60 protein-coding genes (1 of these 60 running past the window's edge) are annotated in these 57,671 nt (G+C 36.7%); 43 read left to right on the top strand and 17 right to left on the bottom strand.

The features are described 5' to 3' along the window. Window positions 1-559, top strand: partial view of a TIGR01457 family HAD-type hydrolase gene (locus tag ACAN53_RS12135; protein WP_379970380.1) — the 3' portion only. The gene continues 212 nt to the left of window position 1, outside the view; 559 of the gene's 771 nt are visible here — the last part of the coding sequence; its start codon lies off the left edge, out of view; it ends in the stop codon at window positions 557-559. A gap of 35 nt (window positions 560-594) precedes the next feature. On the opposite strand, the gene ACAN53_RS12130 is transcribed toward ACAN53_RS12135, so the two are convergent. Beyond that, window positions 595-2,238 carry a putative polysaccharide biosynthesis protein gene (locus tag ACAN53_RS12130; protein ID WP_379970379.1) on the bottom strand — a complete coding sequence of 548 codons (1,644 nt, stop codon included), beginning with the start codon at window positions 2,236-2,238 and terminating at the stop codon, window positions 595-597. Window positions 2,239-2,453: 215 nt separating this feature from the next. On the opposite strand from ACAN53_RS12130, the gene ACAN53_RS12125 reads away from it, so the two are divergent. Genes ACAN53_RS12125 through ACAN53_RS12105 form a run of 5 tightly spaced genes read left to right on the top strand, consistent with a single transcriptional unit; the run spans window position 2,454 to window position 5,787 of the window. Beyond that, window positions 2,454-3,167 carry an ABC transporter ATP-binding protein gene (locus ACAN53_RS12125; RefSeq protein WP_379970378.1) on the top strand — a complete coding sequence of 238 codons (714 nt, stop codon included), beginning with the start codon at window positions 2,454-2,456 and terminating at the stop codon, window positions 3,165-3,167. Further along, window positions 3,160-4,755: a hypothetical protein gene (locus tag ACAN53_RS12120; RefSeq protein WP_379970377.1), complete on the top strand. Its 1,596-nt coding sequence runs from the start codon at window positions 3,160-3,162 to the stop codon at window positions 4,753-4,755. Before ACAN53_RS12125 ends, ACAN53_RS12120 begins: the two co-directional genes overlap by 8 nt. 21 nt (window positions 4,756-4,776) lie before the next feature. Beyond that, a complete protein-coding gene (sigY, locus tag ACAN53_RS12115; RefSeq protein WP_379970376.1) occupies window positions 4,777-5,307 on the top strand; it encodes an RNA polymerase sigma factor SigY in 531 nt (176 codons plus the stop codon). Continuing rightward, entirely contained in the window at window positions 5,300-5,608 is a 309-nt protein-coding gene (locus tag ACAN53_RS12110; protein WP_379970375.1) for a DUF5345 family protein, read from the top strand. The genes sigY and ACAN53_RS12110 overlap by 8 nt, the downstream gene beginning before the upstream one ends. Beyond that, window positions 5,605-5,787: a transcriptional regulator gene (locus tag ACAN53_RS12105; protein ID WP_379970374.1), complete on the top strand. Its 183-nt coding sequence runs from the start codon at window positions 5,605-5,607 to the stop codon at window positions 5,785-5,787. Before ACAN53_RS12110 ends, ACAN53_RS12105 begins: the two co-directional genes overlap by 4 nt. 213 nt (window positions 5,788-6,000) lie before the next feature. Here ACAN53_RS12105 and ACAN53_RS12100 read toward each other — a convergent pair whose 3' ends face one another. Continuing rightward, window positions 6,001-6,495: a phosphatidylglycerophosphatase A family protein gene (locus tag ACAN53_RS12100; protein ID WP_379970373.1), complete on the bottom strand. Its 495-nt coding sequence runs from the start codon at window positions 6,493-6,495 to the stop codon at window positions 6,001-6,003. A gap of 145 nt (window positions 6,496-6,640) precedes the next feature. Here ACAN53_RS12100 and yutH point away from each other — a divergent pair, with 145 nt between their 5' ends. Continuing rightward, a complete protein-coding gene (gene yutH, locus ACAN53_RS12095; RefSeq protein ID WP_379970372.1) occupies window positions 6,641-7,645 on the top strand; it encodes a spore coat putative kinase YutH in 1,005 nt (334 codons plus the stop codon). Window positions 7,646-8,010: 365 nt separating this feature from the next. Here yutH and ACAN53_RS12090 read toward each other — a convergent pair whose 3' ends face one another. Next, entirely contained in the window at window positions 8,011-8,247 is a 237-nt protein-coding gene (locus ACAN53_RS12090; protein WP_379970371.1) for a NifU family protein, read from the bottom strand. A gap of 126 nt (window positions 8,248-8,373) precedes the next feature. On the opposite strand from ACAN53_RS12090, the gene ACAN53_RS12085 reads away from it, so the two are divergent. After that, window positions 8,374-8,673, top strand: coding sequence for a YuzD family protein (locus ACAN53_RS12085; RefSeq protein WP_379970370.1), 300 nt, complete (start codon window positions 8,374-8,376; stop codon window positions 8,671-8,673). Window positions 8,674-8,719: 46 nt separating this feature from the next. Here ACAN53_RS12085 and ACAN53_RS12080 read toward each other — a convergent pair whose 3' ends face one another. Both ACAN53_RS12080 and ACAN53_RS12075 read right to left on the bottom strand, forming a co-directional pair. Beyond that, a complete protein-coding gene (locus tag ACAN53_RS12080) occupies window positions 8,720-9,496 on the bottom strand; it encodes an ABC transporter permease (protein ID WP_379970369.1) in 777 nt (258 codons plus the stop codon). Next, window positions 9,493-10,137 carry an ABC transporter ATP-binding protein gene (locus ACAN53_RS12075; RefSeq protein ID WP_379970368.1) on the bottom strand — a complete coding sequence of 215 codons (645 nt, stop codon included), beginning with the start codon at window positions 10,135-10,137 and terminating at the stop codon, window positions 9,493-9,495. Before ACAN53_RS12075 ends, ACAN53_RS12080 begins: the two co-directional genes overlap by 4 nt. A gap of 113 nt (window positions 10,138-10,250) precedes the next feature. Between ACAN53_RS12075 and ACAN53_RS12070 the strand changes: the two genes are divergently transcribed. Further along, window positions 10,251-10,424, top strand: a complete 174-nt coding sequence (locus ACAN53_RS12070; RefSeq protein ID WP_379970366.1) for a hypothetical protein — start codon at window positions 10,251-10,253, stop codon at window positions 10,422-10,424. 40 nt (window positions 10,425-10,464) lie between these two features. On the opposite strand, the gene ACAN53_RS12065 is transcribed toward ACAN53_RS12070, so the two are convergent. Further along, a complete protein-coding gene (locus tag ACAN53_RS12065) occupies window positions 10,465-11,271 on the bottom strand; it encodes a DUF4352 domain-containing protein (protein ID WP_379970365.1) in 807 nt (268 codons plus the stop codon). Between the two features lie 319 nt (window positions 11,272-11,590). Then, a complete protein-coding gene (locus ACAN53_RS12060; RefSeq protein WP_379970364.1) occupies window positions 11,591-12,658 on the bottom strand; it encodes an NAD(P)/FAD-dependent oxidoreductase in 1,068 nt (355 codons plus the stop codon). Between the two features lie 260 nt (window positions 12,659-12,918). Here ACAN53_RS12060 and ACAN53_RS12055 point away from each other — a divergent pair, with 260 nt between their 5' ends. The 6 genes from ACAN53_RS12055 (at window position 12,919) to ACAN53_RS12030 (ending at window position 19,007) form a co-directional block, all read left to right on the top strand. After that, window positions 12,919-13,158, top strand: coding sequence for a YuzB family protein (locus tag ACAN53_RS12055; RefSeq protein WP_379970363.1), 240 nt, complete (start codon window positions 12,919-12,921; stop codon window positions 13,156-13,158). Window positions 13,159-13,332: 174 nt separating this feature from the next. Continuing rightward, window positions 13,333-14,187 carry a diaminopimelate epimerase gene (dapF, locus tag ACAN53_RS12050; RefSeq protein ID WP_379970362.1) on the top strand — a complete coding sequence of 285 codons (855 nt, stop codon included), beginning with the start codon at window positions 13,333-13,335 and terminating at the stop codon, window positions 14,185-14,187. A gap of 63 nt (window positions 14,188-14,250) precedes the next feature. Beyond that, window positions 14,251-14,604, top strand: a complete 354-nt coding sequence (locus ACAN53_RS12045) for a HesB/IscA family protein (protein ID WP_379970361.1) — start codon at window positions 14,251-14,253, stop codon at window positions 14,602-14,604. Between the two features lie 538 nt (window positions 14,605-15,142). Next, window positions 15,143-15,934: a substrate-binding periplasmic protein gene (locus ACAN53_RS12040; RefSeq protein ID WP_379970360.1), complete on the top strand. Its 792-nt coding sequence runs from the start codon at window positions 15,143-15,145 to the stop codon at window positions 15,932-15,934. A gap of 34 nt (window positions 15,935-15,968) precedes the next feature. Beyond that, window positions 15,969-17,657 (top strand): 6-pyruvoyl-tetrahydropterin synthase-related protein, encoded by a 1,689-nt coding sequence (locus ACAN53_RS12035; RefSeq protein ID WP_379970359.1) that lies wholly within the window; start codon window positions 15,969-15,971, stop codon window positions 17,655-17,657. Between the two features lie 222 nt (window positions 17,658-17,879). Continuing rightward, window positions 17,880-19,007: a hypothetical protein gene (locus ACAN53_RS12030; RefSeq protein WP_379970358.1), complete on the top strand. Its 1,128-nt coding sequence runs from the start codon at window positions 17,880-17,882 to the stop codon at window positions 19,005-19,007. 230 nt (window positions 19,008-19,237) lie between these two features. Here ACAN53_RS12030 and ACAN53_RS12025 read toward each other — a convergent pair whose 3' ends face one another. Together ACAN53_RS12025 and ACAN53_RS12020 are read right to left on the bottom strand one after the other, a co-directional pair. Then, window positions 19,238-20,491 (bottom strand): MFS transporter, encoded by a 1,254-nt coding sequence (locus ACAN53_RS12025; RefSeq protein ID WP_379970357.1) that lies wholly within the window; start codon window positions 20,489-20,491, stop codon window positions 19,238-19,240. Window positions 20,492-20,698: 207 nt separating this feature from the next. Further along, complete coding sequence (locus tag ACAN53_RS12020; RefSeq protein WP_379970356.1) at window positions 20,699-21,685, bottom strand: NAD(P)/FAD-dependent oxidoreductase; 987 nt, start codon at window positions 21,683-21,685, stop codon at window positions 20,699-20,701. 436 nt (window positions 21,686-22,121) lie between these two features. Between ACAN53_RS12020 and ACAN53_RS12015 the strand changes: the two genes are divergently transcribed. From ACAN53_RS12015 to ACAN53_RS11930, 18 genes are all read left to right on the top strand, one after another. Continuing rightward, on the top strand, window positions 22,122-23,330 hold the full coding sequence (locus ACAN53_RS12015; RefSeq protein ID WP_379970355.1) for an NAD(P)/FAD-dependent oxidoreductase: 1,209 nt from the start codon (window positions 22,122-22,124) through the stop codon (window positions 23,328-23,330). Between the two features lie 89 nt (window positions 23,331-23,419). After that, entirely contained in the window at window positions 23,420-23,914 is a 495-nt protein-coding gene (locus tag ACAN53_RS12010) for an NUDIX hydrolase (RefSeq protein WP_379970354.1), read from the top strand. Between the two features lie 57 nt (window positions 23,915-23,971). Continuing rightward, window positions 23,972-24,289 carry a YuiB family protein gene (locus ACAN53_RS12005; protein ID WP_379970353.1) on the top strand — a complete coding sequence of 106 codons (318 nt, stop codon included), beginning with the start codon at window positions 23,972-23,974 and terminating at the stop codon, window positions 24,287-24,289. A gap of 69 nt (window positions 24,290-24,358) precedes the next feature. Then, window positions 24,359-25,069 carry a 3D domain-containing protein gene (locus tag ACAN53_RS12000; RefSeq protein WP_379970352.1) on the top strand — a complete coding sequence of 237 codons (711 nt, stop codon included), beginning with the start codon at window positions 24,359-24,361 and terminating at the stop codon, window positions 25,067-25,069. 131 nt (window positions 25,070-25,200) lie between these two features. Further along, the gene (locus tag ACAN53_RS11995) at window positions 25,201-25,575 is read left to right on the top strand and encodes a DUF309 domain-containing protein (protein WP_379970351.1); all 375 of its coding nucleotides are present in this window, start codon (window positions 25,201-25,203) and stop codon (window positions 25,573-25,575) included. Between the two features lie 61 nt (window positions 25,576-25,636). Beyond that, window positions 25,637-27,109, top strand: a complete 1,473-nt coding sequence (locus ACAN53_RS11990) for a leucyl aminopeptidase (RefSeq protein ID WP_379970350.1) — start codon at window positions 25,637-25,639, stop codon at window positions 27,107-27,109. Between the two features lie 368 nt (window positions 27,110-27,477). Further along, the gene (gene galU / locus ACAN53_RS11985) at window positions 27,478-28,368 is read left to right on the top strand and encodes a UTP--glucose-1-phosphate uridylyltransferase GalU (RefSeq protein WP_379970349.1); all 891 of its coding nucleotides are present in this window, start codon (window positions 27,478-27,480) and stop codon (window positions 28,366-28,368) included. Between the two features lie 126 nt (window positions 28,369-28,494). Beyond that, window positions 28,495-29,496: a glycosyltransferase family 2 protein gene (locus ACAN53_RS11980; protein WP_379970348.1), complete on the top strand. Its 1,002-nt coding sequence runs from the start codon at window positions 28,495-28,497 to the stop codon at window positions 29,494-29,496. Between the two features lie 12 nt (window positions 29,497-29,508). After that, window positions 29,509-29,931 (top strand): GtrA family protein, encoded by a 423-nt coding sequence (locus ACAN53_RS11975; RefSeq protein ID WP_379970347.1) that lies wholly within the window; start codon window positions 29,509-29,511, stop codon window positions 29,929-29,931. 174 nt (window positions 29,932-30,105) lie between these two features. After that, complete coding sequence (locus ACAN53_RS11970; protein ID WP_379970346.1) at window positions 30,106-32,802, top strand: YfhO family protein; 2,697 nt, start codon at window positions 30,106-30,108, stop codon at window positions 32,800-32,802. A gap of 297 nt (window positions 32,803-33,099) precedes the next feature. Next, on the top strand, window positions 33,100-34,116 hold the full coding sequence (locus tag ACAN53_RS11965; protein ID WP_379970345.1) for a glycosyltransferase family 2 protein: 1,017 nt from the start codon (window positions 33,100-33,102) through the stop codon (window positions 34,114-34,116). A 530-nt stretch (window positions 34,117-34,646) separates the two neighbouring features. Further along, entirely contained in the window at window positions 34,647-34,988 is a 342-nt protein-coding gene (locus ACAN53_RS11960; RefSeq protein WP_379970344.1) for an EamA family transporter, read from the top strand. Further along, entirely contained in the window at window positions 34,981-35,319 is a 339-nt protein-coding gene (locus tag ACAN53_RS11955) for an EamA family transporter (protein ID WP_379970343.1), read from the top strand. The genes ACAN53_RS11960 and ACAN53_RS11955 overlap by 8 nt, the downstream gene beginning before the upstream one ends. A 192-nt stretch (window positions 35,320-35,511) precedes the next feature. Further along, window positions 35,512-36,291 (top strand): substrate-binding periplasmic protein, encoded by a 780-nt coding sequence (locus tag ACAN53_RS11950; RefSeq protein ID WP_379970342.1) that lies wholly within the window; start codon window positions 35,512-35,514, stop codon window positions 36,289-36,291. Between the two features lie 14 nt (window positions 36,292-36,305). Continuing rightward, a complete protein-coding gene (locus ACAN53_RS11945; RefSeq protein WP_379970341.1) occupies window positions 36,306-38,006 on the top strand; it encodes a hypothetical protein in 1,701 nt (566 codons plus the stop codon). Window positions 38,007-38,087: 81 nt separating this feature from the next. Then, window positions 38,088-40,004, top strand: coding sequence for a DUF2142 domain-containing protein (locus ACAN53_RS11940; protein WP_379970340.1), 1,917 nt, complete (start codon window positions 38,088-38,090; stop codon window positions 40,002-40,004). Between the two features lie 26 nt (window positions 40,005-40,030). After that, complete coding sequence (locus ACAN53_RS11935; RefSeq protein ID WP_379970339.1) at window positions 40,031-40,747, top strand: glycosyltransferase family 2 protein; 717 nt, start codon at window positions 40,031-40,033, stop codon at window positions 40,745-40,747. Then, window positions 40,744-41,136 (top strand): DUF2304 domain-containing protein, encoded by a 393-nt coding sequence (locus tag ACAN53_RS11930; RefSeq protein WP_379970338.1) that lies wholly within the window; start codon window positions 40,744-40,746, stop codon window positions 41,134-41,136. The genes ACAN53_RS11935 and ACAN53_RS11930 overlap by 4 nt, the downstream gene beginning before the upstream one ends. Window positions 41,137-41,218: 82 nt before the next feature. On the opposite strand, the gene ACAN53_RS11925 is transcribed toward ACAN53_RS11930, so the two are convergent. Then, the gene (locus ACAN53_RS11925; protein ID WP_379970337.1) at window positions 41,219-42,289 is read right to left on the bottom strand and encodes a glycosyltransferase family 4 protein; all 1,071 of its coding nucleotides are present in this window, start codon (window positions 42,287-42,289) and stop codon (window positions 41,219-41,221) included. A 469-nt stretch (window positions 42,290-42,758) separates the two neighbouring features. Beyond that, a complete protein-coding gene (locus ACAN53_RS11920) occupies window positions 42,759-43,343 on the bottom strand; it encodes a biotin transporter BioY (RefSeq protein ID WP_379970336.1) in 585 nt (194 codons plus the stop codon). A gap of 235 nt (window positions 43,344-43,578) precedes the next feature. On the opposite strand from ACAN53_RS11920, the gene ACAN53_RS11915 reads away from it, so the two are divergent. Next, window positions 43,579-43,959 carry a hotdog fold thioesterase gene (locus ACAN53_RS11915; RefSeq protein WP_379970335.1) on the top strand — a complete coding sequence of 127 codons (381 nt, stop codon included), beginning with the start codon at window positions 43,579-43,581 and terminating at the stop codon, window positions 43,957-43,959. Between the two features lie 114 nt (window positions 43,960-44,073). Here ACAN53_RS11915 and ACAN53_RS11910 read toward each other — a convergent pair whose 3' ends face one another. After that, a complete protein-coding gene (locus ACAN53_RS11910) occupies window positions 44,074-45,450 on the bottom strand; it encodes a glycine--tRNA ligase (protein WP_379970851.1) in 1,377 nt (458 codons plus the stop codon). Between the two features lie 728 nt (window positions 45,451-46,178). Between ACAN53_RS11910 and kapD the strand changes: the two genes are divergently transcribed. Further along, the gene (kapD, locus tag ACAN53_RS11905) at window positions 46,179-46,802 is read left to right on the top strand and encodes a 3'-5' exonuclease KapD (RefSeq protein WP_379970334.1); all 624 of its coding nucleotides are present in this window, start codon (window positions 46,179-46,181) and stop codon (window positions 46,800-46,802) included. Window positions 46,803-46,841: 39 nt separating this feature from the next. Here the strand turns inward: kapD and kapB are convergent, their stop codons facing one another. Further along, window positions 46,842-47,225 (bottom strand): kinase-associated lipoprotein KapB, encoded by a 384-nt coding sequence (kapB, locus tag ACAN53_RS11900; protein WP_379970333.1) that lies wholly within the window; start codon window positions 47,223-47,225, stop codon window positions 46,842-46,844. 117 nt (window positions 47,226-47,342) lie between these two features. Between kapB and ACAN53_RS11895 the strand changes: the two genes are divergently transcribed. From ACAN53_RS11895 to ACAN53_RS11885, 3 genes are all read left to right on the top strand, one after another. Then, window positions 47,343-47,528 (top strand): hypothetical protein, encoded by a 186-nt coding sequence (locus ACAN53_RS11895; protein WP_379970332.1) that lies wholly within the window; start codon window positions 47,343-47,345, stop codon window positions 47,526-47,528. A 90-nt stretch (window positions 47,529-47,618) separates the two neighbouring features. Then, complete coding sequence (locus ACAN53_RS11890; protein ID WP_379970331.1) at window positions 47,619-48,155, top strand: superoxide dismutase family protein; 537 nt, start codon at window positions 47,619-47,621, stop codon at window positions 48,153-48,155. Window positions 48,156-48,360: 205 nt separating this feature from the next. Continuing rightward, window positions 48,361-48,624: a DUF1871 family protein gene (locus ACAN53_RS11885; RefSeq protein WP_379970330.1), complete on the top strand. Its 264-nt coding sequence runs from the start codon at window positions 48,361-48,363 to the stop codon at window positions 48,622-48,624. A gap of 53 nt (window positions 48,625-48,677) precedes the next feature. Here the strand turns inward: ACAN53_RS11885 and ACAN53_RS11880 are convergent, their stop codons facing one another. After that, window positions 48,678-49,547 carry an alpha/beta fold hydrolase gene (locus ACAN53_RS11880; RefSeq protein WP_379970329.1) on the bottom strand — a complete coding sequence of 290 codons (870 nt, stop codon included), beginning with the start codon at window positions 49,545-49,547 and terminating at the stop codon, window positions 48,678-48,680. Window positions 49,548-49,641: 94 nt separating this feature from the next. Then, window positions 49,642-50,604: a 2-hydroxyacid dehydrogenase gene (locus ACAN53_RS11875; RefSeq protein WP_379970328.1), complete on the bottom strand. Its 963-nt coding sequence runs from the start codon at window positions 50,602-50,604 to the stop codon at window positions 49,642-49,644. 167 nt (window positions 50,605-50,771) lie between these two features. Here ACAN53_RS11875 and ACAN53_RS11870 point away from each other — a divergent pair, with 167 nt between their 5' ends. The 3 genes from ACAN53_RS11870 to yugI all read left to right on the top strand — a co-directional run bounded on the left by ACAN53_RS11870 (window position 50,772) and on the right by yugI (window position 52,958). Next, the gene (locus ACAN53_RS11870) at window positions 50,772-51,266 is read left to right on the top strand and encodes an Lrp/AsnC family transcriptional regulator (protein ID WP_379970327.1); all 495 of its coding nucleotides are present in this window, start codon (window positions 50,772-50,774) and stop codon (window positions 51,264-51,266) included. Beyond that, window positions 51,263-52,444 carry an aminotransferase gene (locus ACAN53_RS11865; protein WP_379970326.1) on the top strand — a complete coding sequence of 394 codons (1,182 nt, stop codon included), beginning with the start codon at window positions 51,263-51,265 and terminating at the stop codon, window positions 52,442-52,444. Before ACAN53_RS11870 ends, ACAN53_RS11865 begins: the two co-directional genes overlap by 4 nt. 166 nt (window positions 52,445-52,610) lie before the next feature. After that, on the top strand, window positions 52,611-52,958 hold the full coding sequence (yugI, locus tag ACAN53_RS11860; protein WP_379970325.1) for a S1 domain-containing post-transcriptional regulator GSP13: 348 nt from the start codon (window positions 52,611-52,613) through the stop codon (window positions 52,956-52,958). An 82-nt stretch (window positions 52,959-53,040) separates the two neighbouring features. Here the strand turns inward: yugI and ACAN53_RS11855 are convergent, their stop codons facing one another. Next, window positions 53,041-53,274: a DUF378 domain-containing protein gene (locus ACAN53_RS11855; protein ID WP_379970324.1), complete on the bottom strand. Its 234-nt coding sequence runs from the start codon at window positions 53,272-53,274 to the stop codon at window positions 53,041-53,043. 133 nt (window positions 53,275-53,407) lie between these two features. On the opposite strand from ACAN53_RS11855, the gene ACAN53_RS11850 reads away from it, so the two are divergent. Together ACAN53_RS11850 and ACAN53_RS11845 are read left to right on the top strand one after the other, a co-directional pair. Next, the gene (locus ACAN53_RS11850) at window positions 53,408-54,571 is read left to right on the top strand and encodes an iron-containing alcohol dehydrogenase (protein ID WP_379970323.1); all 1,164 of its coding nucleotides are present in this window, start codon (window positions 53,408-53,410) and stop codon (window positions 54,569-54,571) included. A gap of 187 nt (window positions 54,572-54,758) precedes the next feature. Beyond that, entirely contained in the window at window positions 54,759-56,108 is a 1,350-nt protein-coding gene (locus ACAN53_RS11845) for a glucose-6-phosphate isomerase (protein WP_379970322.1), read from the top strand. Window positions 56,109-56,219: 111 nt separating this feature from the next. Here ACAN53_RS11845 and ACAN53_RS11840 read toward each other — a convergent pair whose 3' ends face one another. Continuing rightward, window positions 56,220-57,215 carry an ion channel gene (locus ACAN53_RS11840; RefSeq protein WP_379970321.1) on the bottom strand — a complete coding sequence of 332 codons (996 nt, stop codon included), beginning with the start codon at window positions 57,213-57,215 and terminating at the stop codon, window positions 56,220-56,222. Window positions 57,216-57,671 lie beyond the last annotated feature (456 nt).

Genomic DNA, 57,671 nt, shown 5'->3' with positions numbered 1-57,671 from the left:
TACAAGTATGGCAACTGCAAACTATATGATAGAACGTAAACCGAAGGCTTCTGTATATATGATTGGTGAGGAAGGATTACGAGAGGCTTTAATAGAAAAGGGATTTACGTTTACGGATGAACATCCTGATTATGTGGTAATTGGCATTGACCGTGAGATTACGTATGAAAAACTAACGAAGGCATGTTTAGCTGTACGAAATGGAGCAACATTCCTTTCTACAAACGGAGATATCGCGCTCCCAACCGAGCATGGCATGTTGCCAGGGAACGGAGCGTTAACATCGGTTATCGCCGTTTCCACGCAGGTAAATCCGATATTTATTGGAAAGCCAGAAGCCATTATTATGGACCAAGCATTAAAGGTAATTGGAACGAAGCGTGAGGAGACCGTAATGGTTGGCGATAATTATGACACGGACATTTTAGCAGGAATTCGGGCGGGTATGGACACTCTTCTCGTTCATACGGGCGTAACGACAGTAGAGAAATTAACAAATTATGAAACGCAGCCAACTCATGTTGTGCATTCGTTGACGGATTGGTTAGAGAAACTATGATAAGAATAAGCCTGTTCTATTGAACAGGCTTATTCTTACTGTGATTTTTTGACGAAACGTTTGAAAATTGGAATACGCTGTAGCTGCGCTCCTAGTATGTTTGATGTGACAGTATCGCGTAAGGACAACCACAAGAATAAAATTCCACCTAGACCCCCACAGAATATGACAATAAGTAAGGATTTCATATAGGATTGACCCGGAATAAACGATGTAAGAAGAAGACGGACAATCGTTACGACGGCAGCCATAATCAAAGAATAAAGTAAAATTCGAATAATAACGTTCCGGGTTTTTATATAATCAAAATGAGTATATTTTATAATACAATACACCATAATGACATCCGAAACAGCATAACCAAGGATTGTGCCAATTACTGCACCGTGCCCACCAAATAGATATAAAAGTGGAATATTCGAAAGGAGTTTCACAAGAATTCCAATGGAAAAAGCCATCATTGTTTTCCTTTGATAATCAATTCCTTGTAATATTGCAGCGGCTACCGTAAATATGGCACTAAATACAGCAGACGGTGCATAAGAAAATAGATACGGAGAACCTTCTAATGCTACTTGTGGGTTCACATACACAATGCGAAATGCATCATAGGAAATACAAGCTAATCCAACGGCAGCTGGAATTGTAAATAATAATAGAATTTGAAAAATTTTCGCAATCTGTTGCTTGAGTTCTTCTGTTTCGCCCATCGTATGCGATTGAGTGATAGCTGGTATAACACTTAATGAAAAGCCAGTTGCTAACGAAGCAGGAATCATAATTAATTTTTGCGCATAGTTTGTTACATAAGCAAATACACCATTTGCTTGTTCCTGCGGCATACCCGTAGATTTTAAAGTATCTGCAACGGTGTATTGATCAATTAATGTATAAAGAGGAATGGCGATTCCTACAAATACAATCGGTATTGCGTAACGAAGCAATTCCATATACATATTTGGCAACGGAACATAGGAAGAACGTGTTTTTCTCTCACCCGGTTTTGGCTTTAGTCCATTATATTTTCTCCAGTAGTAGAGTAAAATGGCCACACTAGCAATCGCTCCCACCGTTGCCCCAAAGGTTGCAACAGAAACGGAAGAAGCAATAGAGCCTTTCCATATTTTTGATACGACATAGCTTCCGATTAATATAAATAGAACACGGGCAATTTGTTCGATTACCTGAGATACTGCACTTGGCTTCATATGTTGAAAGCCTTGAAAATATCCGCGTGTAACACTCATGGCAGGGACAATAATAAGTGCGAAGCTAAGCGCGCGCATCGTTAAGGTTACATTTTCCACAAATCCTGGCTCTGGTGTTGTAGAACGAATAATTAACTTTGATACGAAAGGAGCTCCGAAATATAAAATCGCAAAGCCAATAAATCCAAGTAGTAGCATTAATTTTAAACTCGAGCGATAGAGTTTTTTGCTCGTATTGTAATCATGAAGTGCATTGTACCGTGCAACAAATTTCGAAACGGCAATTGGTACACCGGCTGTGGAGAAGCTTAGTAGAATCCCATACCAAGAATAGGCATATGAATATAGCGCGACTCCTTCCTTTCCGACCAATAGTTGAAACGGAAAGAAGTAAATAAACCCTAAAATGCGAGAAATCATCGTTGCTCCGCTAAGAAGCATCGTTCCTTTTAATATTTTTGAATTAGACACCTTTTTCACCCTATTTGCTTCGAATAAGCGTATGTATACGCTCTTTGTGTATAAAAAGAAACAAGTATAAGTATATGTTAAATCCTTTAAGATGTAAAAGTTCAAAATGGTGAACACCACTTATTACTAGTAGTTTTGTAACATAGTGCATTTAAAATGAACGATTTGTCCACTTGAAACGTACTATTGGTAAAGGGACTAAAGGAGGGAATGCAGTGCTTGAAATCAAACATTTATCTAAAGCATATAAAGGCGGTAAGCAGGCGATTCATGATATCCATCTAACGATAGAAGCAGGTGATATTTATGGGTTTATAGGACCAAATGGTGCGGGGAAGACGACAACATTGAAGTGCATCGCAGGGATACTCGAATTTTCGGAAGGAGATATATATATTGATGGTAAATCCGTAAAATCCGACCCAATAGCGTGCAAAAGTGTAACTGCCTATATTCCAGATAATCCGGATTTATACGAGAATATGACGGGTATTCAATATTTAAACTTTATTTCTGATATTTTTAAAATTCCTAAACGCGAACGTGAAAAGCGAATTGAACAATATGCAAATCTATTTGAGATTACGGAACGCTTAGGGGATTTATTGTCCGCATATTCGCATGGAATGAAGCAAAAGTTGGCCATTATTTCAGCTTTGATTCACCAACCTAAATTATTATTACTAGACGAACCGTTTGTAGGATTGGATCCAAAGGCAGCGTTTCAGTTAAAGCAACTCATGAAAGAATACTGTAAAAATGGAACGGCAGTTTTTTTCTCCTCTCATGTGCTTGAGGTAGTGGAAAAACTATGCAATAAAATTGCTATTATTAAAGATGGACAACTTATCGCAAGTGGTGAAACACAACAAGTAAAGGGAAATGGCTCATTAGAAAGTCTATTTTTGGAGTTGACGAATCATGGATGAACTATTGATATTGCTTAAAGCAAACATGCTCCAATCCCTCGGTTTGAATAAACGTTTTAGAAGTAAAGTAAAAAGTGAAAAAGCACGTATTGCACTCTTAACCACTATTTTAATAATGGGGGGGCTATTTGCACTTCTGATAGCCTTTGGCTATATGTATGGCTTTGCACAGCTCCTGCATTCAATTGGTGCGTTCCAGTATTATCTTGCCTTTGCAGTTATTATTTCTTGGATTGTTATATTTTTTTCCTGCTTATATATGATGCCTGGCTATTTGTTAGCTTTTAAAGATTTTAATTTATTACTGGCATTGCCAGTAAAACCAACCGCTATCTTGCTAAGTAAAATGTTGTTTTTGTATTTGATGCATTACATCATGTCGTTACTGATTGCTATTCCAGTTGTTGTAATTGACGGCATAGAAACGAATGCAAACCTATTCTTTTATGTACTTGCGTTCATAATGACATTTTTTATTCCGTTTCTTCCTATGATGATAGGAGCATTCGTATCCTTTCTGTTAGGTAAGATTGCTACTAAATTTCGCTCCTACAATATGGTTTTATTAATTGGGTCTTTTGGCTTATTATTAGCTATTTTTACAAGTTCTTGGTTTATAAATGCAAATTCGGCTACCCAAACAACTTTATTGCCTATTATAGAAAAAACAGTATACATTTTGATTCCATCAGCTCTATTTATGCAAGGATTACAGAATTTACAAGTAGGTGATCTGTTACTATTTGTTGGGATAAACATCGTTCCCTTTGTGCTATTTACTGCCCTATTTTCGAAAGGATTTATGTCCATTAATGCGCAAATGACGGAAACCTATAAAGCAGATACGTATCAAATGACGGCACTAAAAACTAGAGGGGTTTTCCATGCCTTATTCAGAAAAGAACTACGAAGTTACTTTGGTTCTTATATATACGTATTAAACACGTGGTTTGGTATGGTTCTGCTTACCTTTTTCACTATATTGACTCCCATTGTAGGAATAGATCTTTTAAAACAAGTGGTGGGTGTATCATCTGTTGCTAACATGGAGCTTCCTATCCTTATAGCAATCTTTTCACTACCAGTATGTTTAAGTAGTACAACTAATTGTTCCATTTCGATTGAAGGACAGACGTATTGGATTGCAAAATCATTACCAATTGATACGCTCACTATATTTAAAAGTAAAATTGCAGTCAATTTAATTGTGATTATCCCATTGTTACTAATAGATACAGTCATTGTAGGTGTAACCTTTCATTTATCATTTGGCTCTTCCATTCTGCTATTAGTAGTTCCGTCTTTCTATGCACTATTAATCGCAAGTAGTGGACTTTTAATTAATTTGTATAATCCAAAACTTATATGGGATTCCCAGACAGTTGTCGTAAAACAAAGTGCAAGTGTTATGCTCTCACTTCTATTTGGCTTTGGTGTTGCCTTGTTGTCCATTGGCTGTTATATGATTTTTCAACCACAAAATGTTCTTTTCTTTTTTAGTGTTTTGCTCCTCGTTCTAGTGGCAGCCAATGGTATTGTATGGTATATGCTGAAAACAAAAGGAGTTAATCTTTATCGACAATTATAGGAGGGAGCTAATGAACTCGCAATGTCTGAACAGGAGTTAATTGAACGAGCAAAACAGAAAGACAAAGAAGCATTTGCAGAGCTTTTTCAGATGCACTACTTGTTTTTGTATCGGTATGTATTGAAATTGACGTTACATCATGAAACAACGGAGGATATTATTCAGGAATCGATGATGAAAGGGTTCTTCCATATTACCAAGTATGATGCATCTTCTTCCTTTTCTTCCTGGCTAATTACGATTGCAACCCGCACATATTTTGACCTATTGCGTAAAAAGAAACGCGAAAGGGAATGGATAAATCAGCAACAACAAGCTGGGAAACATCAGCTTACTTGGCAGCTTCAATCTATCAATGAGCGTTGGTCGGATACGATGGAAAGCTTTAGTAAGCTGAAACCAGACGTGCGATGTGCTTTACTATTAAAGCATTACTATGGGTATTCGTACGATGAAATTGCACAAATGATGATGGAGAAAAGTGGGACAATCAAGTCGCGCGTACACTATGGCATCGCATATGTAAGAAAGGAGCTAACACTTGATGAATGAACGAACTTCTTTTCAAATAGAAATGGAAAAACTTGACCGTATACCAATACAGAGTGTAACGATTGAAGACATATTGATAAAAATAAGCGAGCAAGAACATCTGCAAAATGTCAAAATGAAACATGATATATCCATATTCATAGTAGCAGCTATAATGTTGCTCACAGGATTTATCTTTGCGTTATTAAAAATAGTTGTGCTTGTTATAGTCTTGCAAGTAGTTGTGGTTGTTTTCCTTCCCATCTTAGCATATTTTGACAAGAAAAATAGCAAACAGATGAATGGGTGGGATGGAAGATGAGCGAATTACAAATTGTTTTATTAGCCATTATATTACTTTCGCAAGGAATCTTTTTGTTCGTAGATGCAAGAAAGAGAGGATTGCATGCATGGTTTTGGGGGATTGTTGGTTTAGTACAATTTCCGTTTCCCATTCTTATATATTATATTCTTATTATGAGAAAAAATAAGAAGAAATGAAGGTAGAGGAAAATGACGCAAGAAGGAAAGAATGTATCCCTTTTGCGCCATTGTTGTATTTATCCCGCTATTTGTGGGCAGTAAGACCCCCACTTCAAGGCTGTAGAAAATCAAAAAAGACTAAGTGGGGGTCAAACTGCCCGTAAAAGCCCGATTGGTCGGGCTAACCATCAGTGGGGGATGAAGAAAACCCCCACTGATGGAAGTTTCACTTTATCCTTCTTCATTTTCCGCGTGATGTGCTAATCGGCTAGATGCAGCAGCTGCAATGGCGCCAACGATGTCGTCTAAGAATGTATGGATATAACCGGTCGTTTTGTCATTTAAATATTTTAAGATTCCTGGTTTTACTTTATCCACGTAGCCAAAGTTCGTAAAGCCAATTGATCCATATACATTTACGATGGAAAGTGCAATGACTTCATCAATGCCGTACAATCCTTCATCACGTGCTACGATGCTTTGCAATGGTTCATCTAACATCTGCTTTTCAGCTAGCATATCGAGTTGAATACCGGTTACAATTGCATTTTGTACTTCACGCTTTGCTAATACACGGCTTACATTGAATCGACACTCTTCCATTGATAAATTCTCATGATATTTTTCCTGTAAAAAATATACGAGCTCTGCAATATCCTCTGTTTTTACCCCGCGTTGTTGCAGTAATTCCAATGCTTTTTTTTCAATTTCATTACCTGTTGTCATTCTATCACCTTTTCTTCTTATTATTAATTTATAGAGATATTGCCACTTGGTAAAGCTAGTTGCATTTTTACGATCAATTTGAATAAGAAAATGGCTAATGAAGCAAAAATGTAGCTCATATACATAATAGCAGGGTGGTGAAAATATGATACAAGAGTTATTTGACTACTATCAGTTGCAAGTAAATGAACTTGTTACATTAGGAAATTATAAAAGTTTTTGGATACGAAATAAAGTATACGTTCTCGTTCCAATCGGGACTTTTCAAGAAGAAGACCTGTTAGAGATGAAAAGACTAAGTGATTTCATTTCTGAACAGGGGGATCTCTCTGTTGTAACATTTATACCCAATATGCAAGGTTATTATGTGAGCGACATACAAAAGGAATCCTATTGCTTGCTAAGAGGGACAAGATTGTCCGAGCGGCAGCAAGCCGTGGAGGCCAAGGAATTAGCTATTCTTCATCAAAGAGGAAGGTTATACCCTGGTGAGGTAGAGCATTTGAGCCGAATCGGACAATGGAAATCCCTCTGGGAAAAAAGGTTAGATCAGCTTGAAAAATTTTGGCAAGGTAGGCTCTCTAATCATCCTGAAGCAGCGTTTGAAACATTGTTTATTGATTCATTTCCTTATTATTTGGGCTTAGCAGAAAATGCAATTCAATATGTTGTTGATACGGAACTTGACGACGAGCCTCAGCACTCTGATGCGGCTACGATTTGCCAAGAACGTTTCACTTCAGAAACATGGTCTGCCACGAAACGATTGAAGATTCCTACTGAATGGGTGTACGATCATGGAACTAGAGATATAGCAGAGTGGATTCGTCACACTTTTTTACAGGGCACAGAAACGTTTCCAGATACCATTCTTCAATTTATATATGATTATGAGACTGTGCAACCACTCTCATCGTTTGGCTGGAGACTACTGTACGCAAGGCTGTTATTCCCCCTTCCTTATTTTGAAGCAGTGGAAGGATACTATTTAGCACGTACCGAAGAAAAAAGAAGTTATTATGCGGATCAATTGGAGACAATTGTGGAGGATACAAAAAGAATGGAAGAATTTTTGAGTACGTTTTATAGTCACGTTCGTCTGCCTACTGAAAAACTAGGCATTCGCGAAATTGATTGGTTTCGTAAATAAATGAATGAAACCGGCTAGCTCCTCTGGTCAGAAAACCTCCGCCCATAAAGGCAAAAAGCGCCTTTTTGTGCGGAGAACTTCTGCCCTATGGAGCTGGACAAGTCGGTTCCGCTTTTCTTGGTGTCTAGCTACACCGGCTAGCTCCTTCCGGCCGGAGAACCTTCACCTATAAAGGCAAAAAGCACCTTTTTAGGTGAAGAACCACCGACCTCCGGAGCTGAACAAGCCGGTTCCGCTTTTCTTGGTGTCTAGCTGCACCGGCTAGCTCCTCCGGTCAGAAAACCTCCGCCCATAAAGGCAAAAAGCGCCTTTTTGTGCGGAGAACTTCTGCCCTCCGGAGCTGAACAAGCCGGTTCCGCTTTTCTTTAGAATACTTGTTCTACTTCTACGATTCCTGGTATTTCTTCTAATAGTGCACGTTCAATACCTGCTTTTAGGGTAATGGTAGAGCTTGGGCAGCTGCCGCATGCTCCCATAAGACGTAATTTCACGATGCCGTCTTCTACGTCGACTAATTCTACGTCCCCGCCATCTCTAAGCAAGTATGGGCGTAATTTATCTAGTACTTCTTGAACTTCATTTAAAATTGATTCGTTATCCATTTATATCGACTCCTTTCTGTAGTTTTATTATAATCAGGATATGGAGAAAAAGCGAACGAATGCATTTATGTTTTTAATTATTTGTAATATGAAAACATTGGATACTATATGAGGGGAATTGATGTAATGAAAATTAGTGTGTACGGAGCGGAAGTAACATGTGCAAGCTGTGTAGGAATGCCATCCTCAATTGAAACATTTGAATGGCTACAGGCAGCCATTGGTCGTAAATATCCGAATAACTCATTTCAATTTGAATATGTTGATATTTTCAATCCACAGAAGGATGAAGAAAAACGCACCTTTTCACAGCGAGTGATCGACGAAGACTTATTTTATCCTGTTGTATTGGTGAATGAAACGATCGTTGGAGAAGGAAATCCAAGATTAAAGGACGTATATGCAGAGATTGAGAAGTGCTTGTAGAGCCAAGAATAATATATAGAATAAGAAGCTTGCGTATACAAGCTTCTTATTTTAATTGCGCCCGTTTTGTAAAAAAAGTTTGATAGCCAAGCTGGACCAATGCAATGACTGTGAAAGATACACTGCCTGTAATACCAAGCATAATGGCAATTTGGTATTGTATGGCGATAAGCGGTGAAACGCCTGATAAAATTTGTCCAGTCATCATCCCAGGGAGCGTTACGATACCCATCCCAACCATGCTATTTATCGTTGGTAGAATAGCTGTATCAAAGGCTTGCTTTACGACTTGTCTAGCTGCTTGTTTTGGAGTCGCGCCGAGCATAAGCGCACCCTCGATGTTACTGCGATTATCTCGCATTCCGCTTACAAGAGCAGTAGCACCAAGTGAAACACCAGTCATAGCATTTCCGATAATCATGCCCGCTATTGGTACAACGTATTGTGGTTCATACCAAGGGGAATGTCCAATAACAACGAAAATGAAAAATAAGAGTGGTACAAGCGTCCCGCCAATCATAGAAAGGGCAATAATTTGCTTTAAAGACTTAGAAAGCGGCACTTTTACCCGTTTGCAAGCATTAATAATCGCAAATGTCAGCATGATTGAAATAATAAGTACGGTATAGAATGGATTGCTGTTATCAAATACATATGTCAAGATGTAAGCGACGAGAACAAGCTGGATTGTCATACGAAAGGTTGCAATCGTTATTTCTTTTTCTCTTGCAATCCCCATCCACCGAACGAGACCAAGCAAAATCAAAATAAAGATGTATGCAGCTGATAGCTGCCAAATTTGAAGCGTAATAATACCTTTCATCTTACAACTTCCTTTCGCGCAATTCGGTGCTCTTTGTCAATTTCAATTATGTCATTGGCTTCTTCTTGCATAAGCGTACGCGAATGCGTAATCATAATGACTGTTTTTTGAAGTAGTTTCGCATCTTCTATAAATTGATGCATAACTGAGCGCGCTGTTTGTTCATCGAGAGCGGAAGTAGGCTCATCTAGTAAATAGACATTTGGATTCATCAAGGAAAGTCTGGCTAACGCTAATCGTTGCTTTTCCCCACCTGATAATGCACCGGCCTCCTCGTCTAGTTTTTTATCTAATTGTACATGGGAAAGGGCAAGGCGAAGCGCTTCATCGTCTTTTTCCTCTTGTTCACAAAAACGGAGTCCGATGAGTAGATTGTCCCTTACGCTTCCTTCGAATATAGGCGGTGTTTGACCAAGCATGATGATTTCTCTACGAAGCAAAATAGGATCATAGGAGGAGAGGGGCTTGCCTTGATACAAAATGCTCCCGCTATCAGGGGAATGTATATCATTAAGTAGCTTAAGTAAAGTCGTTTTTCCACTCCCGCTTTCACCTATAATACAAGTTACTTTTTTTTCGCGAATTGATAAAGCTGGAATATGTAAAATATGCTTGTACTTCACGTTTTGTAGTTGAAACATAAAAAATGCCTCCTTCGTCATGTCTATTATGAAGGAGACTCGCTATTGATACAATATATTCTGTTAGACAACAAAAAACCCCGCATTAAATGCGAGGTAATGTATTATCCGTTATGGTATTTATAACGGATAATACGAAAAATTTGATTTCAGTTGTTCCTCTTGAACAAATAAAAGTGCATGAGCATCATACCGATATCAGCACAAACGAATCTTATGTAGCTGAGCATAATGAAGAAACAAGTGCTACCATTTCCACATGGATTCGAAGTGTTTTACCGCATTAAAAAAGTTCTGCAACTATAGAGTTTTTTTAAAAAATTTATACTAATATTTAATATCGAATGTAAAAGGTTGAAGTCTATTTGAGTAATCATCTGATGAAGCCTCTACATATAATTGTACTTGTCCACTATCCGCAGAGAGTTTTGGAAAAACTATTACTCCATCTGATGAAAGACTTGGTAAAATGTCTGCTTGTACTTCTTGATACTTGGCATCATAATTTTTAGTTTCTTCGTTTTGTTTTCCGTTATCTATTAGCTTTGTATTAAAGCTATAGAAATGAACTTTTACTTTGGATTCATTCTTCACTGATACGTAGACGCGTGTTTCATTATCTGCTACCTCTATTTTTTTAACAGCAAGCTTATACCCATTCTGATTTTGTTCCTGGTTCACATCAATTGTTTTCTTTGCAGGTGCAAAAGCTGTTGCGTAATCTGATTTTTCAACGCTTTTTGCTAATACAACTGGGGCCTTTACTGTAGCGCCAAAGGCGTTTTGACCAGATGTTTCGTCAGTAACAGACCCTTTTATATGTACAATATCCCCTTGTTTAAAATCGGTGTTCGTATCTTTAATGGCCACAATCGTATTTAATGAGTTATTCGCATCCGCCCAAACCTGTAGCATAGTGCCTTCTTTATCCTTTTCGGGTTGTACAAAAACCTTTCCATAAAAATCTACGCTGTATCCTTTATAGCTTTTAGGATCAGAGTGCATTTTGGCAAAATCTTCTTTAGCTAAAACCTTGCTATCATTATTGTTTTGAGATGTAGTTGAAGCGCTCTTCGAACATGCAGCTGATAATGCGATACAGATTGATACAATAATTAGTAGTAACTTTTTCACAAAATATCCCCCTAATTCATAATAATTACAATGATAATTATAACAGCATAAATCTTACATTTTCGTTAAAAAAGTGAGGGTTTTATTAAGAAAATTATATAAGATTTAAAATTTACTTTAAGATTGTGCGGACCGAATGAATAGGCTTACCTTATGGGAGAGTAAATGGTAGAAGATTGAAGAGATTGTTTGGAAGGATTGTAAAAAAACGCCTAAAATCTGTCCAATTTTTAATTTTCAGTAACTATATTTTGAACCGTAAAATTAAAAACCCTTGATTTATCAAGGGTTTTGATGGTTTTTGATTCAAGAAAATGTATTATCCGTTATGGTATTTATACATCCATAATATTCCGGATTTCAACAAACGTGGTACACGACCCATAAGAGGTTGATTTGCTAATAGTCCAAAGCCATGTTTCTTACCAAGTGCACCGAGTATTCCTTTTAGCTTAATAACAGGTAATTCTTCTGGAAGTGCTTCCCCGTTCCAGCGTTTTAATAATACGGATACAATTTGTTCAGCTTGTCCTTCCGCTAATTGTGCAGATGGTGCATGAGGAAGGCTAGCGCAGTCGCCAAGGGCGTATACGTTCTCATTGTCAGGAATATTGTGATATTTTGTTATAACTAAACGTCCACTATTATCTTTTTCAACTGGAAGCTGTTGTACAACTTCATTTGCCTGAATACCAGCTGTCCATACTATTGCATCACAAGAAAGAGGCTCATCATGATTGTATATGGTGTTAGGTTCTACTTTCGTAATATTAGAGTTGCGAACTATCTCCACATTATTCGAAATAAACCAATCTTCCACATAATGACTGAGCTTTTCTGGGAACGCAGGTAAAATGCGATCTCCTCTGTCAAATAAAATGATTCGTAAATCTGATCTGCTTTCGCGTAGCTCACTTGCTACTTCAACGCCGCTTAGTCCAGCTCCTACAATGGTAACAGTTGCACTCGCAGGAAGACTATTTAACAATTGGTACGTATGTCTTGCCTTTTCCATGGATTGAATGCTGCAAGTGTATTCTTTTGCTCCTGGAACGTTATGGTACTTATCTATGCAGCCGAGGCCGATAATTAAATCATCGTAACGTATTGTTTCATCATCTTTTAATTCTACTTCTTTACGATCAAGATTAACATTTACGACTGTACCGTATTTTACGGTAAGACGCGGATGCTCTGGAAATGGAATGCGAATATTCGTCTCACAAATTGTTCCTGCAACTAATGCGTAGAATTCTGTTTTAAAACTGTGATATGGCACTTTGTCTACAAGAGTAATTTGGACATCGCCTGGAAGATTATTTGGAAGAAGACGTTGTAAGATTCTCATTCCACCGTATCCGCCACCGAGAATAACGAGGTGCTTCATGATGGATTTCCCCTTTGCAATTTAGAATGATCCCTTAAACCGAAAATCTAGTCTTAGATTAATAGGTAGTGAGCCTCATTTAAGAAAGGTTCACTTTATATTGTTAATTTTTTTTGAACATTACTTATCAAAATTATAACGAATACTTGCGTAAATAACAATTAGTATCTAATCCTTTTTATAAGTTATAAATAGTAGTAATTGCTTGACGTGTTTTTTAAAAACCTTTACATTAGCAATAATAGTGAGGTGAAATAGCGGTGATTAAGCCCTTAATTGAATTTTGTGTGAGCAATTTAGCAAATGGTTCCCAAAAAGCCCGTGCTGTTTTGGAAAAGGATTCGAATTTAGACATTATTGAATATGGCTGTTTAGGTCATTGTGGAAATTGCTATGAAGGACCATACGCACTTGTAAATGGTGAGGTGGTAGTAGGAACAACTAATGATGATCTCATAAAAAATATATACGATTATTTAGAACAAAATGAGATATTCTAAATATGAAATAAGACCGTTATACAAAACTCTGTATCCTATGAGTTTTACATAACGGTCTTATTTGCTAGGTGAGTTAATCTTCGATAATATGAAAATTAGGGGATGTTCTTATTGTGTTCAACATCTTCACAATTTATACTTAGGGCAATCTAATTTTGTTTGGAGTGGAGAATAATGAAGCAATTTGCATTTACAAAAATGCATGGTCTTGGTAACAATTATATTTATGTAAATATGTTTGAAGAAAATCTCGATGAAACGCATTTCCCAGATATTGCTCGTAATGTATCCAATATTTACACAGGAATCGGGTCCGACGGGATGATTCTTGTCTGTCCATCTGATAAGGCACCTGTGAAGATGAGAATTTTTAATAAAGACGGCTCAGAAGCAAAAAGTTGTGGGAATGGTCTTCGCTGCGTTGCAAAGTATGCATATGAACATAAGCTAGTAGATGATCCAATATTTCTTATTGATACAGTATCTGGACCGGTACAAGCACATGTATATGTAGAGAATGGGAAGGTCACAAGCGTAACAGTGGATATGGGAAAGCCTCGTCTCAAACGCAAGGAATTGCCGATGTTAGGGGAAGAAGAAAATCCATTTATTACAGAGCCTTATGTATTTGAAGGAAAACAATATGATATTACAGGTGTTTCTATGGGGAATCCCCATGCAGTTATTATGGTAGATGAAATGAAGCAAGCGCCTCTTACTACATTAGGTCCTGTATTAGAAAAACATTCGATGTTTCCGGAAGGAGTAAACGTAGAGTTTATAGAACTCCTCAATAAATCAGAAATGAATTTTCAAGTATGGGAAAGAGGTTCAGGTGTTACACAAGCATGTGGAACAGGGGCTTGTGCCGCAGTAGTAGCAGCTATTTTACATGAGGAAATGGAAAGAAATACTGAAATTACGGTTCATCTAGCAGGCGGGGATCTACAAATTACCTGGACTGAAACGGGCAATGTACTCATGAAAGGCCCTGCTGTTACCATTTGTGAAGGCGTATATTATTACTAGGCTTTGGATTTGTGAACAAATGCCGATCGCGAGTATAATGAAATGGAAAGGAAGGTGTTACGTATGATTATAGTTACGGAACAAGCAGCATTTCATATACAAGATATGATTAAACAAAGCGGAGAGGATAATCAATATGTTCGTCTCGCTGTTCAGGGCGGGGGATGTAGTGGTCTTTCTTATGGACTTGGTTTTGATAATGAGATTAAAGAAACTGATCAGCAGTTCGAATTTTTCGGCGTGAAATTTATCATTGATAAAAAGGATATGCCGATTTTAAAGGGAGTATCGATTGATTATAAGGAATCGATGCTAGGCGGCGGATTTACGATTGATAATCCAAATGCGATTGCCACATGTGGATGTGGGTCATCCTTCCGAACTGCAGCAAACGCTGGTACTCCAGAGCAGTGCTAGGTAAAAAGAAAAGTACGTTATCGTTATAATAGATGAAGCCTAAGCTTATAGCCTAGGCTTTCTTTTTGTTTTATAAATGATCCTTGGACTGGTGAAAATAATGCTTTCCTGGAGTATGAGTAATTTTTATAGCAATTGGTCAGCACAGGGATACGCATGCTATTTCCTACTAAAAGAACCGTTTTGACTTTTAGTAAAGAAAGCTTGGTTCCTATGAAAAGTTGTACTTTTGAGATAAAATGGAACGATTTTTACTTGTATTCAATTAAAATACATATATGTTGCAGATGAGGAAGAAAAAAAGGATAAATGAAATAGGATTCTCTTCTCATTTCCTCTTGAAATTGGGTTAAAATAGAAGAGCAACTCATGTTACAGTTTTTCTTTGAATGTACAATAATATGGGTGGCATCAAACTTGCACTACTATAACATTATAAAACATTAGATTGGAATATGTTTGCAGTTAGGATAGGTTTTGAAAAAAATGGAATGACAATTTAAACAGCACTACGATTATACGATTGGAGTTAAATAGCATGAAAAAAATGAGTTATTTCCTATTAATGCTAGCAATCATGCTAGTAACGACTGGTTGTGGCCAAGATAAGTTGAGTAACGGCAAAACACCGCTAGTACAAATGAATGAGTCGAAGCAATTGAAGATTGGAATTAATCCCACGGTTCCCCTGTATGCTTCCCTCGATAAGAATGGAAACTTATCTGGTTTCGATATTGATGTTATAGAAGAGGTGGCAAAACGCCTAGGTGTGAAAACGAAGTATTATTTTTCAAATGGGGATTCTTTATTTGCAGGGTTAAGCTCTAAGCGCTATGATGTAGCGACCAGTCACATGGAAATCGTAAAAGAGCGACAAAAAATGTATGATTTCTCTAAGCCCTATCAGGAAACAAATACGGTGATTGTTGAAAAAAGTGAACAAAAAAAACCACTTAATTTAAATAATCTTAAGGGAGCAAGCATTACATTACCTATCACCTCGTATTATGCTTCTCTTGCACGTAACTATAAAATGTATGTTATGCAGGGAGAAACATTTGAAAGCGGAATGATTGATCTGGAAAATGGAAAATCAAAATATATGATCTTTGACAAGGATGTCGTGCAACGGTACATAGCGGATAAACAAATTAACGATTTGAAAATATCATATACATTTCCAGAAAAACAGCAAATTGGTATGATGTTTCGAAAAGGGAATACTGACCTTGTTACTAAGGTAAATGAGAAATTAAATGAGATGGAGAACGATGGTACAATAAAAAGGCTTACGGATAAGTGGTTTACTGGGCAAGTGAGCGTTAATTAAAACGGAATACATGATGAAAAAGGAGTTACGCTAAATGAAGCTCAATATAAAGAGTTTTTGGTTATGGAATATCGCAATACTTTTTGTTTTTTTCATTCTATCAATTTTTAGTAATAGTCTGCTGTTCGATCGGGGGATTCCTGTTGGAGCTGACCAAGGATTTCATATGCTACGAATTCAAGGCCTAACAGATAGCATAAAGAGCGGTAATTGGTACCCCTATATAAATATGCGGTATTTAGATGGATTTGGCTATGCTGTTGATACCTTTTATTCGAATACGTTCTTATATATTGCTTCCTTCTATCAAATATTTGTAAAGGATAATGCTGTGCAGGCTTATAAATTCCTGCTGCTTGTGATTACATTCTTGACCTTTGTTTTTGCCTATCTTTCTGCAAAAGGTATTACACAATCACGTATGATTAGCTTATTTGCTAGCATTCTGTATACGCTGTCGTCCTATCACTTTATTGATACCTTTAACAGAGCTGCTTTAGGAGAAACAATTGCGTTCGCATTTGTGCCGGTTGTTCTTTCCTCTTTTTATATGATGGTATATCGACAGAAGAATGTTTGGTATTGGTTAGTAGTTGGAATGTGTGCCCTTGTTCTTTCTCATATTGTTTCTACTTTAATGGCCAGTACGGTTTTGTTCGTTTTATTTATTGTAAGTTTTCATTCGTGGAAGAAAAATCCAATCATCGTGGTTTGGATTGGGATTGCTGCTATTTTCGTAGTAGGTCTTACCATATTCATGACATTACCGTTATACGAACAAATGCAGGCACAGCCGTTAATCTCACAATGGGCTCCTGTGTTTAATGTGCCGGATACTGGGGTGAATTTGGGAGATACGATCATTCATTCCATTAATAATGAAGATGCTCGTAGTGGGGTTATGAATATAGGTATTCTTGTGTTACTTGCCCCAATTATACGTCTTCTTATTTTTGAAAAGAAAATTGTTCCAGGTGATTATTTCACCATTAGCGGGTTTCTGACGTTGATTGTTTGTACTAAATTGTTTCCTTGGATGTTATTTAGAAATACTCCTCTTAATGCAGTACAATTTCCGTGGAGATATATGGTATTTGTTACATTCCTCCTTGCCGTCGGTTCCGCATTTTATCTTGGTGAAATGTTGAAGCGATATGATAAGAAGTGGCTCGTGTTTGTTGTATTCTTTGGCTCTGTTATTATTACTAATGTAAGCTTACTCTATCAAACAAGTTTTGAAGTTCGGGAACCGAGCGCAGAGACTATTTTAGAAAATACAGCCAATATCGGAATAGGGAAGGAATATTTACCAACAGGGGTAAGACTAAGTGATATCACTCCGGATAGTGGACCGCTGTATGTAAATGAAAATGTTCATTATAGTAACTTTAAGAAAAATGGAAGTCATATTAGCTTTGATTATAATAATACAAATGAAGGCGAAATTGCGATGCCAATCATTTATTACAAAGGATACCAAGCACAAATTAAGGAAAATGGAACATCTATGAATACTCCCGTATATGCAGGGGTTACCAATTTAGCTACATTGGAATTACCGAAGGGGACAGGTACGGTAAATTTCTATTATGCAGGTACGACTATACAAAAGTTAAGTAAAATTCTGTCTGGTGTCTTTTTCCTTGCATTTGGTATCGTCCTAGTATATGAGGCAATTGTAAGAAGAAAGAAAGTACGTACTGAAAAATCACCAAATGAATAACCTTTTGAAAGGAGACAGCCTTTGTAAGTTTATCTCATTACCTTTGCGTATATTTCTAAGTGATTTAATAGAAGTCCATCATAAAATATGGATAAAACCAGGATCTAGATTCTGGTTTTTTTGTACGACAATTTTGTATAGAATACACTTTGTTTCCAAAAAACATCTATTCTTTTTGTATAATGGAAAAGAACGTTGTAATTACAAGGAGTGAAGGCTTAAATGATAAGAGAAAAAGCGAGGAATCGTTTCACTCGCAATGGTCAATCATTGCTAGTACCGTTCCTCTTTCATTATTTAGTTTTATTACTTGGAACAATCATACCCTATTATAAGGATACCTCCCATGTAGGTATGGCTTTTAATGAGAGTGCACACAGCTGGATTCAATGGGATAGCTTGTGGTATATACATATTGCTAGCTTCGGGTACGAGAATACGATTGCCGCAGCTTATTTTCCATTTGTCCCATTTCTATTTCAGCTTGTACATAATGAGGCTGTTATGTTTGGGATTACTGCAGTTGGTTTTGCGGCTAGCTTGTATTTATTACAGGAGTTTTTCAAACGTATGAAAATGAATGATTGGCAAATTACGATGGGGCTGTTGCTATACGCACTTAATCCAGCATCTATTTATTTTGCGACAATCTATACGGAAGTATGGACGGTTCTCTTTTCGCTAGCATCTCTGCATATGGCAACAAAGAATAAATGGGGTTATGCAGGATTATTTGCAGCGATGGTCACAACAACTCGAGGGACTGCATTGCTCTTTGGCATATTTCCATTTGTGCTCTTTGTCTATTCAGCAGTAAAAAGGCAGTGGAACGGGGTAAAGCAAGCGCTGTTTTGGGGATTAAGTTGTTTCGTTGGTATAGGAGCATACATGGTCTTGCTTTATTTTATATTTGGTGATCCTTTTATGTTTTCCTCTACACAAAAGGAGAACTGGCATCATTATTGGACATTGCCATGGACACAGTTTATAGATGCCTTTCATCGGAATCTTTGGACGGATTTTAGGGAGTCGAGACAGGCATTATGGATTGTCACCTTCCTTTTCTCGTATTGGGGACTAGTGAGCGTGTGGAAACAAAGGGCAACCATTGAGTGGGAGCGCATAGCGGTTATTGTCTTTACCGTGGGAAATGTTTTAATGACGCTTTGCTTTGGAACGGAGGATGCTCCTCTTTTTAGTACAATGCGCTATTTAAGTGTGATTTTTCCTATATATGGCATAATGGCAACGTCCTTATCAAAGCCATTTCAATGGCTTATCTTGTTTATTTTCGCTGCACTTTCGTTTATGGGAGCATGGACGTTTACGCATCATGCATGGTTTTTATAGGAAAAAAATCCTTAAATAATGGTCTAATGGAAAGGGGTCTGTGGATTTTTTCCAATAAAGTGGGCATAAAAACTTGAGACAATTTTTCTTTACCAAACACCGTACTTTGTTTGCTACATGATTTAAAATGATCAATCCAAAACCGGATTGATCATTTTAAATCTCAAACAAGTCATTTATGAAATTGTTTGGAGTGGAAATCGGGTAAGCAAATTTAACAGAGCCTTGTTTTAATCAAATTTTCGTACAGTTGGTACACGTAATGCTACGAAAATGATAAATAAAATAACAAAAAGTGCTCCGCCTTTCATAATGGTCGCAATGGAAAGATGCGTTGTAATTAGAAGGGAGGTAATCGTATAAGAGACAGGAATAAGTCCCATGGAAGAGAGCATCATGAGGCTCATGACTCGCCCCATCATTTCTTCTTGTACACTCGATTGTATGACAGCCATAAGTGGAATTGCCCCCATCGCAAGCGTAGCACCAAATATACTGCCCGCAAGCAGAGCATGCCATACAGTAGTGCTTTCCGTTAATACTAAGAACGAAATACCTGAGATGAAGATCATACTAATACAAAACCAGCCGCGGTGACGTTTTATATTAAGGATGGCAATAACAATCGCTCCCAGTGCCATACCTCCGCCTACCGAACCTTCTAAATAGCTATAGAGGAGAGAGTCCCCTTGCAACACATTTTTGACAAAAATCGGAAAACCAATTTGCATCGGGCCGATTAGAAAGAAGTTTAAAAAGGCGCTACAAATCAATAGCGTTGATAGAAAAGCAGACTTCTTAACGTAGAAAATTCCTTCCTTTATGGAGGTCAGCATATTGTCAGCGGGTTTATCATTCACATTCACTACTGGCATCTGAATTTTACGAACGAGTATTCCAGCAAATAGTAGCATACAAATTGTAATCGTAAATACGGTCGTATAGCTACTCACCTTAATTAAAAATCCTGCTAGCATTGGTCCAAGGATGAGTGAGGATTGATTTGTCATCTGTGTAATCGAATTTGCCTGTGTTAGTCTGAATTTCGCCACGATTTCCGGTAAGATGGAGCCATCAGCGGACCAAAAGAAGGCATCAGCTAAGCCAAAGAATAAGGCAAATAAAGCAAAAGTATATAAAGTAACTCCATCCAATGCAAGCCATAAAAGAAGTCCTGCTACTAGGCAGGCACGTATAACATTGGAATAGAACATGATGTTCTTTTTGGGAAATTTATCTGCAGTCGCTCCTCCAATAATCATGAACACGAGACGAGGAACACTGGAAGCAACGAGCACGAGACCAAGTGAAGCTTCTAAGTCAAGCTTTTTCACAATATACCAAGTTTGTGAGAAGGTAAAAAACGCAAGCGCAAAGCTTGAGAATAAAGTGGCTGCCCATAAATATAGGAAATTCGTATTTCGAAACAGCGATGCGTTCAGTTTTGAAACAGATAAGGGATTATTACGTTCCAATTCTTCCATATCGTTTCCTTTCCTATAAGATATTTATACAACGCGAAATCCATATCAATACTTATTGTAGACAAAAATTAGGTAATTGTACATTGTTTTTCATTGTATGAGAAAAGAGCCAGCATATGCTGCCTCTTTTCTATCTTCTCATTATTGCTTAGAATGAAATAATTTAAACGAATGTATCTTATCTCTTTCGTACAATTGCATTGTTGATTAAAACAGGCTAGAACTATGAAGATGCTGTACTTTGGCAGTTGGATCGATATAGGATTTAATACTGCTGATTGCGGTAGGTGCTTCACCAAATCCCGCAGCAATTAATTTCACTTTTCCGTCATAAGTACAAATATCACCAGCAGCATACACACCTGGAATATTCGTTTCCATTTTTGAGTTTACGACGATGCAATTTTTTTCAATGGTAAGTCCCCAATCCTTTATAGGACCAAGTGAAGAAACAAAGCCGAAGTTTACAATTACATCATCCACATCGATGGTTACTTTCTCTTCTGTTTTCGCATCTTGAATGACCACCTGTGTAACGGCTTCATTTCCAACTAATTCCATCGGTATGTACGGCGTTTTCACATCCGCGCGAGAATTCATTAATGTTTCAACACTATGTTCATGTGCACGGAATTTATCACGGCGATGAATAAGAGTTACTTGTTCTGCGATTGGTTCAAGCATAAGAGTCCAGTCAACAGCTGAATCTCCTCCTCCGAATACAACAACTCGTTTACCTGCGAATTTATTCATATCATCTACAAAATAATGAAGGTTTTTCTTTTCAAATGAAATGGCATTATCTAATTCTAATCGTCTTGGTTGAAATGCTCCATTGCCGGCAGTAATGATAACAGCTTTAGAATAGTGTGTCCCTACATTTGTAACAAGCTTGATGGTGCCATCTTCTTGCTTGTCTAGCGTTTGTACTGATTCTTCTAGGCAAATAGTTGGTTCGAATTTACTCATTTGTTCCTTTAAGTTAGTGACGAGCTCGCCAGCACGAATTTTTGGGAATCCTGCCACATCATAAATGTATTTTTCAGGATATAATGCGGAAAGTTGTCCGCCAAGCTGCGGTAAACTTTCGATAATCTTTACACTTAATTGTCGCATTCCACCATAAAACGCAGTGAATAATCCAATCGGACCTCCACCAATAATTGTAATATCATATATTTTTTGATCTACCAAAACATTTCCCCCCCAATAAATAATATCAATAAACGTAATCCATACTAGACGAATCCGTTTGTCTTGTTTGAACTGGATTTTTTACTCATCTTGTATAAGTTTACAAAAAAATGATACCATAATTCATCAAAAAAAACCTTAATAAACATTATGGAGTAGTCCACATAAGTTGTCCATTTTGTATACATTTTATTAACAAATAAAGTTTACAGGTATAACCTTCTCGTATCGAATTTTGACTGTTCTATCTGCGAAGTTTCTTGAAAAATAGCGAAAAAAAGGCTACTATTATGTAGTGATATAGGGAATAATTACGACAAATTTCTAACGGATTTTTGACATTTTTTTGTCGTGCTGGTATATAAGCGTACAAAATATCTACAAAAGGTTTTGCATTTGTTATATTTACTACTACGGAAAAGGGTTGTGATTAAGGGTGAATAAACCAAAAATCGTTGTTTTGGGTGCAGGGTACGGCGGTATGATTACTACTGTAAATTTACAAAAGGAATTATCAGTTAATGAAGCTGACATTACACTTGTAAATAATAACAGCTATCATTATCAAACAACTTGGTTGCATGAAAATGCAGCAGGTACATTACATCAAGATAAGACTTGTATCAATATTAAAGATGTAATCGACACAAGCAAGGTTCATTTTGTACAAGATACAGTGGTGAATATTAACGCTGAAACAAAACGTATAGAACTAAAAAATGGCGAACTTGAATATGACTATCTTGTTATTGGATTAGGTTTTGAGTCTGAAACATTTGGTATTAAAGGCTTGAAAGAACATGCATTTTCAATCGGCAACATTAATGCGGCTCTTCATATTCGTGAACATATTGAATACTCTTTCTCGAAGTACGCTGCTGAAAAACGCGATGAATTATTAACAATCGTAGTAGGTGGAGCAGGATTTACAGGTATTGAGTTTGTTGGAGAACTTGCAAATCGTATTCCTGAACTTATAAACGAATATGACCTTCCTCGTGAAAAAGTGCGCATAATTTGTGTAGAAGCGGCTCCTACAGCACTTCCAGGCTTTGATCCTGAACTTGTAAGCTACGCTATGAAACATTTAGAAGATAAAGGTGTGGAATTCAAGATTGGCACAGCTATTAAAGAAGCTACTGTAGATGGAATTGTTGTTGCTAAAGGCGATACAACAGAAAAAATTAAAGCTGAAACTGTAGTTTGGGCTGCTGGTGTTCGCGGGAATTCGCTTGTAGAGGAATCTGGTTTTGAAGCAATGCGCGGCCGTGTCAAGGTGGATGAATTTATGAGAGCTCCTGGCCATGACGATGTATTTATGGTAGGGGATGCGGCCTTAATTATTAATGAAGAAATCAATCGTCCTTTCCCTCCAACAGCGCAAATTGCTATTCAAGAAGGTCAAAATGTTGCAGGAAACATTGCTGTACTTGTTCGCGGCAAAGGAGAAATGCAAAAATTTGTGTATGATAATAAAGGTACAGTATGTTCTTTAGGAGACGACAACGGAATCGGCGTTGTATTCGGTAAGAAAGTAACAGGATGGAAAGCTGCATTTATGAAGAAGGTAATTGACAACCGGTACTTATTTATTCTTGGCGGACCGATGCTTGTGTTGAAAAAAGGTAAATTAAACTTTTTGTAAAATATAAATATAGTAAATAGAGAAAAAGAGCAAAGTAGCCTTAGGTTACCTTGCTCTTTTTTCTCTATTCTATAAAAGGGGTTTTTTGTTTGAATAAACGAGGCAATGTTTGGTTAGCGGTAAGTGGTCTAGTTCAAACGAATGATGGAAGATGGCTAGTAGTAAAGAAAACGTATGGCGGATTAAAAGGCAAATGGTCGTTTCCGGCAGGATTTGTGAAAGAAGGGGAAACGATTGATGAGGCAGTTAAAAGAGAAATATTAGAAGAAACGGGAATTAGTACTTCTATTCGCGGTGTCTTAGGTATACGCTCTGGTGTTCTTGAGGGCGAAATTAGTGATAATATGGTTATTTTTTTACTTAAACCGGAGAATCAGGCGATAACTATACAAGAAAAAGAATTATCAGATGCTGCATTTTTATCCCGGGATGTCATTTTACAAGATGAGGTTACTTCTGTACTAGTTCGGCATTTGTTAGAAACGATGCCAAGCTCTATTTTTCAGATGAATGATGAGGTGAATCCGGGAGATCACTTTGGTTACACAGCGTATCGTGTATTTCTTTCAGAAAACAAGGATTGATTTTTATTGTTCACATCTGTAAAATTAAGGAAATGGAAGCCGGAAGGAGAACGTACAATGAGCATTCCAATGCTACTCATTTCTATGTTACTTTTTTTCGTTCTATTTTTTGGAATTGGTTTTTTGTTAAACATGATATTGCGTCAAACATGGGTGATGACTATCTTGTATCCAGTAGTCTGCGTACTAATTATTAATAGAATAGATATACTGAAATACTTTCAAGATCCTTTCCTATCCTTTTCCTCTTTTCTCACGCGTGTTTCTTCTCTGGGACAGGCAGATTTATTTATATTACCATCAGGATTTATAGGAGCTATCGCTTCAGGATTTGTTATGAAAACGCTTCGAAATAGTGGATATCGCATGTTTTAGCTTTTTTGTGAATGGTGAAATAAGCGCCATTCACTTTTTTTCTTTTTTGGTGTATAAAAGAAAATCGTCTTGGTCAACACTACAGATGAAGGAGTGTTGAGAATAAACATGACGATACGAATAGTTACGATTCGCCTTTTTATGGCGTGTTTATTTTGCATGGCTTTATTAGTTACCTTTCAAGCGATTTCACATTTAACAATAATAGAAATGATAACCGGCTTCAAGAAAACAGAGAATGTTCGAACATTGGGCAATTTAAATACAGAAAAACAAACGGAAACAGTAACAAAAACAGTAACAAAAACAGAAACAAAAGCAGAAACAAAAGCAGAAACAAAAACTCTTGAGCAGTCAGTCGATTGGTCCCGGTATGATTCGGTTGAAGTTACAGCTACGGGTTATACGGCTGGGGTAGAGTCAACAGGAAAACATCCTGCACATCCTCAATATGGGATAACCTACTCTGGCGTGAAAGTTAAACGTGACTTATATTCTACGATAGCAGCGGATCTACATATATTTCCGATTGGGTCTGTCTTGTTCATTCCAGGGTACGGATATGGCGTAGTAGCTGATAAAGGGGGCGCAATTAAAGGAAAGGAGTTAGATTTATATTACGATACGGTTCAAGATGTGTATAAACAGTGGGGAAAGAAAAAACTAACTGTATATCTTGTGAAAAAAGGTTCAGGAAAGCTGTCAGAAGCGGAGTTAAAGCAACTAAATGAGGATGAAGCGATGCAGGTGTTTCGTCAACAATATAAAAAGAAACAGTAGGTTTTAGAAATAGCGAGACTATCATGAAAGAGGATGGTCTCTTTTGTATTCATTGTTAGAGACATGATTTTAGAGGTTATCTACTCTTTTTGTTATACTAAGGGTAGATGTAAGGGGAATTGAGGGATAAAATGAAGGACTACCCGCTTGAGTATTATGAGTTTTTTATAAAATTTAATGAAGGCGATTATTATACATGTCATGATTTACTTGAGGAAATGTGGCTGACTGAAATGGATAATTTCTTTTTAAAGGGACTGCTACAAATGTCAGTGGCACTATATCATTATGGATATGGAAATGTGAAAGGTGCCAGAGCCATGATGGGGGCGGCAAAACGATACTTACAGCCATATAGGCCAACATATTGGTCCTTGAATGTTGAATTTGTCCTTCAATTTGTAGAACAATGTTTACAAATCATTCCGCGTGACCTAGACCGTGTCCCTTTTGAAGAAAGTAAGGACCTCCCGTTGTTACCTGAACTTGTTTTATATATGGAGTAAGAAACATCGCATTGTGAGAAGAAGAGTACTATAATGTAAATCATAATGGGAGGTGCATGACATGTTTCAAGTACAAGAAAAACTTAGCAGTCATGATGCGGTTGTGGTTGCATTATTTGAAGAAGAACAAACTAAATATGCGAAAGAAATTAGTGCAGAGCTAGGCGGAAATGTAACAACGTTCATAGATGCAGGAGATATATCGCCTGCAAAAAAGAAAATTTCTACTATACATACACTGACAAATAATTCTATGAAACGTTACTATTTTGTTGGGCTTGGGAAAAAGAATGAGTATAGCACGTCGATGTTGCGAGAGGCGCTCGGAAAACTGTTTAAAACACTAAAGAACAGCAATGCAACGAATGCCGCTATTTTATTAGATTCATTCGTGTGCGGTGATATACAAGAGCTCGATGTTGCTCATATGATTGCAGAAACATTTTGTTTAGGAACATACGAGCTACAAACTTATAAAACGGGAAAGAAAACGAAAAAAACGTCGCAAAAAATTGCAGTAATAACAAACTATGATCTGCAAGAAGTAGAAGCAGCTTTATCGGTTGGCTATATTCATGGGCATGCAACAAATGCAGCGCGTACGCTTGTAAATATGCCGCCTAACATGTTAACAGCAGAAGAATTGGCAAACTATGCTGTATCCTTAGCTGAAAAATATGACATGGACTACAAAGTTTTGGATAAAGAGGAAATGGAAGAACTAGGAATGGGTGCGTTGCTAGCTGTAAATCGCGGTTCCGTAAATCCACCTAAAATGATTGCCTTGCTTTATAAAGGAAAAGAAGAATGGACGGATGTTATCGGTCTTGTTGGAAAAGGAATTACCTATGATACAGGAGGGTATTCATTAAAGCCACGCGCGAGCATGATTGGTATGAAAGGCGATATGGGAGGAGCTGCTGCAGTTTTAGGCGCGATGGAAATTATCGGAGAGCTTCGCCCAGAAAAAAATGTAGTAGCCGTTATTCCATCCACAGATAATATGATTAGTGCAGATGCGTTTAAGCCGGATGATGTTATTACATCCATGAGCGGGAAGACGATTGAAGTATTAAATACGGATGCAGAAGGTAGATTGGCATTAGCGGACGGTATTACGTATGCGAAAAAGCTAGGAGCTACACATCTTGTTGATGTTGCTACGTTAACAGGCGGAATTATTGTAGCACTTGGTAACGATACAACTGGGGCCATGACAAACGATCCAGCCTTTTATGAACAAGTTGTAGAAGCATCCATTGAAACGGATGAACCCATTTGGCGATTACCAATATACGAGCGTGATAAGATGCGAGTGCGCAATAGTCAATTTGCAGATTTAAATAACTCCCCTGGTCGTGACGGTCATGCAATCATGGCGGGAACATTTATAGGTGAATTTGCCGGGGATACACCTTGGGTTCATCTAGATATCGCCGGTACATCGGAGACAAAAAGCAGTCATGAACTAGGTCCGGTAGGGGCCACAGGTGTTATGGTACGAACGCTTGCCACACTAATCGAACGATTTTAAGATGAAATAGATGTCCTGATTAATAAGGACATCTATTTTTATTTACATATGTTACTAGAAGTACTGTATTTTTATAATGAAATGTGAGAAATTACAATGGAATTTGTCAGTAAAATTCTAGTATAGCTTGACGGATAAAAAAGCAATCATGTAGAATTTGAAGGAAGTGGTTTTTGGCTGTCCATACTTCAATAGGAATTGTTAATAAATTTTAACACTATTCTAGTGATTATTAGTTATATAATAGACTGGTATGTGTTTGTAACGAAACGAATATCACCTTCACTTATAGTTTAAACTATCGCTAAAGAATTCCAAAACATATGAATTGAAGGATAAAATTGTATGAAGAGAAAGAGGTTATAGACATGAAAAAAGTTAAAAAAGCGATTATTCCAGCAGCGGGATTAGGAACTCGCTTTTTACCGGCAACCAAAGCAATGCCTAAAGAAATGTTGCCTATCGTTGATAAACCAACTATTCAATATATTGTGGAAGAAGCTATTGCCTCTGGTATTGAAGATATTATAATCGTTACTGGTAAAGGCAAGCGTGCTATCGAAGACCATTTTGATCACGCATTTGAATTAGAACAAAACTTATTAGAAAAGAAAAAGTTTGAACTGCTAGAAAAAGTGCAAGCTTCCTCTAACATGGTTGATATTCATTACATTCGTCAAAAAGAACCAAAGGGACTTGGTCATGCCGTTTGGTGTGCACGTAAATTCATCGGGAATGAACCGTTCGCAGTTTTATTAGGTGATGATATTGTACAAGCAGAAAAGCCATGTCTACGTCAATTAATTGATGAATATGACAAAACGCTTTCTTCTATTATTGGAGTTCAACAAGTAAGTGACGCTGATACTCATCGCTACGGAATTATTGATCCACTAGAAAAAGAAAATCGTCGCTATCAAGTGAAGCAATTTGTAGAAAAGCCAGCACCAGGAACAGCACCTTCTAATTTAGCTATCATGGGACGTTATGTGTTAAATCCAGAAATTTTCATGTTCCTTGAAGAGCAACAAGTTGGAGCTGGTGGTGAAATTCAGTTAACGGATGCAATCCAACGATTAAATGAAATCCAACGTGTATTTGCATATGACTTTGAAGGAAAACGCTTTGACGTGGGAGAAAAGCTTGGATTTATTCAAACAACAATTGAAATGGCACTGCAGCATGATGAGCTGAAAGAAGATTTATTGCGTATTATGAGTGACTTGGTTGAATCGCAAACTCCATCTATTAAAGGATAATGTCCGATAAAGAGGTAGGCATAGGAAATCGGAGGAACTGCAAAGCTCTGTTTTCTATGTCCCATCTGTGCGTAATCAAAAGAAATGGTTGTTTTAGAAGAATAGAACAGGAAAGGAGCATCTTCTTTGAAAACCATCACGATTTTAGTTCCAGCCTATAATGAAGAAGAAGTTTTAGATCAATTATATAATCGCGTTACAGGAGTAATTAATGGAATTCCTCAATATAATTTTGAAATTTTATTTGTAAATGATGGAAGTAAAGATAACACATTAAATATTGTTAAAGAATTTCGTACGCAAGATCCGCGTATTTCTTATGTGGATTTAGCTCGTAACTTTGGTAAGGAAACTGCAATGATGGCAGGTCTAGACCATGCAATTGGTGATGCAGTTGTTATTATCGATGCTGATTTACAGGATCCACCTGAATTGATTCCGGAAATGATAACATATTGGGAACAAGGCTATGACGATGTTTATGCGAAACGAAGAACAAGAGCGGGCGAATCCTTTGCTAAAAAGTGGACTTCAGCTCAGTATTATAGCTTATTAAAGCGTACGACACGTATTCCAATTCAGGAAGATACAGGTGATTTCCGTTTGCTTGATCGCAGATGCGTAGAAGCGCTTAAGCAAATTCGTGAAACACAACGGTATACAAAAGGTATGTTTAGCTGGATTGGATATAATAAGAAAGAAATTCTGTTTGATCGTGACCCTCGTGCCGCAGGTGAAACAAAATGGAACTATTTTAAGCTAATGGAGCTTGCAATTGAAGGAATTACATCATTCACAACATTCCCTCTTCGTATCGCTTCTTATTTCGGATTTACTGCTTCTTTACTCGCTTTCGTATATATGGTTTGGATTATTATTAAAACGTTAGCATATGGGGAATCTGTAACAGGCTATCCGTCTATGATGGCTGTTATCTTGTTCTTCGGTGGTGTACAATTGATTGCACTAGGAATTATCGGAGAATACTTAGGACGTATCTTTAACGAAACGAAGAATCGTCCACTTTATTTTGTCGATGAATATAATGATCAGAAAGCTACGAATATAAACGGCGAGTCTCAACCTGCCTATGTGGTGAAAGAACAAAAAGTAAAAGCCGGTAGATAGGAGAGGTGAAAGTTGAATAGAAAAAAAGAAATTTTCAACTACTTGCTTTTCGGTGGTTTGACTACCCTTGTTAATATTGTTACGTACTATTTATTTGTTACCTTGCTACATGTTGATTATAAGGTAGCTACTACAATTGCATGGATTGTGTCTGTTTTATTTGCATATATTACAAATAAAAAATATGTGTTTAATAGCAGTCACAGCACATTAGGACAAGTTTTCAAAGAATTTTTCTATTTTATGGGATTTCGATTGCTATCCTATTTTATCGACATTTTTTCCATGATTCTGTTAGTAGGAGTCATGCATATCAATGATTTGTTTGCTAAAATAGTGGCGAATGTTATTGTTGTCGTGTTTAATTATTTTGCAAGTAAGTATGTGATTTTTAAGAAGAATGTAGAACCAGGTAAAAAATCGCACATATCTTGATTATAGAACAAGCTGGGCCCACCGCCTGGTTTTGTTTTTTATCTCGATTGCATGGTTAACCTCATATAAAATTGAGTAATGGAGAGAAGTTACAACGTTTAGTAAGTTTGAAACGATTGTAAAACAAGGTTTATCATTAAATATAATTTACAGATTAATCTATGGAGGAGTATAATGCAGGACTTATTGCAACTCTTTAAAAAGAACAAATATGTATTGTATGGATTTGCATTTATGCTACCGTTCGCTATTTATGGAATATTATTCATGCTTCTTGGAATAGCGCCGTTCGGACAGAAGTCCATACTCGTTACAGATATGCATACACAGTACGTTCAGTTTTATACGTATCTTTATGATGTATTAAAAAATGGGAAAAGTATTTTCTTTAGTTGGGAAGCAGGAATGGGAGTTAATTTCTTCGGCGTATTCGCCTATTATTTAGCGAGCCCTTTCTCTTTGCTTATCCTTCTCTTTGATCGTAATCACATCCCAGAGGCACTTGTTCTAATTACATTGCTAAAGGTAGGACTAGCTGGATTTACGATGACGTATTTTCTTAGCAAAGTAACACAATATCGTGATTTGCCACTTGTGTTCTTTTCAACCTTCTATGCGCTTATGTCATTTGTAACTGTGTATTCATTCTGTGTAATGTGGCTAGATGGCATTTATCTCCTTCCCCTTATTTTGTTAGGAGTAGAGAAGGTTATTCGTAAAGATCAATTTCTTCTATTAACGATTACCTTAGCACTAATGTTTATTTCGAATTTTTACATAGCCTATATGGTTGGTATTTTTACATTCCTATACTTTGTGGCTAGGTTTGCAATAGTACATAGCATTCGAGATGTAAAGTTCGGTTTAAAGAAGATAGCGCTATTTATTGTGATTACAGCATTGGCAGCAGGAATCTCTGCTATTGTGACGCTGCCTACTTACATGGATTTAAAGAGTAACTTTGCGGAACGTGCAGCATTGCCATGGACAACGGAGTTCAATTTTGATTTGCTTACTGTGTACAGCAGATTTTTTAGCGGGGTTATTGATACAACCGTAAATGGTATGCCAAACTTATATGCAGGGGTATTAACGATTTTACTCGTTCCATTGTTTTTTATTACAAAACAAATATCACGAAAAGAAAAGATTGTCTATGGAATATTATCACTTATTTTGCTAATTTCCATGGAAATCCCTCTTTTAAATATTGCATGGCATGGATTTGAACCACCAACAAACTTTCCATTTCGTTATTCATTTTTATTCTCTTTCTTAATATTGTATATGGCATTTCGCGTATATCTTATTTTCGATAAAGAGATGCTACCTGCTCTACGGAAAATTGTGATTTTTAATATATTCATGATTTTATTCATTTCCAAAATTGCACACTACTATATGCCTTCTAACAAAATTTTAATCAATATAGCTCTTGTTCTAGCGTATACACTACTTCTATATTGGAAGGCTTTACGCTCTGATAAGAAAACCCTCGTTTCGTATTTATTAATTGCGGTCATCTCATTAGATGTAGGAATTAGTACATTATATTCCATCAAGCTAATGGGGCTTGAATACGGTTATATTTTGCGTGATACGTATGCAACAGTTCATCCGAATTATGAGGAAACATTTGCTTCAATTGCGAAGAAGGATACGGGATTTTACCGTGTCGAAACGACAGAGGGAAGCACTTGGAATGATTCACTTAGATTTGATTATAAAGGAATTACCCATTTTAACTCTGTTGCAAATGGCCATCTAAACTTATACATGCAAGATATAGGATATGGATTTCTAGATGCCCTTATTCTGCAAAATGGGAAAGGAATCGTAACAACAGATTCACTTTTCGGTGTGAAATATATGGTGTCTGATATCCCGCTAAATAAATATGGCTTTGAACAAATTGATCAAATCGGTCCTAATCGTGTATATGAAAACAAGAATGCACTGCCACTTGGATATATGATGAACGGCACGAATTTTGATACGACCGGGAAGGATAAGCTTAAGATTCAGAAAGTGAATTATGCAAATTCTTTTGAAAATCAAAATAAATTAATCGGTCCTTTAACGGGTACAGAGCAAGAAACGTATTATAAGCCACTTACAGCTGTATCTGAGCAATACACGAATTTAGATGTTCTTCCGAAGTCAAGTACGCTATATTCTCCTACTGGTGTTAAGAAAGATGAAACGACAACGCCAGTACCAGCACCAGTTACGAATCAGAAAAGTCTATATTTGGCAAAACAACAGCAATATAAGCCAGCGAGTATCAAATATGTATACGATGTGAAAGGACAGCAACAGCTTTATATGCAGCTGAGAACCGATCCATTTGACTTCACAAAAGTATATGTGAATGGTAAATCATTAGGCGAAAAATTTACACAGTATCCACAATATTATTGGAACAATGGCATTTTAGATTTAGGATTGTTCAAGGATGAAAAGGTTGAGGTAGAAATTCAAATTGAACGAGGTACAATGGATATAACACAAAACCTTGTGTATGGACTTGATGTAGATTCGTTTCAAACGCGCTTGCAACAAATTAAGAATCAATCCTTCCAAGTTACAAGCTATGATAGTCGGTCTGTTGTAGGTACGATTCAAGTGAATCAACCAGGTATGATGTTCACATCCATTCCTTACGATAAAGGCTGGACTGTAACCGTTGATGGGAAAAATCAGAAACCCGTGAAATTGAATGATGCATTTCTAGGTATCGAGCTCTCGCAAGGACAACACAATATCCAACTGAAGTATACATCACCCGGTTTTATGATTGGAGTTATTATTTCTTTATGTAGTTTACTTCTTACTGCTGGAGCAGTATGGTGGAGAAGAAAACCGCTATAGAGTGAAGTATGCTGTTTTCCTCTCTAGTGTAGGCAATCTTTACTATTGTTGATGCCTAGTCTAGAGAGGATTTTTTCTCATTATAAAAACGAGAGAAGCGATATTAATCGTACCTTTACACAACCATATCGCAGAAAAAGCCAATGAATAAATAGTGAAATTTTTATGTGGAATTGGAAATATTACGGGGAAAATTGCTAGAAGGAATAGTTACATATATCTCAATTTGCTGTTATAATACTATGATCGATATAATGATTTGGATAGTATTGTAAGCGAACATTAGGAGCGAAAGTTATGAATAATTCCATTTTAACTGTCGTTGTTCCATGCTATAACGAGGAAGAAGTATTAAGCGAAACCACCAAGAGATTATCGCAATTATTAGATGAAATGAAGAAAGACGGACTAGTTAGTGAGAAAAGCAACATTTTATATGTAGATGATGGAAGTAAGGATACGACTTGGAAAATTATTGAGGCATATACAAAAGAAAATGCATCGATTACCGGTTTAAAGTTAAGCCGTAATTTTGGGCACCAAGGAGCACTATTAGCTGGTCTTGAAACTGCTTATCAGTATGCTGACTGTGTTGTTTCGATTGATGCCGACCTTCAGGATGATATTCAAGCAATTCGCGAATTTATTATTAAGTTTAATGAAGGCTATGAGGTGGTATACGGGGTGCGCGATAAGCGTGATACGGATACTCCGTTTAAGCGTCGCACAGCATTAGCTTTTTATGGATTTATGGGAAAAATGGGAGTGAAATTAGTTCCAAATCATGCAGACTTTCGCCTATTAAGTAAACGAGCACTAGGAGAATTTTTACAATTTCGCGAAGAAAATATGTTCATTCGAGGAATCATTCCGTTGCTAGGGTTTAAGTCTACGAATGTATTTTATAATAGGGCGGAACGATTTGCTGGGGAATCAAAGTACCCATTGAAAAAAATGATTAACTTTGCTCTTGATGGAATTACATCTTTTTCCATCGTTCCAATCCGTTTTGTAGCAATTATGGGCTTCATTGTTACATTTATCAGTATTCTTATGGGGATTTATGCATTGGTTCAAAGGTTGGTAGGAGATGTTGTTAGCGGATGGTCTTCGATTATACTTTCTATATGGTTTATCGGAGGAGTTCAATTGCTTGCTATGGGAGTCATAGGAGAATATATTGGGAAAATTTTCAAAGAAACGAAACGCCGTCCACGTTTTACCATTGAAATGGATTTATATTCCCTCCAAATGACTGAAGGTAAGGAGTCTCCATATAGTGAAGTTCATCGCTACAAAGAGACTGTTAAATAATCAAATTGATGATTCGCAGAATCAACTAATCATTCTTCAAATTGTTTAAATATTCTTATTCTCATTTTTGACAATGTGTTTTATTATAATTTTTATGTTTACAAATGTGTTAAACAAAACGATTGTAAATAAAATCATGATTCTTATGATGACTAGCTTTCTTTCATTTCGAATTTTTTATCCCGCATTAACGGGAAGTAAGACCCCCACTTCAAGTTTTAGAAAAATCAGAGAAACCTAAGTGTGGGTCCTACTGCCCGTAAACGCCCGATTGGTTCAACTAACCATTAGTGGGGGATGAAGAACCCCCACTAATGGAAGTTTCACTTTATTCTCCATGCAAGATTAATCTCTATAGGAGTTTGATATTTATCAACTACCTATAGAGGTGCCCCTTTTTTAGTGTTCCACATTATCCGGTTGCATCTAGATTGTAATTATAGTCTCTACCAGCGTTTTACATATGAACGGATAGATGGGATAATGTATCCCTAATGCATTTAGTAAATAGTAGAGTGAGTGAACATAGCGTGAAAGTAGAATTTAAACATTATGTGTATTTGCATCTAACCTTTTTTCTGTACTCTTTGATTATGCTATATATGAAATGGAGTTCAACGGTATCCCTTGGATCCATTTATTTTTTCTTAGCTTATTTTGTTTTGCTATTTTTCTTGTTCTTGTACGCGGTTATTTGGCAACAGGTTATTGCTCAGTTTGAGATTTCGAAAGCCTATTCCCATCGCGGGGTCATTATTATTTGGACCATTGTATGGTCCGCTCTTTTCTTTCACGAACACATTGTATGGAATCAAATAATTGGGGCTGCTGTTATTATTTTCGGCATAGTTGTGGTGACAAAGGATGAATAATTATATCTTACTATTCTTATTTGGTGTTTTACTTGCAAATTATTCGCAAATTTTGTTAAAAAAAGCTACGTTACAAAAATATGATTCAAAGCTACGGGAGTATGCAAATCGCTATGTCATCATTGGATATACGCTATTTGTCATTAACGCCTGCTTTAATTTAATTGCCTTAAAAGGGATATCACTAGCAGTTGCATCGGTCTTAGAATCATGCAGCTACATTATTATGCTTCTCTTCAGTAGACTATTTTTAGGAGAACCTATTACACCACGAAAAGTAATCGGAAATGTAATCATAATATGCGGCATTATTATATTTTTTATCAAGTAAATCTAGAAGCAATCATTTTCGTTTAGCTCTAATATCTTATAGGGTCAAAATGTTATAATGAAGCAGTGATAGTTGATTTCAGCATTGTTTCACTATTATATATCGGTTACATGGCAACTGGGATCTTTCTATTCGTATGTGAGCGATACACAAAAGGTAGTATGTTTTATAACGAGATTGGAGAAAAGTAATATGAAAAAAGGGTTCGCCATATTAACGTTATTTCTAGTCCTATTAACCGTTGGTTGTGGTCAGGATAAACTGCAAAACGGAAAAACAACGATTGCGCAGATAAATGAGACGAAGGAAGTAAGAATTGGCGTAGATCCGACGATTCCTCTATATTCGTTTGTTGATAAGAATGGACATTTATCAGGATATGACATTGATATTATGGAGGAAGCGGCAAAACGATTGGGTTTACATACCAAATATTATTATGCCAATTCAGACTCCTTAATTGCGGGGTTAAATTCGAAGAGATTTGATGTTACCACGGGTCATATTGTCATAACGAATGACAAAAATAAGTTTGATTTTTCGATTCCGTATAAGCAGACGACAACGGTAATTATCCAAAAAAAAGGTCAGGATGAAAAAATTAACTTAAGTAATTTAAAAGGATTGGGCATTTCCTTACCAATCACATCTGTGTATGCTTCTATTGCAAATAAATATAATATGTTTGTCATGCAAGGGGATACGTTCGTAAATGGAATTTTGGATGTAGAAAAGGGAAAAACAAAATATATGCTTTTCGATAAAGAAGTCATCGATAGTGTACTAGCTGAGAATAAAATTGACGATATAGAAGTCGGTTATACATTTCCACAGCAGCAAAGCATTGGGCTCATGTATCGAAAAGGAAATGATTCTCTCGTTCAAACTTTCAATAAGAAGTTAGAAGAAATGAAGAATGATGGAACGATGAAGAAGCTTGAGGATAAATGGTTTCAAGGAAAAAATGATTAGGTAGGAAAAGGAACGTGAAAAACTTGATGGAATTTATGAAATTTATAAAAGGACGTTCTTGGTTATGGCCGGTTACTTTATTATGTATATTTGGAGCATTAACGATATTTAGTAATAGTATCTTATTTGGTAGTGGCATGATATATGGGGAGGATCTCCGATTTCATCTCGCCAGAATTCAAGGCTTAACAGATAATATAAAGAGTGGGGTTTGGTATCCTTATATTAACATGCATTTTATGAATGGATTTGGGTATGCGGTCGATACGTTTTATTCAAATACCTTTTTGTATATTGCTTCTTTGTTTCAAGTGTTTGTAAAGGATAATTTATTGCTTGCCTATCGATTTTTAATCCTCGTTCTTACGTTTATGACATTGGTATTGACGTATTTGTCTGTGATGGCTATGACGCAAAAGCGTGACATCAGTTTTTTTGCTAGTGTTATTTATACACTTTCCTCTTATCATTTTATCGATACGTATAATCGTGGTGCACTTGGTGAAACGATCGCGTTTGCTTTTGTACCAGTCGTATTGGCATCGTTCTATCTTATGGTGTATAAACAGAAGAATGTTTGGTATTGGTTTGTGATGGGGATGTGTGCACTTGTTATGGCTCATGTTGTCACGACCATGATGATGGTGACTGTCTTATTTGGGTTACTGCTTGTTAGCTTTCCAGCTTGGAAAAATAATTTAAAAATGCTATTATGGCTCGTGCTGTCTACCGTTTTAGTCGGAGGATTGACACTCTATATTACGTTGCCTTTAGTTGAACAGATGCAAGCGCAGCCACTAGTAGCGCAGTATGCACCTGTTTTTAAAGTTTCCAATACTGGTCTAGATATTGGAAATAGTTTCATTCATGCAATCAACAATGATGATGCACGAAGTGGAGAAGTCAATGCAAAAGTAAATATCGGTCTATTGCTACTCCTGATTCCATTCTTGCGCATGCTCTTATTCGAAAAAAAATGGATACAGGGAGATTATTTTACCATCATTGGTTTCGTACTCCTTTTTGTTTCAAGTAAAATTTTTCCTTGGAATTTATTCGATGAAACACCGCTAAATGCAGTTCAATTTCCATGGCGATATTTAGTATTCGTTACTTTATTTCTTGCAATCGGTTCGAGTATGTACGTACATGAGATGATTGTGCGATACAACAAGAGAGCATTTATTTCTGCGCTATTTATTGGCACGGTCTTGCTGTTAAATATGAATCTGATTTATCAAGCAAGTTTCGAAAATAGAAAACCGAGCGCTGAGGCTTTCTTGAAAGACTCTAAGTTTTTAGGAGCAGGAAGAGAATATTTGCCGACTGGTGTGAACATTGATGATATTCAGCCAGATAGTGGGCCGCTGCATGTGAATGAAAGTATCAAATATGATAACTTCAAAAAAGATGGAAACCATATTTCTTTTACGTATGCAAACAGTGATCGTGGTGAAATCGCTATGCCGATTATTTATTACAAAGGATATGTTGCACAAGTAGCGGAAAATGGAAAGATGTATCAGATTCCAGTGTATGCAGGTTCGACGAATTTAGCCACATTAGAATTACCGAAAGGAACAGGAACAGTAACGTTTCAATATCAAGAAACCAGTATACAAAAATGGAGCAAACTCGTATCAGGTGTTTTCCTATTTATTATGCTTGGGCTCTTATTCTTCTATCATAAAAAGAAAAAGGTTGAGCTTTCATAATTGAATCAGAGAGAAGAGCATTGTAGTGTTTTTTAAATCCTTGGCTTTATTGGCTTATGCAGAAAGGAGTTTTCAATTCGAATGACTCGGTCTTTACGTTGGTCTATAATCTTTATTTCTATATTAGCAATTATTTTTTTATATGCTTCCTCCCGCGGTGATCTTGTACATGAACAGGCGGGAAATACAAAAAATTTACGGGACTATATCCCGTTACATGCTGGTGATACGGTTTCCCAATACTTACTCCCTAAGCATACAAATATCGAAGGAATTACGATTGGTTTTAATTCAGAAGCAAGTGAAACCGGCTTTACAGCGGATGTAAAAATCGTATCAGATAGTGGTTATGATGAATTTCACATCTCTAATTTACAACTGAATGTACTTGGACAAGTGTATCTCCCTTTATCAAAAGTAAAGGGGAATGAAAAAAAGCTAGAGGTACAACTTTCAAATATTAAATATGATGGAGCAAAAGAAATTTCGTTAAAAACAGCAGAACCATTTGAAAACGCATCTGTCAGTATAAATGATAAAGCATATCAGGCGAAAGCGATGGTCGTTACATATAGCCTTGCTTCCGTTCCGTATGGAAAATTAGCCGTCCTTTTCGTGTTAGCGGCAAGTCTAACTGCTTTCCTTCTATTTGCGGGTACAAATATAGTGAAGGAATATGTTATCATTGCATTGGTATTCGGATTTTTCTTTGCTGTCTTTACGCCTATTTATCAGGCGTCAGATGAATATGTACATTATTTAAAAAGTGAAGATGTGGCACAGGGACATCTGATCACGCCTAAAGTCAACGGCTATGTAGGCTATTATGTATCACAAAAGATATTAGATACTGAGGTTGCTCCCATTGAAAGGGATGAAAAATTTAATCCCGACATTGCGAAGTATATCCAAGGAAGTAGCGTAACACCAGACGATCCTTCTAAGCAAGTATTTACATTTCAGCCAACTACCGCAGTATATACGTTTATCCCATATATACCGCAAGCAATTGGTCTGAAAATAGCGATGATTTTTCATGCTGATATTTGGACGGCGAATATTTTCGGACGATTAGCGAATTTATTCGCATTTCTTGCCATATCCGCATATGCTTTATCGCAGATTCCAGTTATGAAACGTACATTCATGTTTTTCATGCTCGGACCGATTATTATGTTCCATGCTAGCAGTTTGTCTGGAGATGCCATGCTGATGTCATTCAGCTTTCTCTTCTTCGCTATGCTCATGAAGGTATGGTTCCAAAAGGAAGAAGTAACAAAAAAGGAACGGATCCTACTCGCCATTTCGGGATGCTTAATGGCACTTTGTAAATTTACGTATTGGCCATTACTATTACTTATGCTTCTCGTATCTCCCGAAAAGTTCGGATCAAAAAAATCGTATATTCGCTATAATGGCATTGTAATAGGCATTGCAACGTTACTTGTAGCAGGTTGGAACGTATTTGTCATGCATTATGTAGGGGATGCCGTTGCCGGCGGACATGTATCTGCTAGTAAACAGCTAGCGTTTATTATGCAAAATCCAATCGGGGCACTGCAAGTATTTACCCGATCATTTGACCATGGTATGAGCGAATGGCTCCAAATGTACAACACAATCGGATTTTTATCTACTCCGCTTCGAGGAATTATTGCGATTTATCCAATTGTATTGGTTCTTATTGCTATTCTTGATCAGCAGGATCGTCCATTTGTCTTATCGAACATGCAAACGTGGGGATTTCGCTTTGTTACAGCTAGCGTCACGATACTCATTATGCTTAGCCTTTATTTAACGTGGACAAGTATTGGAAATATGTATGTGTACGGTGTGCAGGGAAGATATTTTATCCCAATCATACCTGTGATACTCATGCTTATTCGGTCTCATTTTACAATTAAAATAGATAAACCGAACATAGCTATCTTTGCCTCACGGGCAGCCGCTTTGTTTTTAGCGTATTCGTTCTTGTTTTGGTATGCAAAGCTGTATTAATTTAGTCATAAAGAGAGGGATCCCGGTTGTATCAAAAAAAATTAATTATTGTTCCCGCATTTAACGAATCTATGAACATTATTCACGTCGTTCAAGATATTAAACAAAACGCACCCGATTTTGATTACGTGATTATTAATGATTGTTCGACTGACAATACGGAAGAAATATGTAAGACGCATCATTTTAATTATGTGAATTTGCCTATTAATTTAGGTATTGGCGGGGCAATGCAAACGGGTTATAAATATGCGCAAAAGTATGAGTATGATGTAGCACTGCAATTTGACGGAGATGGACAGCATGATGCTTCGTATGCAGCTATGTTGTTAGCAACAATGAATGAGAAGCAAGCTGATATGGTAATCGGTTCTCGTTTCATTACAAAGGAAGGATTTCAGTCCTCCTTTTCAAGACGAATAGGCATTCAATTTTTTGAATTCCTGATTCAATTTGTCATTCGAAAACGTATTACCGATCCAACATCGGGATTTCGAATGGTAAGTAAAAATATTATTGATGAATTTTGCGAATATTATCCAACCGATTATCCGGAACCAGAGAGCGTAGTTTCTATCATTCGAAATGGATACCTGGTAGAGGAGACACCTGTCATCATGAGAGAACGAATGGGAGGAACGTCTTCTATCGTCAATATGAAGGCACTCTATTATATGGTGAAAGTTTCTCTAGCGATTATGATTGATAAACTAAAGCCGATTAGAAAGGGTGGGGTAAGATGACCTTCCGTTTACAGGCGCTAATTATTATTGGAGTGATCTTTACATTTGTTCAGTTCCTTAATTTGGTGCGTAAGGAAAAAATGGAATTGCGATATGTACTCATCTGGTTTGCTGTATTAATTGGGATACTCATATTAACCATTTTTCCTGCTGTTATAGACAGCATTTCGTTCTTATTAGGTGTGGAGACCCCAATGAATTCCTTGTTTTTCTTTGGGTTTATCTTCACTTCCTGTTTGTTATTTTATGTATCTGTTACGTTATCGAAATTATCTGTTCGTATAAAGAATCTTACGCAACAAGTAGCATTGTACCAGTTTGAAAATGAAAAATTGAAAAAGTATGTAACAGAGAAACCAAAAGAAGAAAAAGTATCCCAGCATGTGTAATCCTTATAAGGTGAATAGAAAGAAGCATGAACTTAAGAGCTCATGCTTCTTTTGGTTTTTTACATAAAGATAGCCTCCTGTTTTACAGAAGGCTATTTGTTTGCTCGTATACATCAAATGTCTTATCAATCATTGCTTGGATGGTAAAATGTTGTAAATAATAGTTTCTTCCTTGTTTCGCAATATGCGAATACAGTTCTTGATTTTCAAAAATCGTTTGAATCGCAGCTGCTAATTTCACTTCATCTCCATATGGGACGAGAAGACCCGTTTCCTTATTAATCACTACCTCTGGGAGTCCCCCAATGTTTGTAGCAATCACAGGAGTTTGTGTAGCTAAAGATTCAATTGCTACATAGGAGAGGGATTCATTTTCAGAAGGAATAACAATGATATCGTTGTTCGTATATTCTTCAATCACATTTTCCTGGAATCCTTTAAACGAAATTTGATTTGACAATCCGAACGCTTCCGCTGTTTCTACTAATTTTTGCATAAGAGGACCTTCCCCAATAATATTGCAATGCCATGTTAAGGATGGATGATTTCGCTTTAGATGCTTTAATGCTTGCAATAAAAAAAAGTGTCCTTTTTCCTTACTTAGTCTTCCAATCACACCGATTTGTTTCACCTGATTGTGCTTCGTAGGTCTCATGATGAGAGGATTTTCTATACCGTTGTATATGACTTGAATCTTTTCTTCATTTGCACCTTTTTCGAGTAGACGTTTTTTCATAAATTGAGACACACAGATTATCGTATCATTCTGCTTTGTAAACCGCTCATTTATCGTTCGTAAAAATAGCGGCATTGGAACATCTACATGATAAGTCCAAATAACACGAACATTAGCCCCTAGTTTTTTCGCTAAAATAGAAATGAAATTTTCCCGTAAAAATTGAGCATGAATAATATCAACATTCTCTTTCAATGCGATTTTACGTACTTGCCATGCAGCCTGTAAGTCAAATGGATGCCGCATTTTTACTTGATATATTGGAATATTCATTTGTTTAAATTTTTTTAGAAGGGGACCCGGAGTTGAATATACGAATATGCAATGATCACGTCCAACTGCTTCTATCAAGTTCATTACATACTTCTCTGTTCCTCCGTCTCCTATGTAATTTAATATATACATGATTTTTGCCATCTTAATTCCTTCCCTATACAAAAAATACAGCTCGTCGTTGTTGCTATGTTTGTTCTCGTTCTAGAGTCCAAAGTGGAGTTTCTGCTTTTTAGAAATTGAGCAGATAAATATGAAAGCAGCGTTTCCAGAGCAGCGCCAAGCGTGAAAAAGAAGGTGACAATTACACAATTGTTAGCTTTCTTTTAAGGAATTCTAAGGAAAACCTTTGTTTTCGCAATTTTATTCTCTCTTCAGAATAATTTATTTGGCGGTAAAAAGCAAACGTATGTAATATCAATGCTAGTAGTAAGCCTTGTATGATTTTTCCTTTATTTAGATGATTCAAGTTGTTTCTCAAAACAATTTAATAGAATATATTCACTCACTGAAACAATCTATATAACCTTATTATAAGCGATTAGAAGCGAGAGAGGACGTTTTTTTTAGAGGAAAAAGAAAAACATGCCCGCCTATTTGGCGAGCATGTTACTTAAGCAGTACGAGAATAGGATGGGTTTGTTCGAACAGCTTGGTATATACGAGGAGCAATGACTGCACCTATAATAGTAAATACGAGATCTTTAACCATGAACCATGTCATCGTTTTCCAAACTGCCGAATAAGTAAGTGGTAATGCTAACCATACCTTGGCAGCTAGATACATATAATTGGTACCAATTACGTATATAAGGACAATTCCGACAAAAGAAGCAAAGAGAAATGTAGGAAACTTTGGTTTCTCTTGGCGTTCCATTATTTTACCTACTACATAAGCTGCTATAATATAAGAAATTATAAATCCACCTGATAATTTAAACAATGAACCGATACCACCGGAAAATCCAGCAAAAATGGGTGCTCCAGCAAGACCTACTAGCATATAAACAAACATGGAAATAGAACCAAGACGACTACCTAAAAGCAAACCTGCTAGAATAGTAAAGAAAGGTTGCATAGAGAGAGGAATCCCACCGATTTGGAGAAAGGGAGCCCAAGAAGTAATGTTTGCTCCAATTGCCATAAGAGCTACAAACATAGCGGCAAGAGTCATGTCAATTGTACGAAGTTTACGCATAATATGTTAACCTCCAAAAAATATAAGTTAACAATATCGTACAAATAGAACCTTTAATTGTCAATAGAAATTTTGTAATCGCTATCTTTTACATCGGTAATTTTCTAAAAAAGGAATGAAAATACGCTACGATATAGTTTGACGAAATTGTTATGAAGAAGGAAAGTATAGCTATGAGGCGAATTATAAATATAAAATAGATGCATCTATTAAAAAAAGAAAAGGAGAGAGATGCATGGTAAAAACATTGATGGAAGCGTTAGGTATGGAAATTACAAAGTTGACGGAGGAGCGGGTAGAAGCGACGATGCCGGTTAACGAAAGTACCCATCAACCATTTGGATATTTGCACGGTGGGGCTTCCGTAGCATTGGCAGAAACGGTTGCTAGCATTGGGACGTATAACCTAATTGATCAGGAAAATGAAATCTGCTTTGGATTGGAAATTAATGCGAATCATATTCGATCTAAACGTGATGGAATTGTTACGGCAGTAGCAACTCCTTTACATAGAGGAAATACAACGATGGTATGGGATATTAAAATTTTTGATGAAGAGAAAGCATTAGTATGTATATCGCGGTGTACAGTGGCAATAAAAGCGAAGCGTGCTTGAGTAGTTGCCGTCTGATTTGTATGATGTTAAATGATAGGAACACCCTACAACTAGACGTTCTATGAGAGGAAAAAGAGGAAATCCATTTGCAGATTTCCTCTTTGTTTTCTTTTCTTAAAATTCAATTTTACTTTCCAAGAATGATTGTAATTCGCTAATTGGCATACGAATTTGTTCCATAGAATCACGGTCACGAACGGTTACTTGCTTATCTTCTAGTGAATCAAAGTCAAATGTAATACAGTACGGCGTTCCGATTTCATCTTGGCGGCGATAGCGTTTGCCAATGGATCCTGTTTCATCATAATCAACCATGAAGTGCTTAGAAAGCTCAGCATACACTTCTCCAGCACCTTCTGCTAGTTTCTTCGATAATGGAAGTATAGCTGCTTTAAATGGTGCGAGTGCGGGATGGAAGTGAAGAACGGTACGCGTTTCGTTTTCTAGTTGTTCTTCTTCAAAGGCATCGCATAGAAATGCTAATGTTACGCGGTCTGCTCCGAGCGATGGTTCGATGCAATATGGTACATAGCGTTCATTCGTTTGTGGATCGATGTAGTTAAAGTCTTCATTGGAATGCTCCATATGACGTTTTAGGTCGAAATCTGTACGGCTTGCAATGCCCCATAGCTCACCCCAACCAAACGGAAATTTAAATTCAATATCGGTTGTAGCATTGCTGTAATGTGATAATTCTTCCTCACCATGGTCGCGAAGACGAATGCTTGCTTCCTTAATAGAAAGAGAAAGTAAAAAGTTTTTGCAATACTCGCGCCAGAAGGAGAACCATTCTAAATCTTCACCTGGTTTACAGAAAAATTCGAGTTCCATTTGTTCGAATTCTCTTGTACGGAATGTAAAGTTACCTGGTGTAATTTCATTACGGAAGCTTTTACCGATTTGGCCAATACCAAGTGGTAACTTTTTACGCATAGAGCGTTGTACATTTTTGAAGTTAACAAAAATACCTTGCGCTGTTTCAGGACGAAGGAATATTTCATTTGTACTTGATTGTGTTACACCTTGATGAGTTTTAAACATTAAGTTGAATTGACGAATTTCTGTGAAATCATCGCTTCCACACTCTGTACATTTAATTTCGTGTTCTTTAATTAGGGCTACCATTTGATCAAAGGATAGGCCATCTACAACCATTTCAATTCCCTTTGCTTCTAAAGCATTTTCAATCAACTTATCAGCACGGTGACGCGCTTTACAATGTTTACAGTCAATCATTGGATCGTTAAAATTACCAACGTGGCCAGAAGCAACCCATGTTTGGGGATTCATGAGAATAGCTGCATCTAATCCTACGTTATAGCGGGATTCTTGAATAAACTTTCTCCACCATGCTTTTTTTACGTTGTTTTTTAATTCTACGCCAAGCGGGCCGTAATCCCATGTGTTTGCTAAGCCACCATAAATTTCAGAGCCTGGAAATACAAATCCGCGATGTTTTGCTAAATTCACAATTTGTTCCATAGAAGTCATGTTATTTTCCTCCTTAAATTTAAATGCTTTGTTGCTTGAGTTATCTGTATTTAGAGATAATACTTGAATCCATTGTTGAAGTGGAGCTGAACAGCCGGTTCCGCTTTTGTTGTCTAGCTGCACCGGCTAGCTCCTCCGGTCAGAAAACCTCCACCCATAAAGGCAGAAAGCGCCTTTTTGTGTGGAGAACTTCTGCCCTATGGAGCTGAACAAGCCGGTTCCGCTTTTCTAAATAAAAAACGCTCGTCTCTAGGCTTTACGCCTAGGGACGAGCGTTGTACTCGCGGTTCCACCCTAGTTGGCATTACTTGGTGTATGCCCCCTTGAAACTTGTATGGCTCAGGATTGCCTTTTCCTTGCATGTCTAGGCTCTCACCGTCCCTAGATCGCTTCATTTGCAAGTACTTATGTATCCGTCATTGCAACAGTATAGATAGCTGGATTTATTCTAACATGTTCTGAAAAAATACACAAGATGAGTATGATACGTTCGAACATTTTATGCATTTGCTCCTTTATTCTAATATCTATTTTAGTATACAAGTATTTTCCTTGCAGTAAGCAAGGAATTGGATCCAATTTTATATTCTGAAAAAAGATACAAACTTTATGAAAATATTTTATTTATTTTCACATATATATAAAGTACATAACTGTCGGGAAAACGCCTATTCATCAAACCAAACCTAATTATATAGGGGTGGAATGAAATAAAAGGAAGGGATCGTATGAATGAACAAAATTATTTATTTATAGATTTTGAGTTTACGATGCCAGAAAATAAAAAAAAGCCCTTTGGATTTTATCCGGAGATTATAGAAGTTGGTTTGGTAGCGGTTGTGGATAGTAAAATTGCAGATACGTTCTCAAGCTTTATTAAACCTGAAAAATTCACCATACTAACAGAACGCTGTAAAAAGTTTTTAAATATTGATCAAGATGATATTGAGGATGGATTATGTTTTCATCAATTTATTGATACACTTCGAGGATATGAGCAATCAGAATCTAGTACAGTTATTACTTGGGGTAACATGGACATGAAGGTTTTAAGGAAAAATTGTGAAATAAATGGTTTGCTATATCCATTTAAGGGAAAACATCGTGATTTGGCACTCGAATATAAGCGTTTTTTCGGCGATCGTAATCAGACTGGACTTTGGAAAGCCATTGAAGCTTATGGAAAGAAGGGAACAGGCAAACATCACCGAGCGCTTGATGATGCATTAACGACCTATAGTATATTTAATCTTGTCGAAAAGGATAAACAATATTTAATAAAACCTGCTCCAACGACAATTGGAGAAGTTATTGACTTATCGAAACTGTTAAAAAAGGTAAGAGCACATTAAAGGCCAAATTACTAAGGTTGCGGTAACTTGGCCTTGCTTTTAGATCTTATATTCTTTTTTTAGATTGTACAAATGCTCGAGGCTCCGATTAGCCCATTCCGTATGGTCTTCTTGTAAGCTTACGATTTGTTTTTCTAGTGCAAGTTGTAATGATTCTTTATAGGTAGGAATGGCGTCTGTGTAACGCTTTACCATTTGTTTTGGAACGAAAGCTTGTTCCTGGAAAGCTAATGAGCGCCGTTCATGAAAAAATGGGACATTCGTTTGCTTTATATGATGTAAGTCTCCTTGAGTGGGGTGTTTTATGACAGCAAGTATCTTTAGTAAATATTGAGTTGGGCGAAGTTCAGTTATTTCCCCAATGTATACACCGGTTTTATATATACCTGTAACAATCTCTCCAATTTGAAATATGTCTTCCATATAATATACCTCCCTTTTTTTTAATCCTACAGAATGGAGTAGGTTAAAGTCAAAATAACAATGAAGGTTCTTTCTTTATTTCTATACAATCAGAATAAAATGTAAGGAGGATTGGCTATGATCCCATATCTTTATTTTCCTCAGGATAAAATGGAATATGTTCCAGCAGTCATTACATGTTTATTATTTTTTATTGCTGCATTTGTAACAGTGCGGATATTTATCATTGTGTCAAAACGAGAAATGAAAGGTATTAATGAGTTAGAACATAAGATTATGTTACAAGAAAACGAGCGGAAATAAAGCAATAATCTGTTGGTACCCTTCTTATTTTGTATGTTTCTCACGGATAAGGTAAATATAAGGGAAAAGGTTATGTTGGAGGAACATCATATGATACTGAAATTAGCTCTTGTTACTTTATCTATTCTCTTGGTGAGCGGTTGTGAAAAGGGTCAGCCAAAGCAGGTGGATGTAAAGCTGCACAATGCTGCAGGTGACGAAGTAGGCACAGCAAAAATGTCAGAGCAACCGAATGGAATTGAAATTAAAATTAAAGCAAAGGGATTCACACCTGGTCCACATGGTTTACACGTTCATGAAATTGGTCTATGTGAGGGACCAGCATTCATTTCTTCAGGAAATCATTTTAATCCAGATAATAAAGAACATGGACTTTTGAATGAAAAAGGGGCAGAAAATGGTGATTTACCAAATGTATCTGCAACGAATGAGGGAGAAATTAAAGCAAAGATCGTAGCGCCTAACCTATCATTTCAAGAGGGGAAAAAGACATTGCGGCGTAAAGATGGAACGTCGCTTATTATAACGGAGGGTCCGGATGATGGTATGACGCAGCCGGCAGGAAATTCAGGAAAACGCATAGTGTGCGGTGTAATTGTTGAAAAAACAAAAGGAGATGGGCAATAGGTTCATATAGGCTAGCTATTTGTATTGTATCTTTTGCTATTCACTTGTAGGACTATGGGGGGTACAATTGAAATAAAGGATACTTGAAAGATAGGAAAGTGCGAATATGCAAGCTATTCTCAATTTGCTGTACAATAGTTTACATAGCGAAGTATGATGATGTATTAAAAGTTGTAGTACAATAATAAAGGACAGGAGGGATAGGATGAGTGGGGTGTATATAAAGCTTGTCGAGGTTGTGAAAGAATGGGATCCATTTCATTTTGGACCGGAATTCTATGAAACAGAGGCAAGTGATATTGTGCATATCGTTACAAAGTTTGATGATATTAATTACATAGCAACAAAAATTCAACGCATTTATTTTTTATCCTTCGAAGAAAAAGTATCTATGGAAAAATGCAAGCAATTAGCACAGCACCTTGTGGAATTAAAAAACTCACAAAGCTGCAATATTTTTCATAAATAAAAAGGATGACTCTATTTATTGGAGTCATCCTTTTTGTGTAGAGAACTTCTGTCCTACTGAGCTGAACAGCCTGCTTCGCTTTTCTGCATGTCGACAAAGTTTAGTATGTTTTCGTATACGTGTTGTGGTTTTTCTTCTGGTAGTAGGTGTCCGGCTCTCTCGTAGGAGATGAAGGTTGAGTTTTCTAAGTCACTGTGTAGTCTTTTTCCTACTGAGATTGGGACGACTCGGTCTTCTTCTCCCCATATGAGGAGGGTGGGTGTTTGGATTTTTCGTAATTCATGTGATGCTAAGTCTCCTTCTCGGTCGCGAATCATGCGTGTTAAAGCTTGAAAGATTCGATCATCATAAAAGGGTGCTGCATATCCTTGCATCATTTCATCGTCAATTAAATCCGTATCGTGAACAACATTTAGCAAATTTTGCAGTACCCCTCTTCGTACGAACCAATTTTTCATATATAAATAAAAAAACGGTAGGTATGAAGAATACACAAGAGGAAAGGCTGAGCGAGATAAATATCCAGAACTGCAAAGAAGTACAGAACGGTCTATTAAGTCTGGTCGTAAGCGGCTTACATAAAGTGAAATTTGTCCTCCCATGGAATGACCAACTAATACGACGTTGCAAAGTTGTAGATGCTCAATGAGACGAATAATTAGATTAGCCAGGTTTTTGTAGGAATAGGTGAAAGTAGTAGATTTTTCACTTTTTCCGAACGGAGGGAGATCCAATGCAATCACTGTTCCTTGTTTGGCAAGGAGCGGAATTAGTCTGCGATAGCTAAATGTAGAAGAAAGAAAGCCGTGAATAAGTATGAATGTTGGTTGTTTTGAGCTTGGATTATAGTTGTAGAGCTCATAATGAACAGTAATTCCTTGAATGGAATAAGAGAAGTTTGGAAGAGAAATTTCTGTTGTCATGGCAATCACCTCATTTATTTTTGTTACTATCATCCCCATCCTTTCTAGTTCTATGCCTACACAAATAGGACAAAACAAATGCTTTGTCCCCTGGCTATTTTGTTACTACGTATGGTGGTGTTTTTCCATATAATGCGGCTACTAGATTTTGTGCGGCAGTCATAGCCATGTCATACCGTGTCTTTTGTGTAGCAGAACCGATATGTGGAAGTGTAATGACGTTATTTAATTGTAACAAAGGATTATCCTTAGCTACTGGCTCATGAGTGAAGGTATCTAAGCCGGCAGCGAAAATTTGTTTTTGCTGCAATGCAGTAAATAACGCTTTCTCATCAACGGTATTACCACGGGAAGCATTAATAAAAATCGCTGTCTTTTTCATCTGTTTAAATTCACGTTCCCCAATAAGATGATACGTTTCTTCGGTTAATGGAGTCATAAGTACAATAAAATCTGATGTTTGAAGTAGCTCGTCTAGGTTACAATAGACTGCATGATAAGCTTTTTCAGCTTTTTCTTTTCGTCTGCGATTATAATAAAGTACATTCATATCAAAACCAAGTGCAGCTCGTTTAGCAACAACTTCCCCAATTCGGCCCATTCCAATAATGCCAATCGTTGCGTGATGAACGTCTAAACCAAAGTATTCCTTATGAATCTGATCTTCCCACCGTCCTTCCTTCACATAGGAATTCATTTCACAAATTCTACGGGAAGCAGTAAGCATCAAGCCGATAATTAAATCAGCAACTGTATCATCGAGTACATAAGGCGTGTTTGTTCCCATTATGTTATGCGCTTTCATTACATTGGTGTCAAAATTATCATACCCAACTGATATATTGCTTACCACTTGTAGGTGCGGTGCTGCCTGAAGTAGCTCCTCATCAATAGTTACGCCAAAATTAAGTAATCCATGTTTGTCTTGTAGGTTTTGTAATAAATGTTTTCGGGGAATTGTTTGATCCCCTTTCCATATTTCATAATTACAATGGCCTGCAATATATTGCTCCACCTCCTTAGGAATTTCCTCAGTAATATAAACATTCGGTTTCATTGTCTTATCCTCCTTTCCATCCATTTTGTCATATAATAATAAAAAAATCATTGTAATGTTATAGAACATGAATTTGCAAAATAAAGAATTGTTTGTATACTCAATGCAAGGGTATTTATTTCATTCACTGTGGTAAAATGTAGTGTTGAAGAAAGGAAATGACATATATGACTGAAAAAGAATTAGAACTTCTCGATTGTTTAGAAAAAAATAGCCGTCTTCCAATTGATGCGTTAGCAAAAATGTTAGACTTAGAAGTTGGCGAAGCCGAAGCAATGATGAAAAAGCTTGAAAGCGAAAAAATTATTGTTGACTATGTAACACTCGTCGATTGGACGAAGGTAAAAGAGCAAGAAGGCTTAACTGCCATGATCGATGTGAAGGTAACACCAAAGCGCGGTGTAGGCTTTAATGAAATTGCAGAGAAAATATATCGTTATCCTGAAGTGAAATCTGTATATTTAATGTCAGGTGCGTATGACTTATCAGTTGTAGTTGAGGGGAAAACGATGACTGAAGTTTCTAGCTTTGTTGCACATAAGCTATCTACATTAGATTCTGTTCTTTCTACTACTACTCATTTTATTTTGAAAAAATATAAGCATGATGGCATTATTTTTGATCAACCAGATGATGATAAACGGATTGTGGTGACACCATGAAAAGCTTCACTTTATCAAAAACAGCAGTAGATTTACAACCATCAGGTATTCGGAAATTTTTTGATTTAGCTTCCGGTATGAAAGGTGTTGTTTCACTTGGTGTGGGGGAACCCGACTTTGTGACTGCATGGCACGTACGTGAAGCATGTATACGGTCTCTAGAAGAAGGATTTACAGCATATACAGCAAACGCAGGGTTACTTGAATTACGTCAAGAAGTGTCCCGTTATTTAAAAAAGCAATTCGATGTATCTTATGATGAAACGCAAATTATTATTACGATTGGAGCAAGTCAAGCATTAGATGCAGCGCTCCGGACTATTATTAATCCTGGTGATGAAGTCATTGTAGTGGAGCCATGCTTTGTATCTTATGCACCGACGGTATCGCTTGCAGGAGGGGTTCCTGTAACCATTTCTACGTTAGCAGAGAATAATTTTAAGTTGCAACCAGAAGAACTTGAGGAAGCGATTACAACAAAAACCAAAGCAATGATTCTTTGTTCACCAAATAATCCAACAGGAACGGTTTTAAGTAGAGAAGAATTAGAAGGCATCGCTGAGGTAGTAGACAAATACAATTTAATTGTACTTGCTGACGAAATATACGGCGAACTTGTTTATGATGAACCTTATACGAGCTTTGCAGCGATTCGCAATATGTACGAGAATACGATTCTCATAAATGGATTCTCGAAGGGATTTGCGATGACTGGCTGGCGTCTTGGAATTGTAGCCGCTCCTAAGAACTTTATTGAGCCTATGCTTAAAATTCATCAATATACGATTATGTGTGCACCGACCATGTCTCAACATGCTGCGTTAGAAGCACTTCGACATGGCGAATCCGATGTACTAGAAATGAGAAAAAGTTACCGACAACGTCGTAATTTTATTACCAAGTCTTTCAATGAAATGGGACTTTCTTGTCATTTACCAGGCGGAGCATTCTATGCATTTCCTTCTATAAAGTCTACGGGTCTAACTTCAGAAGAATTTGCAGAACAATTGCTTGTAGAAGAAAAGGTTGCTGTAGTGCCAGGTTCAGTATTTGGTGAAAGCGGAGAAGGATATGTACGCTGTTCTTATGCAACATCAATGGAGCAATTATTAGAAGCTGTTTCAAGAATGAAAAAATTTCTGCAAAAAAAAGACAAAACGATTAACGTTTTGTCCTAAAAATAGGGGGGAATACTAGAAAGCCATGTGCTAATAGTATCTCCCCCTTATTTTTATTTATACATACATTTCAAAAAATTTTTTTCTTAAGGAATGCATCCTTTTGAAGGTAATGAATATACGTGTTATAATTTAGCAATCTTGTTTTATTTATAGGAGTGTTAGTATGACACGCATATATCATGCTGGAGCAGTCGTAAGTGGAGTTGTATCAGGCATTCAAGCATATGGAGCATTTGTTGCTTTAGATGAACATACACAAGGATTGATCCATATATCAGAAATTACGAATGGATATGTGAAAGATATTCATGATTTTCTTCAAGTAGGAGATAAAATTGACGTAAAAGTGTTAGCTGTGGATGAGGAACATGAGAAAATAAGCTTATCCTTAAAAGCAGTTGAAGAACAAATGATTTCATCGAAACAAACAACAATGAAAGTTCTGAAACCTGCTCCCGATGGTTTTGAAACACTTCGCGAAAAATTAAACGAATGGATCAAGCAAGTGTAAAAACATTAGAGTAACATTGTACATATGTAACGGTGCTAATAAACAAAAGAGCCTCTAATGGGGCTCTTTTGTTTATATAATCTTACCGCACGTTTCGTGGTTCTGGATGTGTACCAAGTTCTTCAGATGGTTTAAACAATAAACCTAAATTAATTAAACCTGATATGCCAACGATTCCATATATGATACGAGCCAAGGCTGCATCTTGTCCTCCAAAAATAGCAGCAACTAAGTCAAATTGGAAAAAACCAATTAGTCCCCAGTTTATCGCACCTATTATTGTAAACACTAAAGCAATTCTCTGTAGTGTACTCATCTAAAATTCCCTCCTAAGTAATCATTTCTTCTCTTATAGAATGTTTTGAAAATGAAATTTTTATGCAGATGTTTTTGTGGTTTGGGTAATTTTTGTTATGGTTAAAGAAGAACGAAGAAAAGGAGATGAATTTATGCAAAGTTTCACATTTCAAAATCCAACAAAGTTAATTTTTGGTAAAGATCAAATAGAAATATTACGTACAGAGATGCCGAAATATGGAGACAAAGTTTTACTTGTATATGGCGGCGGAAGTATAAAACATAATGGTGTATATGATGCAACAATAAATATATTACAAGAGTTAGGTGCAAAAGTATGGGAATTATCCGGCGTTGAACCAAACCCACGCCTTTCTACTGTTCATAAAGGAGTAGAAATTTGCAAGCAAAACGGAGTTGAGCTTATTCTTGCACTAGGCGGCGGAAGTGTAATTGATTGTACGAAAGCAATTGCAGCGGGATCTAAATATGACGGAGATGTTTGGGATATAGTTACTAAAAAAGCAATTGCTGCAGAAGCCCTTCCATTTGGTACGGTGCTTACACATGCAGCAACAGGCTCTGAAATGAATCCAGGCTCTGTCATTACAAACTGGGAAACAAATGAGAAATATGGCTGGGGAAGCCCTGTTACATATCCTAAATTTTCTATCCTAGATCCAACCTATACATATACTGTACCAGCTAAGCAGACGGTGTATGGAATCGTCGATATGATGTCTCATGTATTGGAATCATATTTTCACAAAGGAACAAATACACCAGTTCAAGACCGTTACTGTGAATCACTCTTATTGACTGCAATTGAAACAGCGCCAAAGCTTCTTGAAGATCTTCACAATTATGAGTATCGCTCCACGATAATGTATATAGGCACGATGGCGCTTAATGGTTCACTTTCTATGGGACTTCGCGGAGACTGGGCTACTCATAATATTGAACATGCTGTATCTGCCGTGTATGACATTCCGCATGGTGGTGGGTTAGCTATATTGTTTCCAAATTGGATGAAGCAAGCGGTAGATGAAGATGTATCTCGATTTAAACAATTAGCTATTCGTGTATTTAACATTCGTGCCGAAGGAAAATCAGATCGTGATGTGGCATTAGAAGGAATAGAAGCGCTTCGTAACTTCTGGATTTCACTAGGTGCACCTTCTCGATTAGCTGATTATGATATTCATGATGATAAGCTAGATATTATGGCAGAGAAGACGGTCGTATATGGACCATTTGGTAATTTCAAAAAATTAACGAAAGAAGATGTACTTTCTATTTACCGTGCATCCTTGTAAAAATTGAGAGAGACGAATACATATCGTCTCTTTTTTTGTATGTTTACCTCTAAAAATAGTCAATATTTGTCTAATTTATAAATTGTTCATATTGGACACGCTTACAAATAGAAGTGCGCTTGATTTACAAGATTTGTTTCGTTAAAGTGAATATGGGAATGGATATTCTATTATTGGAGGGAATAACATGACACACATAACTTTTGATTATTCAAAAGCATTATCATTTATTAATGAACATGAACTTACATATTTACGTGATGCAGTAAAGGTGTCTCACCATGCCATTCATGAAAAAACAGGTGCAGGTAGTGATTTTTTAGGATGGGTAGATCTGCCTGTTACTTATGATCGTGATGAATTTGCACGTATTCAACAAAGTGCTGAAAAAATTAAAGCAGATTCAGATATTCTACTTGTTATTGGAATCGGTGGATCATATTTAGGGGCACGTGCAGCTATTGAGATGTTAAATCATTCTTTCTATAATTTGCTTTCTAGTGAACAACGGAAAACACCACAAGTCATTTTTGTAGGGCAAAACATTAGTTCTACATACTTACAGGATGTTATGAACGTGTTAGAGGGAAAAGATTATTCCATTAACATTATTTCTAAATCTGGTACGACTACTGAACCTGCAATTGCGTTTCGTATTTTTAGAAAGATGCTAGAAGAGAAGTACGGCAAGGAAGAAGCACAAAAACGTATCTATGCAACTACAGATAAGTCGCGCGGAGCATTAAAAACGTTAGCAAATGAAGAAGGATATGAATCCTTTGTTATCGCTGATGATATTGGTGGCCGGTTCTCAGTACTCACTGCAGTGGGATTACTTCCAATCGCAGTAAGCGGTTTAAATATTGAAGCAATGATGAAAGGAGCAGCAACAGCTTGCGAGGACTTCAATAAATCAGAACTTGAAGAAAATGCTGCTTATCAATATGCTGTTGTTCGCAATGCTCTTTATAACAAAGGAAAAACGATTGAAATGCTTGTTAACTATGAACCGGCACTTCAATATTTTGGAGAATGGTGGAAGCAACTGTTTGGTGAAAGTGAAGGAAAGGACCAAAAAGGAATTTACCCTTCTTCAGCTAATTTCTCTACAGATCTTCATTCACTTGGGCAATATATTCAAGAAGGTCGTCGTGATTTATTTGAAACAGTTATCAATGTGGAAAAGCCACGTCATGAATTAGAAATTGGAATGGAAGAGTCTGATCTAGATGGATTAAACTATTTGGCTGGAAAGTCAGTGGACTTTGTTAACAAAAAGGCATTCCAAGGTACGGTTCTGGCACATAATGATGGCGGTGTTCCAAACCTAATTGTAAATATTCCTACACTTGATGAATATACATTCGGATATCTTGTCTACTTCTTTGAAAAGGCTTGTGCAATGAGTGGGTACTTATTAGGAGTAAATCCATTTAATCAGCCTGGGGTAGAAGCTTATAAGAAAAATATGTTTGCATTATTAGGAAAACCAGGATTTGAAGAATTAAAAGCACAATTAGAAGAACGCTTGAAATAAGAAATGTAGAGGGGATAATGATAGAAGGTGAAAAATTTTCTATTATTATCCCTTAAATTTTTGATTGTTCATAGTATCCATTTTTGAAAAAAATGAAAATAATCGAAATGATTACCTGTTTATTACAATAAGCATATCTTTTTCTTTTAAATGAAAAGGATGGACAGGATGGATGATGATTTCTCTTCCTCTTTGCACCCCAAGTAGCAGCGTATCTTGTTTCATTAATTGTAGACTATAATGTCTGAACAACATTTCTTCGCCTAAGTATGGCATTGATATAATCTGTATTTTATTTGCTGTGATTTGATTGCACAGTGATATAAATGTTTCAGAGGAAGAAGGATAAATCATAGAAGCAGTCATTACGAAGCTCGTTAGCTTATTGGCTTGCACAATTTCATCTGCGCCTGCCCGTTTCACATTTTGAATTTGATGTGTTGTAAGCATTTCTACGATACAGTATATATTTGGATTCAAACCTTTGACTGTTAGAACTGTTAAAACGGATTGAACGTCTGCATCTCCTTCGCTTTTTTCTTTATCAGCTGTAATAAGAATCATAGCTGCCATTTTAATTCCTGCCCGCCCTATTACCTCATCATGATGGGCACAACCTTTTACAAAATATAGATGAGAGTAATCAGAAGGGAGTGTAGGAAGCGTTTCGTCTATTAGTACGATATTTTTTTGGGGATACAAAATTTTATATTGGCTTACTACTCGTTTGACTCGCTCGTTCCACCCGACTATTATGAGATGATCGGCAAGGGAAACAGTAGCTTGTCCTTTTTGATTTGTATATTGTCTGCTAATTAATTCCGTTGCGAAAGATACCATATAGTAAGAACCAAATCCAGTCCCCATAAGTATAAGCAAAATGCCGAGAAGTCTCGCATATGTACTTCGCGGTACGTAGTCTCCATATCCAACTGTAAATACAGTAACAATTGCCCACCAAATCCCATCAAAAATGGAAGGGAAAATAGTTGGCTCGAGAAAATGAATGGCCACCCCAAATATAATAATTAAACCTCCGAGTAAAATAGAAGTTCGAATTATAATTGATAAACGAAATCTTTCTAGAATAAGGCTATTGTTGTTCATACACTAACTCCTTTACCATACACACGTTTTCAGTGTAACCATTTTTATTGTAGGAAAAACATACCAATAATGCTATTTGGTTGTGTTTGAAGGATGAAATGTCTTGATTTAACTATGGTTGAAAAAATGTAATAAAGTCTTTATTAAGAGAGTACTTTTGCACAGGAAAGATAGTTCTTATTGCTAGAAAAGAATTACTGGTATTTTTAATAAAAAAGGATTGCAAAGATATATTTATCATGTTATATTATTATTCGTCGGTTCGGAAGGATATAAAAAAACCTAGTTTTAAAAAAAGGTTTGACATTATTTTTACGAAATGATATAGTGTAAAAGTCGCTGTAAGGCGATAGCAAGTTCTTTGAAAACTAAACAAAACATGAAACGTCAGTTTTATTTTTTAAAGCTTAGACAAACTTTAACTTTTATGGAGAGTTTGATCCTGGCTCAGGATGA

Source organism: Ectobacillus soli (genome assembly GCF_042610425.1).
GTDB lineage: Bacteria > Bacillota > Bacilli > Bacillales > Bacillaceae_G > Ectobacillus.
Note: the sequence above shows the minus strand (reverse complement) of the source record. Positions and strands in the feature narration are given on the sequence as shown.

Excerpts from the sequence above, each read along its gene's own strand:
- ACAN53_RS12105 (WP_379970374.1), top strand. The coding sequence starts at position 5,605 with ATGAGCGAATTACAAATTGTTTTATTAGCCATTATATTACTTTCGCAA.
- ACAN53_RS11865 (WP_379970326.1), top strand. The coding sequence starts at position 51,263 with ATGAAAAGCTTCACTTTATCAAAAACAGCAGTAGATTTACAACCATCA.
- dapF (WP_379970362.1), top strand. The coding sequence starts at position 13,333 with ATGAAGCAATTTGCATTTACAAAAATGCATGGTCTTGGTAACAATTAT.
- ACAN53_RS12110 (WP_379970375.1), top strand. The coding sequence starts at position 5,300 with ATGAATGAACGAACTTCTTTTCAAATAGAAATGGAAAAACTTGACCGT.
- ACAN53_RS11910 (WP_379970851.1), bottom strand. The coding sequence starts at position 45,450 with ATGACTTCTATGGAACAAATTGTGAATTTAGCAAAACATCGCGGATTT.
- ACAN53_RS12035 (WP_379970359.1), top strand. The coding sequence starts at position 15,969 with ATGAAGCTCAATATAAAGAGTTTTTGGTTATGGAATATCGCAATACTT.
- kapB (WP_379970333.1), bottom strand. The coding sequence starts at position 47,225 with ATGGAAGACATATTTCAAATTGGAGAGATTGTTACAGGTATATATAAA.
- ACAN53_RS12040 (WP_379970360.1), top strand. The coding sequence starts at position 15,143 with ATGAAAAAAATGAGTTATTTCCTATTAATGCTAGCAATCATGCTAGTA.
- ACAN53_RS11850 (WP_379970323.1), top strand. The coding sequence starts at position 53,408 with ATGCAAAGTTTCACATTTCAAAATCCAACAAAGTTAATTTTTGGTAAA.
- ACAN53_RS11915 (WP_379970335.1), top strand. The coding sequence starts at position 43,579 with ATGGTAAAAACATTGATGGAAGCGTTAGGTATGGAAATTACAAAGTTG.
- ACAN53_RS11990 (WP_379970350.1), top strand. The coding sequence starts at position 25,637 with ATGTTTCAAGTACAAGAAAAACTTAGCAGTCATGATGCGGTTGTGGTT.
- ACAN53_RS11855 (WP_379970324.1), bottom strand. The coding sequence starts at position 53,274 with ATGAGTACACTACAGAGAATTGCTTTAGTGTTTACAATAATAGGTGCG.
- ACAN53_RS12075 (WP_379970368.1), bottom strand. The coding sequence starts at position 10,137 with ATGTTTCAACTACAAAACGTGAAGTACAAGCATATTTTACATATTCCA.
- ACAN53_RS11885 (WP_379970330.1), top strand. The coding sequence starts at position 48,361 with ATGAGTGGGGTGTATATAAAGCTTGTCGAGGTTGTGAAAGAATGGGAT.
- ACAN53_RS11970 (WP_379970346.1), top strand. The coding sequence starts at position 30,106 with ATGCAGGACTTATTGCAACTCTTTAAAAAGAACAAATATGTATTGTAT.
- ACAN53_RS11930 (WP_379970338.1), top strand. The coding sequence starts at position 40,744 with ATGACCTTCCGTTTACAGGCGCTAATTATTATTGGAGTGATCTTTACA.
- ACAN53_RS11880 (WP_379970329.1), bottom strand. The coding sequence starts at position 49,547 with ATGACAACAGAAATTTCTCTTCCAAACTTCTCTTATTCCATTCAAGGA.
- ACAN53_RS12090 (WP_379970371.1), bottom strand. The coding sequence starts at position 8,247 with ATGGATAACGAATCAATTTTAAATGAAGTTCAAGAAGTACTAGATAAA.
- ACAN53_RS11895 (WP_379970332.1), top strand. The coding sequence starts at position 47,343 with ATGATCCCATATCTTTATTTTCCTCAGGATAAAATGGAATATGTTCCA.
- ACAN53_RS12085 (WP_379970370.1), top strand. The coding sequence starts at position 8,374 with ATGAAAATTAGTGTGTACGGAGCGGAAGTAACATGTGCAAGCTGTGTA.
- ACAN53_RS11875 (WP_379970328.1), bottom strand. The coding sequence starts at position 50,604 with ATGAAACCGAATGTTTATATTACTGAGGAAATTCCTAAGGAGGTGGAG.
- ACAN53_RS11925 (WP_379970337.1), bottom strand. The coding sequence starts at position 42,289 with ATGGCAAAAATCATGTATATATTAAATTACATAGGAGACGGAGGAACA.
- yutH (WP_379970372.1), top strand. The coding sequence starts at position 6,641 with ATGATACAAGAGTTATTTGACTACTATCAGTTGCAAGTAAATGAACTT.
- ACAN53_RS11890 (WP_379970331.1), top strand. The coding sequence starts at position 47,619 with ATGATACTGAAATTAGCTCTTGTTACTTTATCTATTCTCTTGGTGAGC.
- yugI (WP_379970325.1), top strand. The coding sequence starts at position 52,611 with ATGACACGCATATATCATGCTGGAGCAGTCGTAAGTGGAGTTGTATCA.
- ACAN53_RS12060 (WP_379970364.1), bottom strand. The coding sequence starts at position 12,658 with ATGAAGCACCTCGTTATTCTCGGTGGCGGATACGGTGGAATGAGAATC.
- ACAN53_RS11955 (WP_379970343.1), top strand. The coding sequence starts at position 34,981 with ATGAATAATTATATCTTACTATTCTTATTTGGTGTTTTACTTGCAAAT.
- ACAN53_RS12030 (WP_379970358.1), top strand. The coding sequence starts at position 17,880 with ATGATAAGAGAAAAAGCGAGGAATCGTTTCACTCGCAATGGTCAATCA.
- ACAN53_RS12080 (WP_379970369.1), bottom strand. The coding sequence starts at position 9,496 with ATGAAAGGTATTATTACGCTTCAAATTTGGCAGCTATCAGCTGCATAC.
- ACAN53_RS11870 (WP_379970327.1), top strand. The coding sequence starts at position 50,772 with ATGACTGAAAAAGAATTAGAACTTCTCGATTGTTTAGAAAAAAATAGC.
- ACAN53_RS12045 (WP_379970361.1), top strand. The coding sequence starts at position 14,251 with ATGATTATAGTTACGGAACAAGCAGCATTTCATATACAAGATATGATT.
- ACAN53_RS11995 (WP_379970351.1), top strand. The coding sequence starts at position 25,201 with ATGAAGGACTACCCGCTTGAGTATTATGAGTTTTTTATAAAATTTAAT.
- ACAN53_RS12070 (WP_379970366.1), top strand. The coding sequence starts at position 10,251 with ATGGTATTTATAACGGATAATACGAAAAATTTGATTTCAGTTGTTCCT.
- galU (WP_379970349.1), top strand. The coding sequence starts at position 27,478 with ATGAAAAAAGTTAAAAAAGCGATTATTCCAGCAGCGGGATTAGGAACT.
- ACAN53_RS12005 (WP_379970353.1), top strand. The coding sequence starts at position 23,972 with ATGAGCATTCCAATGCTACTCATTTCTATGTTACTTTTTTTCGTTCTA.
- ACAN53_RS11940 (WP_379970340.1), top strand. The coding sequence starts at position 38,088 with ATGACTCGGTCTTTACGTTGGTCTATAATCTTTATTTCTATATTAGCA.
- ACAN53_RS11965 (WP_379970345.1), top strand. The coding sequence starts at position 33,100 with ATGAATAATTCCATTTTAACTGTCGTTGTTCCATGCTATAACGAGGAA.
- ACAN53_RS11950 (WP_379970342.1), top strand. The coding sequence starts at position 35,512 with ATGAAAAAAGGGTTCGCCATATTAACGTTATTTCTAGTCCTATTAACC.
- ACAN53_RS12025 (WP_379970357.1), bottom strand. The coding sequence starts at position 20,491 with ATGGAAGAATTGGAACGTAATAATCCCTTATCTGTTTCAAAACTGAAC.
- ACAN53_RS12120 (WP_379970377.1), top strand. The coding sequence starts at position 3,160 with ATGGATGAACTATTGATATTGCTTAAAGCAAACATGCTCCAATCCCTC.
- ACAN53_RS11845 (WP_379970322.1), top strand. The coding sequence starts at position 54,759 with ATGACACACATAACTTTTGATTATTCAAAAGCATTATCATTTATTAAT.
- ACAN53_RS11920 (WP_379970336.1), bottom strand. The coding sequence starts at position 43,343 with ATGCGTAAACTTCGTACAATTGACATGACTCTTGCCGCTATGTTTGTA.
- sigY (WP_379970376.1), top strand. The coding sequence starts at position 4,777 with ATGTCTGAACAGGAGTTAATTGAACGAGCAAAACAGAAAGACAAAGAA.
- ACAN53_RS12100 (WP_379970373.1), bottom strand. The coding sequence starts at position 6,495 with ATGACAACAGGTAATGAAATTGAAAAAAAAGCATTGGAATTACTGCAA.
- ACAN53_RS11840 (WP_379970321.1), bottom strand. The coding sequence starts at position 57,215 with ATGAACAACAATAGCCTTATTCTAGAAAGATTTCGTTTATCAATTATA.
- kapD (WP_379970334.1), top strand. The coding sequence starts at position 46,179 with ATGAATGAACAAAATTATTTATTTATAGATTTTGAGTTTACGATGCCA.